General features: G+C 61.5%; 53 protein-coding genes and 1 pseudogene (2 of these 54 running past the window's edge). 22 read left to right on the top strand and 32 right to left on the bottom strand.

Annotated elements, in window-relative coordinates:
• Window positions 1-282, bottom strand: partial view of an acyl-CoA dehydrogenase gene (locus AB7M32_RS11255; RefSeq protein ID WP_454249929.1) — the 5' portion only. The gene continues 591 nt to the left of window position 1, outside the view; 282 of the gene's 873 nt are visible here — the first part of the coding sequence; the start codon lies at window positions 280-282; its stop codon lies beyond the left edge, outside the window.
• A 146-nt stretch (window positions 283-428) separates the two neighbouring features.
• On the opposite strand from AB7M32_RS11255, the gene olsB reads away from it, so the two are divergent.
• Window positions 429-1184 (top strand): L-ornithine N(alpha)-acyltransferase, encoded by a 756-nt coding sequence (gene olsB, locus AB7M32_RS11250; protein ID WP_092204386.1) that lies wholly within the window; start codon window positions 429-431, stop codon window positions 1182-1184.
• Window positions 1184-1978, top strand: a complete 795-nt coding sequence (locus tag AB7M32_RS11245) for a lysophospholipid acyltransferase family protein (protein WP_454249928.1) — start codon at window positions 1184-1186, stop codon at window positions 1976-1978. The genes olsB and AB7M32_RS11245 overlap by 1 nt, the downstream gene beginning before the upstream one ends.
• A 114-nt stretch (window positions 1979-2092) precedes the next feature.
• Here AB7M32_RS11245 and AB7M32_RS11240 read toward each other — a convergent pair whose 3' ends face one another.
• Window positions 2093-2677 (bottom strand): acyl carrier protein phosphodiesterase, encoded by a 585-nt coding sequence (locus tag AB7M32_RS11240; RefSeq protein ID WP_454249927.1) that lies wholly within the window; start codon window positions 2675-2677, stop codon window positions 2093-2095.
• Window positions 2678-2834: 157 nt separating this feature from the next.
• On the opposite strand from AB7M32_RS11240, the gene AB7M32_RS11235 reads away from it, so the two are divergent.
• The 4 genes from AB7M32_RS11235 (at window position 2835) to AB7M32_RS11220 (ending at window position 6241) form a co-directional block, all read left to right on the top strand.
• Window positions 2835-3137 carry an ArsR/SmtB family transcription factor gene (locus AB7M32_RS11235; protein ID WP_003198672.1) on the top strand — a complete coding sequence of 101 codons (303 nt, stop codon included), beginning with the start codon at window positions 2835-2837 and terminating at the stop codon, window positions 3135-3137.
• 17 nt (window positions 3138-3154) lie between these two features.
• Window positions 3155-4321 (top strand): MFS transporter, encoded by a 1167-nt coding sequence (locus tag AB7M32_RS11230; protein WP_018607025.1) that lies wholly within the window; start codon window positions 3155-3157, stop codon window positions 4319-4321.
• Window positions 4322-4355: 34 nt separating this feature from the next.
• Window positions 4356-5405 (top strand): alkene reductase, encoded by a 1050-nt coding sequence (locus tag AB7M32_RS11225; RefSeq protein WP_092329009.1) that lies wholly within the window; start codon window positions 4356-4358, stop codon window positions 5403-5405.
• Window positions 5406-5725: 320 nt separating this feature from the next.
• Window positions 5726-6241 (top strand): hypothetical protein, encoded by a 516-nt coding sequence (locus AB7M32_RS11220; protein ID WP_454249926.1) that lies wholly within the window; start codon window positions 5726-5728, stop codon window positions 6239-6241.
• A gap of 214 nt (window positions 6242-6455) precedes the next feature.
• Here AB7M32_RS11220 and AB7M32_RS11215 read toward each other — a convergent pair whose 3' ends face one another.
• Window positions 6456-7088: a TetR family transcriptional regulator gene (locus tag AB7M32_RS11215; protein WP_060738814.1), complete on the bottom strand. Its 633-nt coding sequence runs from the start codon at window positions 7086-7088 to the stop codon at window positions 6456-6458.
• Window positions 7089-7354: 266 nt separating this feature from the next.
• Here AB7M32_RS11215 and AB7M32_RS11210 point away from each other — a divergent pair, with 266 nt between their 5' ends.
• Genes AB7M32_RS11210 through adeC form a run of 3 tightly spaced genes read left to right on the top strand, consistent with a single transcriptional unit; the run spans window position 7355 to window position 13134 of the window.
• Entirely contained in the window at window positions 7355-8512 is a 1158-nt protein-coding gene (locus tag AB7M32_RS11210; protein WP_139271811.1) for an efflux RND transporter periplasmic adaptor subunit, read from the top strand.
• 3 nt (window positions 8513-8515) lie between these two features.
• Window positions 8516-11680, top strand: coding sequence for an efflux RND transporter permease subunit EmhB (emhB, locus tag AB7M32_RS11205; protein WP_072412064.1), 3165 nt, complete (start codon window positions 8516-8518; stop codon window positions 11678-11680).
• Complete coding sequence (adeC, locus tag AB7M32_RS11200) at window positions 11677-13134, top strand: AdeC/AdeK/OprM family multidrug efflux complex outer membrane factor (RefSeq protein ID WP_454249925.1); 1458 nt, start codon at window positions 11677-11679, stop codon at window positions 13132-13134. The genes emhB and adeC overlap by 4 nt, the downstream gene beginning before the upstream one ends.
• A 62-nt stretch (window positions 13135-13196) precedes the next feature.
• Here the strand turns inward: adeC and AB7M32_RS11195 are convergent, their stop codons facing one another.
• Entirely contained in the window at window positions 13197-13562 is a 366-nt protein-coding gene (locus AB7M32_RS11195) for a DUF6124 family protein (RefSeq protein WP_454249924.1), read from the bottom strand.
• A 1390-nt stretch (window positions 13563-14952) separates the two neighbouring features.
• On the opposite strand from AB7M32_RS11195, the gene AB7M32_RS11190 reads away from it, so the two are divergent.
• Window positions 14953-16206, top strand: coding sequence for an OprD family porin (locus AB7M32_RS11190; RefSeq protein WP_454249923.1), 1254 nt, complete (start codon window positions 14953-14955; stop codon window positions 16204-16206).
• A 770-nt stretch (window positions 16207-16976) separates the two neighbouring features.
• Here AB7M32_RS11190 and pcaC read toward each other — a convergent pair.
• The 11 genes from pcaC to pcaR all read right to left on the bottom strand — a co-directional run bounded on the left by pcaC (window position 16977) and on the right by pcaR (window position 28036).
• Entirely contained in the window at window positions 16977-17369 is a 393-nt protein-coding gene (pcaC, locus tag AB7M32_RS11185) for a 4-carboxymuconolactone decarboxylase (protein WP_063325152.1), read from the bottom strand.
• 10 nt (window positions 17370-17379) lie between these two features.
• Complete coding sequence (pcaD, locus tag AB7M32_RS11180) at window positions 17380-18195, bottom strand: 3-oxoadipate enol-lactonase (RefSeq protein ID WP_454249922.1); 816 nt, start codon at window positions 18193-18195, stop codon at window positions 17380-17382.
• Window positions 18196-18207: 12 nt separating this feature from the next.
• The gene (locus AB7M32_RS11175) at window positions 18208-19572 is read right to left on the bottom strand and encodes a 3-carboxy-cis,cis-muconate cycloisomerase (protein WP_454249921.1); all 1365 of its coding nucleotides are present in this window, start codon (window positions 19570-19572) and stop codon (window positions 18208-18210) included.
• An 87-nt stretch (window positions 19573-19659) separates the two neighbouring features.
• A complete protein-coding gene (locus tag AB7M32_RS11170; RefSeq protein ID WP_454249920.1) occupies window positions 19660-20958 on the bottom strand; it encodes an MFS family transporter in 1299 nt (432 codons plus the stop codon).
• A gap of 313 nt (window positions 20959-21271) precedes the next feature.
• Complete coding sequence (gene pcaG, locus AB7M32_RS11165) at window positions 21272-21838, bottom strand: protocatechuate 3,4-dioxygenase subunit alpha (protein ID WP_454249919.1); 567 nt, start codon at window positions 21836-21838, stop codon at window positions 21272-21274.
• 1 nt (window position 21839) lies between these two features.
• On the bottom strand, window positions 21840-22544 hold the full coding sequence (pcaH, locus tag AB7M32_RS11160; protein ID WP_072342033.1) for a protocatechuate 3,4-dioxygenase subunit beta: 705 nt from the start codon (window positions 22542-22544) through the stop codon (window positions 21840-21842).
• Window positions 22545-22581: 37 nt separating this feature from the next.
• Window positions 22582-23787, bottom strand: a complete 1206-nt coding sequence (gene pcaF / locus AB7M32_RS11155; RefSeq protein WP_454252123.1) for a 3-oxoadipyl-CoA thiolase — start codon at window positions 23785-23787, stop codon at window positions 22582-22584.
• Window positions 23784-24563: a CoA-transferase subunit beta gene (locus AB7M32_RS11150; RefSeq protein WP_072409762.1), complete on the bottom strand. Its 780-nt coding sequence runs from the start codon at window positions 24561-24563 to the stop codon at window positions 23784-23786. The genes pcaF and AB7M32_RS11150 overlap by 4 nt, the downstream gene beginning before the upstream one ends.
• A complete protein-coding gene (locus tag AB7M32_RS11145) occupies window positions 24560-25420 on the bottom strand; it encodes a CoA transferase subunit A (protein WP_003198638.1) in 861 nt (286 codons plus the stop codon). The genes AB7M32_RS11150 and AB7M32_RS11145 overlap by 4 nt, the downstream gene beginning before the upstream one ends.
• 285 nt (window positions 25421-25705) lie before the next feature.
• Window positions 25706-27052 carry an aromatic acid/H+ symport family MFS transporter gene (locus tag AB7M32_RS11140; protein WP_454249918.1) on the bottom strand — a complete coding sequence of 449 codons (1347 nt, stop codon included), beginning with the start codon at window positions 27050-27052 and terminating at the stop codon, window positions 25706-25708.
• 141 nt (window positions 27053-27193) lie between these two features.
• Window positions 27194-28036, bottom strand: a complete 843-nt coding sequence (gene pcaR, locus AB7M32_RS11135; RefSeq protein WP_072409756.1) for a pca regulon transcriptional regulator PcaR — start codon at window positions 28034-28036, stop codon at window positions 27194-27196.
• Between the two features lie 574 nt (window positions 28037-28610).
• Here pcaR and AB7M32_RS11130 point away from each other — a divergent pair.
• Window positions 28611-28811 (top strand): hypothetical protein, encoded by a 201-nt coding sequence (locus tag AB7M32_RS11130; protein ID WP_003184509.1) that lies wholly within the window; start codon window positions 28611-28613, stop codon window positions 28809-28811.
• Between the two features lie 362 nt (window positions 28812-29173).
• The gene (locus tag AB7M32_RS11125) at window positions 29174-30649 is read left to right on the top strand and encodes an inorganic phosphate transporter (RefSeq protein WP_454249917.1); all 1476 of its coding nucleotides are present in this window, start codon (window positions 29174-29176) and stop codon (window positions 30647-30649) included.
• A 255-nt stretch (window positions 30650-30904) separates the two neighbouring features.
• On the opposite strand, the gene ccoM is transcribed toward AB7M32_RS11125, so the two are convergent.
• The 3 genes from ccoM to AB7M32_RS11110 all read right to left on the bottom strand — a co-directional run bounded on the left by ccoM (window position 30905) and on the right by AB7M32_RS11110 (window position 31763).
• Window positions 30905-31021, bottom strand: a complete 117-nt coding sequence (gene ccoM, locus AB7M32_RS11120; protein WP_025212288.1) for a cytochrome c oxidase subunit CcoM — start codon at window positions 31019-31021, stop codon at window positions 30905-30907.
• A 144-nt stretch (window positions 31022-31165) separates the two neighbouring features.
• Entirely contained in the window at window positions 31166-31327 is a 162-nt protein-coding gene (locus AB7M32_RS11115) for a hypothetical protein (protein WP_003184513.1), read from the bottom strand.
• Window positions 31328-31421: 94 nt separating this feature from the next.
• Window positions 31422-31763, bottom strand: a complete 342-nt coding sequence (locus AB7M32_RS11110) for an aspartate-semialdehyde dehydrogenase (protein WP_454249916.1) — start codon at window positions 31761-31763, stop codon at window positions 31422-31424.
• Between the two features lie 230 nt (window positions 31764-31993).
• On the opposite strand from AB7M32_RS11110, the gene rapA reads away from it, so the two are divergent.
• Window positions 31994-34840, top strand: coding sequence for an RNA polymerase-associated protein RapA (rapA, locus tag AB7M32_RS11105; protein ID WP_454249915.1), 2847 nt, complete (start codon window positions 31994-31996; stop codon window positions 34838-34840).
• Between the two features lie 139 nt (window positions 34841-34979).
• Here the strand turns inward: rapA and AB7M32_RS11100 are convergent, their stop codons facing one another.
• The 4 genes from AB7M32_RS11100 to AB7M32_RS11085 all read right to left on the bottom strand — a co-directional run bounded on the left by AB7M32_RS11100 (window position 34980) and on the right by AB7M32_RS11085 (window position 38978).
• Window positions 34980-35822, bottom strand: a complete 843-nt coding sequence (locus AB7M32_RS11100; RefSeq protein ID WP_454249914.1) for a cache domain-containing protein — start codon at window positions 35820-35822, stop codon at window positions 34980-34982.
• Window positions 35823-36051: 229 nt separating this feature from the next.
• Entirely contained in the window at window positions 36052-36927 is an 876-nt protein-coding gene (locus tag AB7M32_RS11095; protein ID WP_454249913.1) for an ATPase, read from the bottom strand.
• 106 nt (window positions 36928-37033) lie between these two features.
• On the bottom strand, window positions 37034-38026 hold the full coding sequence (locus tag AB7M32_RS11090; protein ID WP_192262229.1) for an NAD-dependent epimerase/dehydratase family protein: 993 nt from the start codon (window positions 38024-38026) through the stop codon (window positions 37034-37036).
• Between the two features lie 43 nt (window positions 38027-38069).
• Window positions 38070-38978 carry a LysR family transcriptional regulator ArgP gene (locus AB7M32_RS11085; protein ID WP_454249912.1) on the bottom strand — a complete coding sequence of 303 codons (909 nt, stop codon included), beginning with the start codon at window positions 38976-38978 and terminating at the stop codon, window positions 38070-38072.
• Window positions 38979-39077: 99 nt separating this feature from the next.
• Between AB7M32_RS11085 and AB7M32_RS11080 the strand changes: the two genes are divergently transcribed.
• From AB7M32_RS11080 to AB7M32_RS11065, 4 genes are all read left to right on the top strand, one after another.
• Window positions 39078-39680, top strand: a complete 603-nt coding sequence (locus AB7M32_RS11080) for a LysE/ArgO family amino acid transporter (protein ID WP_454249911.1) — start codon at window positions 39078-39080, stop codon at window positions 39678-39680.
• 175 nt (window positions 39681-39855) lie between these two features.
• On the top strand, window positions 39856-40452 hold the full coding sequence (locus AB7M32_RS11075; RefSeq protein ID WP_003198616.1) for a superoxide dismutase: 597 nt from the start codon (window positions 39856-39858) through the stop codon (window positions 40450-40452).
• Window positions 40453-40746: 294 nt separating this feature from the next.
• Window positions 40747-42798, top strand: coding sequence for a putative bifunctional diguanylate cyclase/phosphodiesterase (locus tag AB7M32_RS11070; protein ID WP_454249910.1), 2052 nt, complete (start codon window positions 40747-40749; stop codon window positions 42796-42798).
• A 261-nt stretch (window positions 42799-43059) separates the two neighbouring features.
• Complete coding sequence (locus AB7M32_RS11065) at window positions 43060-44403, top strand: imelysin family protein (protein ID WP_454249909.1); 1344 nt, start codon at window positions 43060-43062, stop codon at window positions 44401-44403.
• 155 nt (window positions 44404-44558) lie between these two features.
• On the opposite strand, the gene AB7M32_RS11060 is transcribed toward AB7M32_RS11065, so the two are convergent.
• The 4 genes and pseudogenes from AB7M32_RS11060 to AB7M32_RS11045 all read right to left on the bottom strand — a co-directional run bounded on the left by AB7M32_RS11060 (window position 44559) and on the right by AB7M32_RS11045 (window position 46814).
• A complete protein-coding gene (locus AB7M32_RS11060) occupies window positions 44559-45797 on the bottom strand; it encodes an RNA polymerase sigma factor (RefSeq protein ID WP_454249908.1) in 1239 nt (412 codons plus the stop codon).
• Window positions 45797-45892, bottom strand: a pseudogene (locus tag AB7M32_RS11055) (polyketide cyclase); the annotation flags it as partial. The gene AB7M32_RS11060 and the pseudogene AB7M32_RS11055, both read right to left, overlap by 1 nt.
• Before the next feature lie 75 nt (window positions 45893-45967).
• Window positions 45968-46312 (bottom strand): YciI family protein, encoded by a 345-nt coding sequence (locus AB7M32_RS11050; protein ID WP_003198606.1) that lies wholly within the window; start codon window positions 46310-46312, stop codon window positions 45968-45970.
• A gap of 67 nt (window positions 46313-46379) precedes the next feature.
• Window positions 46380-46814 carry a YybH family protein gene (locus AB7M32_RS11045; protein ID WP_454249907.1) on the bottom strand — a complete coding sequence of 145 codons (435 nt, stop codon included), beginning with the start codon at window positions 46812-46814 and terminating at the stop codon, window positions 46380-46382.
• Window positions 46815-46954: 140 nt separating this feature from the next.
• On the opposite strand from AB7M32_RS11045, the gene AB7M32_RS11040 reads away from it, so the two are divergent.
• Window positions 46955-47440 carry a GNAT family N-acetyltransferase gene (locus AB7M32_RS11040; RefSeq protein ID WP_454249906.1) on the top strand — a complete coding sequence of 162 codons (486 nt, stop codon included), beginning with the start codon at window positions 46955-46957 and terminating at the stop codon, window positions 47438-47440.
• A gap of 140 nt (window positions 47441-47580) precedes the next feature.
• Here the strand turns inward: AB7M32_RS11040 and AB7M32_RS11035 are convergent, their stop codons facing one another.
• Together AB7M32_RS11035 and AB7M32_RS11030 are read right to left on the bottom strand one after the other, a co-directional pair.
• Entirely contained in the window at window positions 47581-48069 is a 489-nt protein-coding gene (locus tag AB7M32_RS11035) for a GyrI-like domain-containing protein (RefSeq protein WP_092329061.1), read from the bottom strand.
• Between the two features lie 80 nt (window positions 48070-48149).
• A complete protein-coding gene (locus AB7M32_RS11030) occupies window positions 48150-48812 on the bottom strand; it encodes a LysE family translocator (RefSeq protein ID WP_454249905.1) in 663 nt (220 codons plus the stop codon).
• A gap of 208 nt (window positions 48813-49020) precedes the next feature.
• On the opposite strand from AB7M32_RS11030, the gene alaC reads away from it, so the two are divergent.
• Window positions 49021-50238, top strand: a complete 1218-nt coding sequence (alaC, locus tag AB7M32_RS11025; RefSeq protein WP_454249904.1) for an alanine transaminase — start codon at window positions 49021-49023, stop codon at window positions 50236-50238.
• Window positions 50239-50398: 160 nt separating this feature from the next.
• Here alaC and AB7M32_RS11020 read toward each other — a convergent pair whose 3' ends face one another.
• A complete protein-coding gene (locus AB7M32_RS11020; protein WP_454249903.1) occupies window positions 50399-51751 on the bottom strand; it encodes a GntP family permease in 1353 nt (450 codons plus the stop codon).
• Window positions 51752-51842: 91 nt separating this feature from the next.
• The gene (locus AB7M32_RS11015; protein WP_305482897.1) at window positions 51843-52376 is read right to left on the bottom strand and encodes a gluconokinase; all 534 of its coding nucleotides are present in this window, start codon (window positions 52374-52376) and stop codon (window positions 51843-51845) included.
• Window positions 52377-52592: 216 nt separating this feature from the next.
• Between AB7M32_RS11015 and AB7M32_RS11010 the strand changes: the two genes are divergently transcribed.
• From AB7M32_RS11010 to AB7M32_RS11000, 3 genes are all read left to right on the top strand, one after another.
• Complete coding sequence (locus tag AB7M32_RS11010; protein ID WP_072409721.1) at window positions 52593-53624, top strand: HTH-type transcriptional regulator GntR; 1032 nt, start codon at window positions 52593-52595, stop codon at window positions 53622-53624.
• A gap of 159 nt (window positions 53625-53783) precedes the next feature.
• On the top strand, window positions 53784-54338 hold the full coding sequence (locus AB7M32_RS11005) for a hypothetical protein (RefSeq protein WP_454249902.1): 555 nt from the start codon (window positions 53784-53786) through the stop codon (window positions 54336-54338).
• Between the two features lie 289 nt (window positions 54339-54627).
• Entirely contained in the window at window positions 54628-55050 is a 423-nt protein-coding gene (locus AB7M32_RS11000; protein ID WP_454249901.1) for a GNAT family N-acetyltransferase, read from the top strand.
• A 118-nt stretch (window positions 55051-55168) separates the two neighbouring features.
• Here the strand turns inward: AB7M32_RS11000 and def are convergent, their stop codons facing one another.
• Together def and AB7M32_RS10990 are read right to left on the bottom strand one after the other, a co-directional pair.
• On the bottom strand, window positions 55169-55708 hold the full coding sequence (gene def / locus AB7M32_RS10995; protein WP_454249900.1) for a peptide deformylase: 540 nt from the start codon (window positions 55706-55708) through the stop codon (window positions 55169-55171).
• On the bottom strand, window positions 55705-56434 hold the 3' portion of the coding sequence (locus tag AB7M32_RS10990; RefSeq protein ID WP_072409711.1) for a YihY/virulence factor BrkB family protein. It continues 221 nt past the right edge of the window; only the last 730 of its 951 coding nucleotides appear in the window; the start codon falls outside the window, past its right edge; it ends in the stop codon at window positions 55705-55707. Before AB7M32_RS10990 ends, def begins: the two co-directional genes overlap by 4 nt.

The raw sequence follows: 56434 nt of genomic DNA, 5'->3' as shown, positions 1-56434 counted from the left end.
GTCGTCGAGGCGGGTTTGCATGTCCGCCGGACGCAGGCTGCGTTGTTCGGTGGCACACAAGGCGCCGAGACTCTGGGGCGCGCTCGGCCAAAGCACCCGCAGCGCCGCCTGGTACCCCACCAGGAACGCCAGCCCCGGCGTGGCCATCGACCGAGCCCCGACCACGGCCAACTCGAACGGCGTCACCGGCCCCAGGCGTTGCAACAACGCGGCATAACCTTCAGCCAGGTCCGGATAGGTGGGCAGGCGCTCGCCACGTTCGATCAGGGTGTGCCAGGGCATGAGAGGGGCTCCTTGAAGGCTGTCATATAAGCATCACCAAAGCTTCATGGCGATGACACCGGGGCTACATAGCCTGACTTTGCACAACATGGCTGCATAAAGAAAGTCGACAGGCTGCAACTGAACAGCCCGCACGGAGATTCGCTATGACCCAGATCGCCCGCATCAGCGACACCGGCAATGAACGCCGCCTGCAAGCCGAACGCCTGATCGGCGCCCACGCCTTGCAAGAAGCCCAGGCCCTGCGCTTCAACGTCTTCAGCGGCGAATTCAACGCCAAGCTCAAAGGCGCGGAAGTGGGTCTGGACATGGATGACTATGATGTTCACTGCGCCCACATCGGCGTACGCGACCTGAACACCGGCCGCCTCGTGGCGACCACGCGCCTGCTCGACCACCAGGCCGCCAGCAGCCTGGGCCGGTTCTACAGCGAAGAAGAATTCAGCCTCCACGGCCTGGTCCATCTCAAGGGCCCGATCCTGGAAATCGGCCGTACCTGCGTCGACCCGGCCTACCGCAACGGCGGCACCATCGCGGTGCTCTGGGGCGAACTGGCCGAAGTCCTGAACGAAGGCGGCTACAGCTACCTGATGGGCTGCGCGAGCATTCCGATGCAGGATGGCGGCATCCAGGCCCAGGCAATCATGCAGCGCCTGCGCGAACGCTACCTGTGCACCGAACACCTGCAAGCCGTGCCGAAAAAACCATTGCCGACCCTGGACGTGCCGTCCAACGTGATCGCCGAAATGCCACCGCTGCTCAAGGCCTACATGCGCCTGGGCGCGAAGATTTGCGGCGAGCCGTGCTGGGACGAGGACTTCCAGGTGGCCGACGTGTTCATCCTGCTCAAGCGCGACGAGCTCTGCCCGCGCTACGCCCGCCACTTCAAGGCAGCCGTGTGATGAGCCGGTTACGGGTGTACGCGCGTATCGCGCGAGTCTTGCTGGTGGTGACCCTGGGCCTGAGCATGGCCAGCGTGTTCGGCCTGTTCGAACGCCTGGGGGTTGCCAACTCGATGGTCCGTCGCCAGCGCTGGTCACGGTTCTTCATGGCGCGGCTGAGCCACGCCCTGCCCTTTTCGGTCACTGTCCACGGTCAACTGCCGCAACGGCCGATGCTGTGGGTCAGTAACCATGTGTCCTGGACCGACATCCCGTTGCTGGGCATGCTCACGCCGATGTCATTCCTGTCCAAGGCCGAAGTGCGCACCTGGCCGGTGGCCGGATGGCTGGCGGCCAAGGCCGGCAGCCTGTTTATCCGGCGCGGGTCGGGTGACAGCCAACTGATCCGCAAACAAATGAGCCGCCATCTGGAGCAGGCCCATCCGCTGCTGATGTTCCCGGAAGGCACCACCACCGATGGCCGATCCCTGCGTACCTTCCACGGTCGCTTGTTGTCGGCGGCCATCGATGCCGATGTCGCGTTGCAGCCGGTGGCGATCCGTTACCTGCGCAATGGTGAGCCGGATTCGTTGGCACCGTTCATTGGCGATGATGATCTGCTGTCGCACTTGATGCGCTTGTTCGCCAACGATCGGGGCGACGTGCACATCTATCTGCTGGAACCGATTGCCTGCCACGCCCAGGAACGCGCAGCACTGGCGTTCCAGGCGCAACAGGCGGTGCACAAGGCGTTGTTCGGGACGATTCCCGAGAAACAGCAAGCACCGATGCGGCCTGCGGCGATTGCGGCCTGACCCGGATCCCTGCGCAGCCCTCCTGTGGGAGCGAGCTTGCTTGCGATAGCGGCTTAACATTCAGCAGATGAGTTGGCTGATACACCGCTATCGCGAGCAAGCTCGCTCCCACAATTAGTCCTGCGGCGTGACTTGGTTTTGAGCAAAATCCTGAAGCTGAGGGTAGAACAACCGAAAATCCTCGCTCAGCGGCTCATAAAGCTCGATCAACTCCGGCATCGCCCCGGCCAGTTCCTCGGGTCGCGACAGGCGGCGGGAAATGCCGCGCAGTACCTGCCCCAGTACTTCGAATTCCTGATAAGACCCCAGCCAGTCATCCGCCGCCATATACGGCGCGATCTGTGCCAGGCGCCCTGGCAACTGCGGTTCGGTGCGCAGTACCTGGTAGACACGGGACGTGAAATCCACCAGCGGCCCTTCGCCGTACAACGCCCAGTCCCGGGCCAGGCAGTGGTCGAAAAACACGTCCAGCACGATCCCGGCGTAGCGCCGTCGCACTGTGGAAAAACGCGACAGGGCAATGTCCACCAAGGGATGGCGGTCGGTGTACATGTCGATGCGCCGATGCAGGGCAATCGCCGCTTCGATCTGCGGATCGTACTGCCCTTGCAACGGCCCTTTGACGAAGTCGCCGTAGAGGCTGCCGAGCAGTTGTTCCCGGCCAGGGCCGCCGAGGTGCAGGTGCGCGAGATAATTCATGGTCCGCAGCTTAGCACCCCAGCGCCCATATCGTTATAACCCGATATAGCGATTTGTTCGGCATCCAGATCAAATCCATATTTGTATATCGCGAAATAACGATTTAAGGTTCGCTCTATCGCGATATAGCGTTTTACTCACCCTGAGCTTGCCACCCATGACCCTCGACCTCGACGAAATAATAAAAGCCCTGGCGCACCCAGTACGGCGAGACATCCTCAACTGGCTCAAAGACCCCAAGGTCCAGTTCCCCGAGCAGTTGCACAACCACGAGTTCGGCATTTGCGCCGGGCAGATCGACCAGCGTTGCGGCCTGTCGCAATCCACGGTGTCTGCGCACTTGGCGGTGTTGCAACGGGCGGGGCTGATCACCAGCCAGAAGGTCGGTCAATGGCACTTTTTCAAACGCAACGAGGAAGTGATCCAGCAGTTCCTCAAGCAAATGAGCCAAGAGCTCTGACCCGACAAGGATCCATCATGCCCCTCTCACTCCTGATCCTGGCCCTGAGCGCCTTCGCCATCGGCACCACCGAGTTCGTCATCATGGGCCTGTTGCCCGACGTGGCGGCCGACCTGGGCGTGTCGATTCCCGGCGCCGGCTGGCTGGTGACCGGCTACGCCCTTGGCGTGGCCATCGGTGCACCGTTCATGGCCCTGGCCACCGCCCGGCTGCCCCGCAAGGCCGCCCTGGTGGCGTTGATGGGGATTTTCATCGTCGGCAACCTGCTCTGCGCCATCGCCAGCGACTACAACGTGCTGATGTTCGCCCGGGTCGTCACAGCCCTGTGCCACGGCGCGTTCTTCGGTATCGGTTCGGTGGTGGCCGCCGGCCTGGTGGCGCCCAACAAGCGCGCCTCGGCCGTGGCCCTGATGTTCACCGGCCTGACCCTGGCCAACGTGCTCGGCGTACCGCTGGGCACCGCACTGGGCCAGGAAGCCGGCTGGCGCTCGACCTTTTGGGCCGTGACCGTCATCGGTGTGATTGCCCTGATCGGCCTGATCCGCTTCCTGCCGGCCAAGCGCGATGAAGAAAAACTCGACATGCGCTCGGAGCTGGTAGCGCTCAAGGGCGCCGGTCTGTGGCTGTCCCTGAGCATGACCGCGCTGTTCTCCGCCTCGGTGTTCACCCTGTTCACCTACGTCGCCCCGTTGCTGGGCGAAGTGACCGGCGTGTCGCCCCGTGGCGTGACCTGGACCCTGGTGCTGATCGGCCTGGGCCTGACCCTGGGCAACATCATCGGCGGCAAGCTGGCGGACAAGAGCCTGGCGAACACCTTGATGGGCGTCTTCCTCACCATGGCCGTGGTGTCCACCGTACTGAGCTGGACCAGCGTGGCGCTGATCCCCAGTGAAATCACCCTGTTCCTCTGGGCCACCGCCTGCTTCGCTGCCGTGCCGGCCCTGCAAGTCAACGTGGTGACCTTTGGCAAAGATGCACCCAACCTGGTGTCCACCCTGAACATCGGCGCCTTCAACATCGGCAACGCCCTGGGTGCCTGGGTCGGCGGCAGCGTCATCGACCATGGCCTGGGTCTGACCTCCGTGCCCCTGGCCGCCGGCGCGCTGGCCGTGCTGGCGCTACTGGTCACCCTGATCACTTTCCGCCAGGGCGGCAATGCCGACCTGGCACCGGCCACTCATTGACTTTTAACCCTTCCACTTTCGAGGCTGTATTTTCATGGCGACTATTTTCGACCCTATCAAACTCGGCGACATCGAGCTGAAGAACCGCATCATCATGGCCCCACTCACCCGTTGCCGCGCCGACGCTGGCCGCGTCCCCAACGCGTTGATGGCCGAGTACTACGTGCAGCGCGCCTCCGCTGGCCTGATCCTCAGCGAAGCCACTTCCGTCACGCCGATGGGCGTGGGTTACCCGGACACCCCGGGCATCTGGTCCAACGACCAAGTGCGCGGCTGGGCCAATATCACCAAGGCGATCCACGGCGCCGGCGGCAAGATCTTCCTGCAACTGTGGCACGTGGGCCGGATCTCCCATCCGTCGTACCTCAATGGTGAAACCCCGGTGGCGCCCAGCGCGATCCAGCCCAAGGGCCACGTGAGCCTGGTCCGTCCGCTGGCCGACTACCCGACGCCACGCGCCCTGGAAACCGCTGAAATCGCCGACATTGTCGACGCCTACCGTGTCGGTGCCGAGAATGCCAAGGCTGCTGGTTTCGACGGTGTGGAAATCCATGGCGCCAACGGCTACCTGCTCGATCAGTTCCTGCAAAGCAGCACCAACCAGCGCACCGACCAGTACGGCGGCTCCCTGGAAAACCGTGCCCGCCTGTTGCTGGAAGTGACCGACGCGGCCATCGAAGTCTGGGGCGCCGGCCGGGTTGGCGTGCATCTGGCGCCACGGGCCGACTCCCATGACATGGGCGACGAAAACCGTCTGGAGACGTTCAGCTACGTGGCCCGTGAACTGGGCAAGCGCGGCATCGCCTTCATCTGCTCCCGTGAGAAGGAAGGCGATGACAGCATCGGTCCGCAACTCAAGCAGGCGTTCGGCGGCCCGTACATCGCCAACGAACGCTTCACCAAGGACAGCGCCAACGCCTGGCTGGCGGCTGGCAAGGCTGACGCGGTCGCGTTCGGGGTTCCGTTCATTGCCAACCCGGACTTGCCGGCACGCCTGAAGGCCAATGCACCGTTGAACGAGCCACATCCTGAAACTTTCTATGGAAAGGGCCCAGTGGGGTACATTGATTACCCCGTGATGTAAGCTCGCGCCAACCGTTTTATTCAAAAGCCCCGATTCGAAAGAGCCGGGGCTTTTTTTATACCTGCAGAACTTCAGCCACGCTCAGACCGAGAACAGCAACATTAAATAACAAGGCAACTTTCATCTGGCATGGATTCAATCACGCAACGGCGCTAATAATAACGCTCGAACGCACCGCTCACTTAAACAAAGGATTGGAACTTACAGCTCATTCACCCCCACACTAAGAACTTTGACATTCCGGCAACACCCACTAACCAAACACCATCAGTTTGCAGGCGAACGCCAGCGAGCCGTGTATCTATGAGAGATGCCTCACCATGAACATCCTGAAAAATTTCCTCTTCGCCCTCCTGCTGGGCCCCGCCATGGTTGCCCACAGCCAGGCCAATACGGAAGTGACCGTGGAGATTTCCAACCACACCCGCGGCACAATGAAAATGAACAACCTGTTAACCGACCCACCCCTGGCCGAGGATTTTTCCTTGAGCGCCCATGACATCGATCCAAAATCAACTTATAGATTCCATATCGAGCACTTCAGGGATTACACCTACCCCAGTACCGGCTGGCGCCCGACATTAAAAAAAGTCAAACCTGTTGAACTGGTCCTTAATTATGAAATGAGTCATTTCAACTTTGAATGTCAAATGCACACCCGCTTGCAAGTCTCCATCGTTCCTGGCGCTTTGGAACCCAGCTATAAGCCGACTTGGAAGAGCAACACGACTTACACCGGCAATGGCGAATACACGTGCCGCTCGGAAATTTCCCGGAAGATGCTTGAGCCCCCCTTCAACTACACCGTTCGCCTCATTATCGAACCAGGTCGGTGAGCCTGCGGCCCCGCCAAGACGTCGGCATGAGCCTGCGGTTCTCCTGCAAGCTTACTCCGTGGGGATCGGGAGCCGACGGAGTAGCTGCCGGGCACGAAACAAATCCCCTACAAAATTTGTTCACGATTGCCTTTCAACCACGACAGCATTCAGTTTATAAAAGCTATTTCGAACACTTGTCATGAAACAAGCCGAAGCAATTACGCATTTTGTTTCATTTGCGCAGGCTAGGGCTCAGGCGCAGCATATCCAGCCCGATATCCACCCAGCGCTCAGCCTCACCGGCCAGAGGGAAGCTATCGGGGGCCAGCAGCCACTGATAAAGAATACCGTCGACATAGGCATGCAGGGCAATCGCTGCCCTTTCCGGTTCCAGATCCGCCGGTAGCTGGCCCCGATTCATCGCATTGCGCAACGACAAGGCAATACGCACGTTACAGTCGAGACTGACCTGGCGCCGCTGCTGGCGCAGATCGCACATTTCATCGGTGAATTCACACTTATGGAACAGAATCTCATTAATGCGTCGGGTCTTCGGGTCCAGGGCAACTTGTTGAAACAATTGCACCAACAGCTTGCGCGTACAGCCCAGCGGATCAAGCTCCTCTTCATTCTCACTGGCGCGGGCCAAGTCATCGAGCGGCTCATGCAAGGTATCGAGCATGGCCTGGAGCAGGTCCGCCTTGTTGCTGAAATGCCAATAGATGGCACCGCGCGTCACGCCGGCCAGCGTCGCGATATCCGCCAGAGTGGTGCGGGCCACGCCTCGCTCGAAGAACGCCTTTTCGGCCGCTTCGACTATCTGGCTGCGAGTCTCCTGGGCTTCCTCTTTGGTACGACGGACCATGGCAGTAAACACCTCAATCAGGATTGCGTCAGCAATGCGTAAGAATCAGCAGAACAAAATATGAGGCGACGTCTCTTGGAACGCGTCCCCGATCTACGGCTGGCCTTTGTAAGGCTTTTGTAAATCCGGATACTACGCAATTTGGCTGTTTACAAACAACCATGTACGTAAGTATATTTCTTAGCATCCTACTAATTGAATTAATACTGCTTTCTGCCCTTTCACTTTCGAGTGCGCCCGTTGCGCGCCTGGACCCGAGGATTTCCATGCAATTCAAGCCAGCTGTTACTGCTCTGGTTACCGCCATCGCCCTGGCATCGCTGCTCAGCGGATGCAAAAAGGAAGAGGCTGCACCTGCTGCTCCCCCTCCTCAGGTCGGCGTCGTAACCCTCAAGACCCAGCCCTTCACCTTGACCTCGGAACTGCCGGGCCGCACCAGCGCGTTTCGCGTCGCCGAAGTACGGCCACAGGTCAACGGCATCATTCTCAAGCGCCTGTTCAAGGAAGGCGCCGACGTCAAGGCCGGCCAGCAGCTGTACCAGATCGACCCTGCGGTCTACGAAGCGACCCTCAAGAGCGCCGAGGCCAACCTGCGCTCTACCAAGTCGATTGCCGACCGCTACAAGCAACTGGTGGATGAACAGGCGGTGAGCCGTCAGGAATACGACACCGCCGTGGCCAATCGCCTGGAGTCGGAGGCCAACCTGCAGACTGCCCAGATCAACGTGCGCTACACCAAGGTCTACGCACCGATTTCCGGTCGCATCGGCCGCTCCTCGGTCACCGAGGGTGCGCTGGTGAGCAACGGCCAGGCTGATGCCCTGGCGACTATCCAGCAACTGGACCCGATCTACGTCGACGTCACGCAAAGCTCGGTGGAGCTGCTGCAACTGCGCCGTGAACTGGAAAGCGGCCGTTTGCAAAAGGCCGGCGAGAACGCGGCCATGGTCAAGCTGACCCTGGAAGACGGCAGCCAGTATCCGCACGAAGGCAAGTTGGAGTTTTCTGAAGTGTCGGTTGACCAGACCACCGGCTCCGTGACTTTGCGCGCCGTGTTCCCCAACCCTGATCACACCCTGCTGCCGGGCATGTTCGTCCACGCTCAATTGCAGGCCGGTGTGAACAGCGCGGCGATCCTGGCACCGCAACAAGGCGTGACCCGTGACCTCAAGGGCGCGCCAACCGCGCTGGTGGTGGGTGCGGACAATAAGGTCGAGCTGCGCCAGCTCAAGGCCAGCCGCACCGTCGGCAGCCAGTGGCTGATCGAAGACGGGCTCAAGGCCGGCGATCGCCTGATCACCGAAGGGTTGCAGTACGTACGGCCAGGCGTGGAAGTCAAGGCCACCGAAGCCACCAACGTTGGCACCAAGAACCCGGCCCCCGCACAGGCAGCTGATAAAGCCGCCGGCGGCAAAGGGGAGTAAACCATGTCGAAATTTTTTATCGACCGTCCGATCTTCGCCTGGGTGATCGCCCTGGTGATCATGCTGGTCGGGGCTCTATCGATCCTCAAATTGCCGATCAACCAGTACCCGAGCATTGCACCGCCGGCCATTGCCATCCAGGTGACCTACCCGGGTGCGTCCGCGCAAACCGTGCAGGACACCGTGGTGCAGGTCATCGAGCAGCAGCTCAACGGTATCGACAACCTGCGTTATGTGTCCTCGGAAAGTAACTCCGACGGCAGCATGACCATCACGGCGACCTTCGAGCAGGGCACCAACTCCGATACCGCCCAGGTCCAGGTCCAGAACAAACTGAACCTGGCCACCCCATTGCTGCCGCAAGAAGTGCAGCAACAGGGCATCCGCGTCACCAAATCAGTGAGAAACTTCCTGATGGTGATCGGCGTGGTATCGCGTGACGGCAGCATGACCAGGGAAGACCTCTCCAACTACATCGTGTCCAACATGCAGGACCCGATCTCGCGCACCGCCGGTGTCGGTGACTTCCAGGTCTTCGGCGCCCAGTACGCCATGCGGATCTGGCTCGACCCGGCCAAGCTGAACAACTTCAACCTGACCCCGGTGGATGTGAGCACGGCCATTTCCGCGCAAAACGTCCAGATCGCCTCCGGCCAGCTCGGCGGCCTGCCCGCCATGCCCGGCCAACAACTGAACGCCACCATCATCGGCAAGACCCGCCTGCAGACCGCCGAGCAGTTCAAGGCCATCTTGCTCAAGGTCAATCCGGACGGCTCGCAAGTGCGCGTCGGCGATGTGGCGGATGTTGCCCTCGGCGGTGAAAACTACAGCATCAACGCCCAGTTCAACGGCCTCCCGGCTTCCGGCCTGGCGGTGAGGCTCGCCACCGGCGCCAACGCCCTCGACACGGCCAAGGCCCTGCGCAAGACCGTCGACGATCTCAAGCCATTCTTCCCGCAAGGCCTGGAAGTGGTGTTCCCGTACGACACCACCCCGGTGGTGAGCGAATCGATCAAAGGCGTGGTCGAGACCCTGGTCGAAGCGGTCGTGCTGGTGTTCCTGGTGATGTTCCTGTTCCTGCAGAACTTCCGCGCCACCATCATCACCACGATGACCGTGCCGGTGGTACTGCTGGGCACCTTCGGGATCCTCGCGGCGTTCGGCTTCAGTATCAACACCCTGACCATGTTCGGCATGGTGCTGGCCATCGGCTTGCTGGTGGACGACGCCATCGTCGTGGTGGAGAACGTCGAACGGGTGATGAGCGAAGAAGGCCTGTCGCCCAAGGAAGCCACCAAGAAATCCATGGGGCAGATCCAGGGGGCCCTGGTGGGTATCGCCCTGGTGCTCTCGGCGGTACTGCTGCCGATGGCGTTCTTCGGCGGTTCCACCGGTGTGATCTACAAACAGTTCTCCATCACCATCGTCTCGGCCATGGCCCTGTCGGTACTGGTGGCACTGATCTTCACCCCTGCCCTGTGCGCCACCATGCTCAAGGCCATTCCGAAAGGCGAGCACGGCACGCCGAAACGCGGCTTCTTCGGCTGGTTCAACCGCACCTTCGACCGTGGCGTCAGGAGCTACGAACGTGGCGTGGGCAACATGCTCAAGCACAAGGCCCCGTACCTGCTGGCCTACGTGATCATCGTGGTCGGCATGGTCTGGCTGTTCACCCGCATCCCGACGGCGTTCCTGCCGGAAGAAGACCAGGGCGTGTTGTTCGCCCAGGTACAGACACCGGCCGGTTCCAGTGCCGAACGCACCCAGGTGGTGGTGGACAACATGCGCGAGTTCCTGCTGCGCCCCAGCAAGGACGGCGGCGAAGGCGACGGTGTGGCTTCGGTGTTCACCGTGACCGGCTTCAACTTCGCCGGTCGTGGCCAAAGCTCGGGCTTGGCATTCATCATGCTCAAGCCGTGGGAAGAGCGTAACGCCGACAACACCGTGTTCAAGATCGCCGGCCGCGCCCAGCAACACTTCTTCACCTTCCGCGACGCGATGGTGTTCGCCTTCGCCCCGCCGGCGGTGATGGAACTGGGTAACGCCACCGGTTTCGACGTGTTCCTGCAGGACCGTGCCGGCATCGGCCACGACAAGCTGATGGAAGCCCGTAACCAGTTCCTGGGCATGGCGTCCCAGAGCAAAGTGCTGGCCCAGGTACGTCCGAACGGTCTGAACGATGAACCGCAGTACCAGTTGGAAATCGATGACGAGAAGGCCAGCGCGCTGGGCATCACGCTCTCGGAGATCAACAACACCCTGTCGATTGCACTGGGCAGTAACTATGTGAACGACTTCATCGACCGTGGCCGGGTGAAGCGGGTGTACGTCCAGGGCCAGCCGAACTCGCGCATGAGCCCCGAGGACCTGAAGAAGTGGTACGTGCGCAACAGCGCCGGGACCATGGTGCCGTTCTCTGCGTTCGCCAAGGGCGAGTGGGTCTATGGCTCGCCGAAACTGGCGCGTTATAACGGTGTGGAAGCGATGGAGATCCTCGGTACTCCGGCACCGGGTTACTCCACCGGTGAAGCCATGGCCGAAGTCGAAGCCATCGCCAAGAAGCTGCCGGCCGGTGTCGGTATTTCCTGGACGGGCCTGTCCTATGAGGAACGCCTGTCGGGTTCCCAGGCGCCAGCGCTGTACGCCCTGTCGCTGCTGATGGTGTTCCTGTGCCTGGCGGCGCTGTATGAAAGCTGGTCGATTCCGATCGCGGTCATGCTCGTGGTGCCACTGGGGATCATCGGTGCCTTGATGGCCACCAGCTTGCGCGGCCTGTCCAACGATGTGTACTTCCAGGTGGGCCTGTTGACAACCATCGGCCTGGCGGCGAAAAACGCCATTCTGATCGTGGAATTCGCCAAGGAACTCCACGAACAAGGGCGAACGCTGGTGGAAGCCGCCATCGAAGCCTGTAGGATGCGTCTGCGGCCGATTATCATGACCTCGCTGGCGTTCGTCCTCGGCGTAGTCCCGCTGGCGATTTCCACCGGCGCCGGCTCGGGCAGCCAGCACGCCATTGGCACCGGTGTAATCGGCGGCATGTTGACCGCCACCATCCTGGCAATCTTCTGGGTGCCCTTGTTCTTCGTGACCGTGTCGTCGATAGGTCGTCGCAAAAATGCGGACCAGGACGATACTCCTGAAACTTCTAAAGAGGCTGGCCAATGAGCAAGTCGCTCCTCTCCCTGACCATCGCCGCCGTCGTGCTCAGCGGTTGCTCGCTGATCCCCGACTATCAGCGGCCCGAAGCACCGGTCGCGGCACAATACCCGCAAGGGCCGGCCTACGAGGCAGCCAAGGCGCCCGGCCAGGCCGCCGCCGAGCAAGGCTGGAAGCAGTTTTTCCATGACCCGGCGTTGCAACAGCTGATCCAGGTCGCCCTGGAAAACAACCGCGACCTGCGTGTCGCGGCGCTGAACATCGATGCCTACGCCGCGCAATACCGCATCCAGCGCGCTGACCTGTTCCCGGCGGTCTCGGCCACCGGTGCCGGCAGCCGCCAGCGGGTACCGGCACGGGCTTCGCAAACCGGCGAAGCGGCCATCAGCAGTTCCTACTCGGCCACCCTGGGCATCAGCGCCTATGAACTGGACCTGTTCGGTCGGGTTCGCAGCCTGAGCGAGCAAGCGTTGCAAAGCTACTTCGCCACCGAAGAAGCCCGCCGCAGCACCCAGATCAGCCTGGTGGCCAACGTGGCCAATGCTTACCTGACCTGGCAGGCCGACAAGGAACTGCTCAAACTGACCCAGGAAACCCTCGGGGCCTACGAGCAAAGCTTCAAGCTGACCTCGCGCAGCGCCGAAGTCGGCGTGGCCTCGGCCCTGGACCTGAGTCAGGCGCGTACCGCTGTGGAAAACGCCCGCGTGCAACTGGCCCGCTACACTCGCCAGGTCGCCCAGGACGAAAACAGCCTGACCCTGCTGCTGGGCACCGGCCTGCCGGCGAACCTGAACCCGCAACCGCTGAGCGATGACCTGCTCAGCAAAGTGCCGGCCGGGCTGCCGTCGGACCTGCTGCAACGTCGTCCGGACATCCTCCAGGCCGAACGCAACCTGCTGGCCGCCAACGCCAACATCGGCGCCGCGCGGGCTGCGTTCTTCCCGAGCATCAGCCTGACGGCCAACGCCGGCACCCTGAGCCCGGACCTGTCCGGCCTGTTCAAGGGCGGCTCGGGCACCTGGACCTTCGCGCCGCAAATCAACCTGCCAATCTTCAACGCCGGCAGCCTGCGAGCGAGCCTGGACTACGCCAAGATCCAGAAAGACATCAACGTCGCCAATTACGAGAAGTCGATTCAGACTGCGTTCCAGGAAGTCTCCGACGGCCTGGCCGCGCGTCAGACCTACAACGAACAGTTGCAGGCCCAGACCGACTTCGTCGCCGCCAACCAGGACTACTACCGCCTGGCCGAGCGTCGCTACCGCATCGGCGTCGACAGCAACCTGACCTTCCTCGATGCCCAGCGCCAGTTGTTCAGCGCCCAACAGTCGCTGATCACTGACCGCCTTGCGCAACTGACCAGCGAGGTCAATTTGTACAAGGCACTGGGCGGTGGTTGGAATGCCGAGACGGGCAAGAACGAGCCGGTGAAAGAAGAAGCGCCGAAGATGAAATTGTTCTGATTGACGCTTGACTGCAGAAACACGAAGCCCACCGAAAGGTGGGCTTTTTGTTTGTGCCTGCTTCAACTCCGACTTGGCGAACGCGGGTCGACGATATCCAGCGCACGATTAGCCAACAATTCACTCAGCTCGATCATCTGCGCCACGCCGAGCGCGACATGCCGCCGCGAGCCCTCCAACTCGAACGCCAGGTCACTGACCATGGCATTGGCCGAGGCCAGGGTTTCGCTGAGATTGGCCAGGAGACACTCCGTGTCGATGGTATCGATGACGGTGAAGACTTGTGTTGAGGTTTTGGGTTTGGGATCAGGGTGGGTGCCCAGATGGTAATCGAGTGCTCGGTCTGCGGCCTCTTGGAGTTTTTCTGGATCGGGGTCGTTGTAGGGGAAGGTGCTTTCTGATGGCGAAGAAAGATGATGTTTTTTCATAACGGCGCTCCTGCATCAATTGAAGCCCGAGACGTGGGTCCGGGCGCTGGCGCCTAACAGATTCGGCGGGCTTGCAGTCCCGGTCGCTGGATTGGCAGCGACCCAAACAAGCTAGAGATTCCGCTTCCGAGCAGCAACCTTAAAACCTCGTCGGAAAAATCGCCGCGTCTGTCAGACCGGCCATGAGTCCTGTGGGAGCGAGCTTGCTCGCGATGGCGGCCTTACGGCCAGAAAATTGTTGATCGAGTACATATCCATTCCTGCGGTAACGGCCACTTAGGGTTCCGCCCTGACGGCGGCTCACTTTCGAAGAGCGCGAAAGTAAGCAAAGCGCTTTTGCCCCACCACTCGGTGCCTCGCCTAGGCTCGGCATGCCTGAACGCAGGCATTGCTCCGTGGGCCGCCGCGAAGGGCCATCCATGGCCCAGCGCGGCTAACCCGGCATCCATGCCGGGTTGCCCACTGCGCAATACCTTCGTTCAGCCAGCGTGGTTAACGGGGCGCCAAGATCAACGTCCACTGCGAGGCGGCCTTATAGCCGGCCTGGCTTTTTGATGATCGCGTTCTCCTGTGGGAGCGGGCTTGCCCGCGAAAGCAGAGGGTCAGTTTGTGGCGATGTTGAATGTGGCATCGCCATCGCGAGCAAGCTCGCTCCCACAGTTTTTTGTGTTGTGTCCAAATACCGTGAGCACCCGCAACCCCATGTGGGAGCGAGCTTGCTCGCGATGGCGGTGGTTCCAGTTGCATAGATGCTGGACATCTCCTACTCCTGCTTTTGCTCTGGACGTTGATCTCGGCGCCCCGTTAACCACGATGGCCGAACGCAGGCATTGTGGAGTGGGCATCCCGGCATGGATGCCGGGATAGCCGCGCTGGGCCATGGATGGCCCTTCGCGGCGGGCCCACGGAGCAATGCCGGAGTGAGGGCACACCGAGCCTAGGCGAGGTGCCGAGTGGTGGGGCATAAAGCGCTTTGGTTACTTTCGCCTGGGCCGGCATTCCGGCTTTTCGAAAGTGACCCGCCGTAAGGGCGGAACCATAAGCCGCCGTTACCGCAGCAATGGATATGTACACGGTCAAAAAACCTTGATCAACCGTAAGGCCGCCATCGCGAGCAAGCTCGCTCCCACAGGAAATTGCGTCCATCCAATCGATTATTTTGCTGTTCGATAATCGCCCAAAACCCGCAAACGGCAATTGAACCGCCCCCGCCCCGCCCATCACCATCCCTCGCACAAAACCAATAACAACAGGTTCGACGCCATGCCCATACGCCCCGCCGCACCCGGCTGATCCTCAACAGCCTCACGCCACTGGTTCCACCGTACCGTCTGCAGCCCAAGGTTGTGGCAACGACCCGCTTCGTCCACAAAAAATAGAGACAACGCCCATGAAGCCCACACAGCACTTGTTCCCCAGCCTCATTGCCGTCGCCCTGACCAGTACCGCCCTGCCCGTCCTGGCGGCGGAATCGGGGTTTGTCGAAGATGCCAAGGCCACGCTGAACCTGCGCAACTTCTACTTCAACCGCAACTTCACCAACCCGAACAATGCCCAGGGCAAGGCCGAGGAATGGACCCAGAGTTTCATCCTCGACGCCAAGTCCGGCTTCACCCAGGGCGTGGTCGGTTTCGGCGTGGACATACTGGGAATGTACTCGGTCAAGCTCGACGGCGGCCGTGGCACCGCGGGTACGCAACTGCTGCCGGTGCATGACGACGGTCGCCCGGCCGACGATTTCGGCCGTTTGGGCGTGGCCCTGAAGGCCAAGGTATCGAAGACTGAGTTGAAGGTCGGCGAATGGATGCCGGTGCTGCCGATCCTGCGCTCCGACGACGGCCGTTCCCTGCCGCAAACCTTCCGTGGCGGCCAGGTGACCTCCACCGAAATCAACGGCCTGAGCCTCTACGGCGGCCAGTTCCGCGGCAACAGCCCGCGCAATGACGCGAGCATGGAAGACATGTCCATGAACGGCCGCGGCGCGTTCACCTCCGACCGTTTCAACTTCGGCGGCGGTGAATACGCCTTCAATGAAAAACGCACCCAGGTCGGTGTCTGGTACGCGGAACTGTCCGACATCTACCAACAGCAATATTTCAACCTGACCCACAGCCAGCCCATCGGCGACTGGACCCTGGGCGCCAACCTCGGCTACTTCATCGGCAAGGAAGACGGCAGCGCCCTGGCCGGCGACCTGGACAACAAAACCGCCTTCGCCATGCTCTCGGCCAAGTACGGCGGCAACACCTTCTACGTCGGCCTGCAGAAAGTCGGCGGCGACGACGCCTGGATGCGCGTCAACGGCACCAGCGGCGGCACCCTGGCCAACGACAGCTACAACTCCAGCTACGACAACGCCAAGGAAAAATCCTGGCAACTGCGCCACGACTTCAACTTTGCCGCCGTCGGCGTGCCGGGCCTGACCCTGATGAACCGCTACATCAGCGGTGACAACGTGCACACCGCCACGGTCGACGATGGCAAGGAATGGGGTCGGGAAAGTGAGCTGGCCTACACCGTGCAGAGCGGCGCACTGAAGAGCCTTAACGTGAAGTGGCGCAACTCGACGATGCGCCGGGATTACAGCACCAATGAGTTCGATGAGAATCGGTTGATCGTCAGCTATCCGATCAGCTTGTTGTAAAGCCTGGATGCGGTGAGCCTGCTGAGATGTTCGATGCTGTTCCACCGCTATCGCGAGCAAGCTCGCTCCCACAGGAGGACTGGCGGTGATCACATAATCTACGTTCGCCGCAGATCCAATGTGGGAGCGAGCTTGCTCGCGATGGCGCCGGCACAGTCAGCATCCTCGCCGACTGACCCACCGCTTTCGCGAGCAGGCTCGCTCCCACAGGAGGACTGGCGGTGATCACATAATCTACGTTCGCCGCAGATCCAATGTGGGAGCGAGCTTGCTCGCGATGGCGCCGGCACAGTCAGCATCCTCGCCGACTGACCCACCGCTTTCGCGAGCAAGCTCGCTCCCACAGGAGGACTGGCGGTGATCACATAATCTACGTTCGCCGCAGATCCAATGTGGGAGCGAGCTTGCTCGCGATGGCGCCGGCACAGTCAGCATCCTCGCCGACTGACCCACCGCTTTCGCGAGCAAGCTCGCTCCCACAGGAGGACTGGCGGTGATCACATAATCTACGTTCGCCGCAGATCCAATGTGGGAGCGAGCTTGCTCGCGATGGCGCCGGCACAGTCAGCATCCTCGCCGACTGACCCACCGCTTTCGCGGGCAAGCTCGCTCCCACAGGAGGACTGGCGGTGATCACATAATCTACGTTCGCCGCAGATCCAATGTGGGAGCGAGCTTGCTCGCGATGGCGCCGGCGCAGTCAGCATCCTCGCCGACTGACCCACCGCTTTCGCGGGCAAGCTCGCTCCCACAGGGAATGAGATACGCCCTTAAGCCCGGGATTCGACGCCCAACTCATCCCAGACCGATTCGGCCAAGTGGAAGGTGGCGTTGGCTGCCGGGATGCCGCAATAGATGGCGCTCTGCATGATCACTTCCTTGATCTCGCTGCGGCTCACGCCGTTGTTGGCGGCGGCGCGCAGGTGCAGCTTGAGTTCTTCGGCGCGGTTCATGCCGATCAGCATGGCGATGGTGATCAGGCTGCGGGTATGGCGCGGCAGGCCTGGGCGGGTCCAGATGTCGCCCCAGGCGTGGCGGGTGATCATCTCCTGGAATTCGCTGTTGAACTCGGTCAAGGCATTGAGGCTGCGATCGACGTGGGCATCGCCCAGTACCGCGCGGCGCACTTGCATGCCTTCGTCGTAACGTTGTTTCTCGTCCACAAAAAACTCCTCAGGCGCGGCTGGAATCAAGCAGGAAATCCAGCACCCGCGCGCTGAACGCGGCGCCGGCCTGGACGTTGGACAGGTGCGCGGCGTAGAACTCGGCGTACTCGGCCCCGCGGACCCGCTCCTGGATGAAGTGGCCGCCCGACGGCGGCGTCACCGCATCTTCAGTGCCGGCCACCACCAGCAGCGGCACGCGGATCGACGACAATTGCTCACGAAAATCGGCATCACGCACGGCGGCACAATTGGCCGCGTAGCCCTGGGGCGAGGTGGCAGCGAGCATGTCGGTGATCTTCTTCACCTTCGCAGGTTGAGCCTCGGCAAAATCCGCGGTAAACCAGCGGGCGATCGAAGCATCCCGCAGCGCGACCATCGCCGCTTTCCCGTCCCGCAGCACGGTTTCGATGCGCGGGTTCCACACCGACGGGTCGCCGATCTTGGCGGCGGTGTTGCACACCACCAGTTTGTGCAGGCGTTCGCCGGCATTGATCCCCAGCCACTGGCCGATCAACCCGCCCATGGACAAGCCACAGAAATGCACCTTATCGATGTTCAACTGATCGAGCATCGCCAGCACGTCGCGTCCTAGCTGCTCGATGCTGTAGGGGCCTTCGGTGACCAGCGATTGACCATGGCCGCGAGTGTCGAAACGCAGCACGCGAAAGTGTTCGCTGAAGGCCGCGACCTGCTCGTCCCACATGTGCAAATCAGTGCCCAGTGAGTTGGAGAGCACCAGCACCGGGGCATCTTGCGGTCCGTCCAATCGCCGCTCATCAAAACAATAGTTCAGTTCGCCCTCGGCGAGTTTGACGAATCCCACAACAATCTCCTTTCAGGCGTTCAAGGCAAGGTGTTCGGCCACGGCTCGGGCGACCCAGGTCTGGGCTTGTCCGAGGTAGTGCGCCGGGTCGAGCAGATGATCAAGCTCGGTCGCCGATAGCTGCGCGGTGACCTGGGGTTCGTCTCCCAGCACCTCGCGTAGATGCCGTTGTTCGGCCACGGCGCGCTTGCAGCATTGCTCCAGCAAATGATGCGCCGTGTCGCGCCCGACACGCTGGGCCAGGACAATGCTGACGGCTTCGGCCAGCACCAACCCTTGAGTCAGTTCCAGGTTGCGGGCCATGCGCGCCGCGTCGACTTCCAGCCCTTCGGCCAGTAAGCGCGCCTGTTGCAAGGCACCGGAGACCAGGCAGCAGATTTCCGGCAAGGTTTCCCACTCCGCGTGCCAAAGGCCCAGGCTGCGCTCGTGTTCCTGAGGCATGGCGCTGAACAGCGTCGACAACAAACCAGGCACTCGCGTCGCGGCACCGATCAGCACCGCCGCGCCCACCGGGTTGCGCTTGTGGGGCATGGTGGAGGAACCGCCCTTGCCCGGTGCCGACGGCTCGAACGCTTCGCCGGCCTCGGTCTGCATCAACAGGCTGATGTCGCGGCCGAGTTTGCCCAGGCTGCCGGCGATCAGGCCCAACACCGAGCCGAACTCCACCAGGCGATCGCGCTGGGTGTGCCACGGCTGCTCCGGCAGGGTCAGTTGCAGTTCGGCGGCCAAGGCTTCGGCGACCGGCAGCGCCTGTTCACCCAACGCGGCGAGCGTCCCGGAGGCGCCGCCGAATTGCAGCACCAGCAAGCGCGGTTTGAGCTCTTTCAAGCGTTGGCGACTGCGGGTGATCGCCCCCAGCCAACCGGCGATTTTCATTCCCAGGGTCACCGGCGTGGCGTGTTGCAGCCAGGTGCGCCCGGCCAACGGTGTGGCGGCGTAGCGTTCGGCTTGTCGGGCCAGGATGGCGGCCAGTTGCGCCAGCTCGCCTTCGATCAGCCCCAGTGCCTGGCGCAATTGGAGCACCAGCCCGCTGTCCATCACGTCCTGGCTGGTGGCGCCCAGGTGCACGTAGCGTTCGGCCTCGGCGTCCTCGGCGGCGATGCGCTTGCCCAACGCCTTGACCAACGGGATCGCCGAATTGCCAGCGCTGGCGATCGCTTCGCTCAGTGTTGAAAAATCATACAGCTGGGCACGACAAGCCTGCTCGATCGGCGCCACGGCACTTTGCGGAATCACCCCGACCCGCGCCTCGGCCCGGGCCAAGGCGGCTTCGACGTCAAGCATGGCCTGGACCCGGCCCGCATCGCAGAACACCTCGCGCATGTCGCGGGCGGTGAAGTAGGCATCGAACAGCTGATTGCCCGGTCGTTCGCTCATAAACAGTCCTTGGGAAGGTGGATGTCCTGTGGCCAGAGATTGCTCTGGCCACAATGACTCAAACAAACCTCAAATGATCAGCTGGATTCAAAGGTCGTGGTGCAAATACGCCGGTTGCTTGGGCAGGCGCAGGCTGAACAGGAACGCCACGACCATCATCACCGTGACATACCAATAAAAGGCGTTCTCCATGCCCTGGGCTTTCAGGCTCAAGGCGACGTATTCGGCCGAACCGCCAAAAATCGCATTGGCCACCGCATAGGCCAACCCTACTCCCAGCGCTCGCACTTCAGGTGGAAACATCTCGGCTTTAACCAGGCCACTGATGGAGGTGTAGAAACTGACGATCGCCAGCGCCAACGTGATCAGGACAAACGCCAGGAACGGGCTGCTGATGCTTTTGAGGGTCAGCAGGATCGGCACGGTGCACAACGCCCCCAGGCCACCGAACCAGAGCATGGAATTGCGTCGGCCGATCTTGTCCGCCAGCATGCCGAACAACGGCTGCATGCACATGTACAGGAACAGCGCGCCGGTCATGATGTAGCTGGCGGTCTTGGCGTGCAGGCCGGCGGTGTTCACCAGGTATTTCTGCATGTACGTGGTGAATGTATAGAAAATCAACGAACCGCCGGCCGTGTAGCCCAGCACGGTGATGAACGCGGCCTTGTGGTCGCGAAACAGCGCCATAATGCTGCCCGCGTCCTTGTTCTCACGCATTTCCTTGCTGCTGGTTTCCTTCAGGGAACGCCGCAGCAACAGGGAAATCAACGCCGCAGCCGCACCCACCACGAATGGGATCCGCCAGCCGTAGGCACGCAGTTCATCTTCGTTGAGAAACTGTTGCAGGATCACCACCAGCGACACCGCCAGCAGTTGCCCACCGATCAACGTCACGTACTGGAACGAGGCGAAGAAACCGCGCTGGCCCTTGAGGGCGACTTCGCTCATGTAGGTGGCGGTGGTGCCGTACTCGCCGCCCACCGACAAACCCTGCAGCAGGCGTGCGAACAACAACAGCACCGGCGCCCATACGCCAATGTCCTTGTAGGTGGGCAGGCAGGCGATGAGCAACGAGCCGAAGCACATCATCAGCACCGAGATCATCATCGAATTCTTGCGCCCGTGCCGGTCCGCCACCCGACCGAAAATCCAGCCACCGATGGGTCGCATCAGGAACCCGGCGGCGAACACACCGGCCGTGTTGACCAGTTGCACCGTCGGGTTGTCGGACGGGAAGAACGCCGGCGCGAAATAAATCGCGCAGAACGCATAGACGTAGAAGTCGAACCATTCGACCAGATTGCCGGATGAAGCACCGACGATGGCGAAGATGCGCTTGCTGCGTTCTTCACCGGTGTAGTGGCTGATGATTGGAGTGGCCATTGATTATTCACTCGTTGGGGAATGGACAAAGTCTAGACACACTTCGTAACAGACCCGTTCCGCAAACAGACGTTGAAGCGATAGCGCCAGTGTTGACGCCATCGCGAGCAAGCTCGCTCCCACAGGGTTCATGCCATTGCTGTGGTCCTGCGAGTTCCCGCTGGCTTGTCCCGTAGGAGCTGTCGAGCGAAGCGAGGCTTCGATCTTTCCACAAGCGCTTGAGGCCCAAATGAAAGATCAAAAGATCGCAGGCTTCGCCAGCTCCTACAAAACCGGCGGGAGCAAGCTCCCTCGCCACAGGAAAAATCATGACTCAGTAATCGAAGAACACCGTCTCGGCATCTGTGCCCTGAAGGATCACGTTCCACTGGTACACACCCGACGCATCTGGCTTGGCCACGATTGTGCCGCGACGCTCTTCGGGGACGCAGGCCAGCAGCGGGTCGGTTTCGTTGGCCTGTTCGCCGTCGAAATAGATGCGCGTGAGCAAATGCTTGACCAACCCGCGAGCGAACACCAGCACCACCAGGTGCGGTGCCTGGGTCGTGCCTGCCAGCCCCGGTACGGTGCCCGGCTTGATGGTGGTGAAGCGAAAACGCCCTTCGGCATCTACCGGCACTCGGCCGAAGCCTTCGAAATGCGGGTCCAGGGGTTTGTCCTGGTCGTCTTCCGGGTGGGCGTATTTGCCGGCGGCGTTGGCCTGCCAGACTTCCAGCATCGCGTCGTTGACGAACTGACCATTGCCGTCGATCACCTGCCCGGTGATCGCCACGCGCTGGCCGAGGGTTTCGGCGACGGTCAGGTCTTCGCGGTTCAGCCAGGTCAGGCCGATGTGGTAGTACGGGCCAACGGTGTGGGACGTGGTGGCGGTGAGCGTCATCTTATTTCTCCATCGGCGTGGCATCGCGGCCGCGCAAGACGATGTCCCAGCGGTAACCGAGGGCGTAGTGAGGGACGGTTTTTTCCAGGTCGAAACGGGCGATCAGGCGTTCCTTGGCACTCGTGTCCGGCACGCAGTTGTAGATCGGGTCGTATTCCAGCAACGGATCGCCAGGAAAGTACATCTGCGTCACCAGGCGCGTCAGGATGCTCGGCCCGAACAGGGAGAAATGGATATGCGCCGGGCGCCAGGCATTGTGGTGGTTGCCCCAAGGGTAGGCGCCAGGCTTGATGGTCTGGAACTGATACCAACCATCAGCATCGGTGACAGTGCGACCGGTGCCGGTGAAATTCGGGTCCAGCGGCGCGTCGTGATTGTCACGGTCATGGTTGTAGCGACCGGCGGCGTTGGCCTGCCAGATTTCCACCAGGATGCCCGGCACCGGCTGGCCGTGCTCATCCAGCACGCGCCCGTGAATGATGATCCGTTCCCCCAGTGGCTCGCCGGCATGCTGGGCGGTCAGGTCGTGGTCCTTTTCCTGCAAGCGGTCGGCGCCGACGGTCGGGCCGGTAATTTCCGACAACGAATGCGGCAGGAACACCAATGGCTTGGACGGCGAGCGCAGGTTGGTGGACTGGTACGGCGGGTGCAGATACTCCGGCTGGGTGCCCGCTTGAGGGCGACGATAACCAGGCTTGTCAGTCATGAAGCATTCCTCGGTTTCTTATTAGTAGAGCGACGCGTCAGACGCGTTCGATGGCCAATGCCAGACCCTGGCCGACGCCGACACACATGGTCGCCAGGCCTTTCTTGCCGCCGGTCTTTTCCAAATGATGCAGCGCCGTCAGCACCAACCGCGCCCCACTCATGCCCAGGGGATGGCCGAGGGCGATGGCGCCGCCGTTCGGGTTGACCTGCGGCGCATCGTCCGCCAGCCCCAGATCACGCAGCACTGCCAGGCCCTGGCTGGCAAACGCTTCATTGAGTTCGATCACGTCGAAATCGGCGACCGCCAGGCCCAGGCGTTCAGTGAGCTTGCGCACCGCCGGCACCGGGCCGATGCCCATCACCCTGGGCGCGACGCCGGCACTGGCCATGCCCAGCACTTTGCCGCGAGGCGTCAGGCCATGTTTTTTCACCGCTTCGGCCGAGGCCAGGATCAGTGCCGCCGCGCCGTCGTTGACCCCCGACGCGTTGCCGGCGGTGACGGTCTTGTCCGGGCCGTTGACCGGTTTGAGTTTGCCCAAGGTCTCCAGCGTGGTGTCGGCGCGTGGGTGCTCGTCCTGCTCAACCACGGTTTCGCCTTTTTTATGGGCGATGCGCACCGGCACGATTTCTTCGGCGAAAAAACCTGCCGCCTGGGCCGCCGCCGTGCGCTGTTGGCTGCGCAAGGCGAAAGCGTCCTGGTCGGCGCGGGACACGGCGTAGTCATCGGCCACGTTATCGGCGGTCTGCGGCATCGCGTCCACACCGTACTGGGCTTTCATCAACGGGTTGATGAAGCGCCAGCCGATGGTGGTGTCTTCCAGTTTCATGTTGCGCGAGAACGCGGTGTCAGCCTTGCCCATCACGAACGGTGCGCGGGACATCGATTCCACGCCGCCAGCGATGGCCAGCTCCATTTCGCCGCTGGCGATGGCGCGGAACGCCGTGCCGATGGCGTCCATGCCCGAGGCGCAGAGACGGTTGAGGGTCACGCCGGGAATGCTCTCTGGCAGGCCCGCCAACAGCAGCGCCATGCGCGCCACGTTACGGTTGTCTTCGCCGGCCTGGTTGGCGCAACCGAGGAACACCTCGTCCACTGCATTCCAATCCACCGACGGGTTGCGTTCTATCAGCGCCTTGATCGGCACAGCCGCCAGGTCATCGGCGCGCACGGCGGACAAACCGCCACCAAACCGGCCGATAGGGGTTCGAATCGCATCACAGATATACACGTCGCGCATCAGGCTTCTCCCGGTGCCTGGCCGTGGGCCGCCGCGGTGCGAGCTTCCAGATCACGCAGTGCGCGCAGCTCTACCTCGGTCGGTTCGGCGGTGGTCTGCACCTGATCGGCGAAGCGGATCGCCCAGCCAGTGGCAGCAATGACTTGCTCGCGGGTCACGCCGGGGTGCAGCGCAGTGACCACGAATTCATGGGTGTCGGCTTCCGGCTCCATGATGCACAGGTCAGTGATGATGCCCACGGGACCGGCGCCCGGCAGACCCAGGCGCTTGCGCGAATCGCCACCCTCGCCGTGACCGAACGAGGTAATGAAATCCAGCTTGTCGACAAACGAACGCGCCGACTGCTTGAGAATGATCAGCACGCTCTTGGCCGAGCCAGCGATTTCCGGTGCGCCGCCGGCACCCGGCAGACGGACTTTCGGCTGATGGTAGTCGCCCACCACCGTGGTGTTGATGTTGCCGAAACGGTCGACCTGGGCCGCGCCAAGGAAACCGACATCGATACGCCCGCCCTGCAGCCAGTAGCGAAAAATCTCACCGGTTGGTACGACGGTATCGGCGGTTTCCGCCAGCTCACCGTCGCCGATGGACAGCGGCAGCACGCTGGGCTTGGCACCGATCGGGCCGGATTCGTAGATCAGCACGACGTCCGGCGACGAGGTCAACCGCGCCAGGTTGGCCGCTTTCGACGGCAGGCCGATGCCAACGAAGCACACGGCATTGTTTTTCAAGCGACGCGCCGCGGCGACGGTCATCATTTCGTTGGTGGAGTAGGTCATGGTTTCACCTGCGAAGCGGCTGCCAGTCTGGCCTGGAATTCACTGAAGTCTTTAGTGCCATGGATGTATTCGTTGATCCATGCGGTAAAGGTCTCACGGTCCCGGGCGATCGGATCCCACGCCTGGTAGAAACGGTTGTCACGCTCGGTATAGCCGTGGGCGTAGGACGGATGAGCGCCACCTGGCACGAGGCACACGGCGCTCAATGCCCAGGTCGGCAGTACGCAAGCGTTCATCGGTGCATTCAGGTCGTCGACAATTTCTTCCACGGTGACGATGCAGCGCTTGGCGGCCAGGGCGGCTTCTTTCTGCACACCGAGAATGCCCCACAGCAGCACGTTGCCCTTGCGGTCGGCTTTCTGGGCGTGAATCACCGTGATATCGGGGCGCACCGAAGGCACCGCGGCCAATACTTCACCGGTGAAGGGACAGGTTACGCTCTTGATCAGCGGGTTGACCTTCGGCAGGTCGGAGCCGGCGTAGGCCCGCAACACCGCGAATGGCAGGCCGGAGGCGCCAGCGACGTAGGCGTTGGCCAGGTCGGCGTGGCTGTGTTCCTCGATCTCCAGCGGGTGCGGCCATTGTTTCTCCACGGCATCGCGCAAGCGGTGCAACGACCCGACACCAGGGTTGCCGCCCCAAGAGAAAATCAATTTGCGAGCACAACCGGCGCCGATCAACTGGTCATAGATCAGGTCAGGTGTCATGCGCACCAGGGTCAGATCTTTCTTGCCCTGGCGAATGATTTCATGACCCGCCGCCGTAGGAATCAGGTGAGTGAAGCCTTCGAGCGCGACGGTATCGCCGTCGTTGACGAACTGCTTCACCGCGTCGTGCAGCGAAAGGATTTCAGCCATGGGGCAGGCTCCCGTTTTCCAGTAGACCGACATGAAGAAAAAGGCGCGAGGTTAAGCGCCGGAGTGACTGGAAGATTAAGCTTCGGGAAAAGGCCAAACAATCCGATAATCGACTGAGTGTTCGTTTATCGAACAGATTGTTGTTTGGCTATCGATTTATCCCAGTACACAGAGATCCCTGTGGGAGCGGGCTTGCTCGCGAATGCAGCGGGTCAGACAAAGTAATACTGCCTGACAAACCGAATTCGCGAGCAAGCCCGCTCCCACAGGGGTCATAGCTCTGGCTCAGGTCGCATCCGCATGACTGACCATGCCTTTGATCACCACCGCCGTGGTCGCCAGGGCCGCCGGAATGACCAGGGCCGTCAGGACCTGTTCGAAGTTCCAACCCAGGCCCAGCAGGGTCGCGCCCATCCAGGCCCCGAGGATCGCTCCGAAGCGACCGATGCCCAGCATCCACGAGACACCGGTGGCCCGGCCTTGGGTCGGGTAGAAACGCGCCGCCAGGGAAGGCATCGCCGATTGCGCGCCGTTGACACACATGCCGGCCACCAACACCAGGGTGGCAAGCAAGGTGATGTTGCCCAGGCTCTGCCCCACCGCGTAGGCAAACAACCCGGCCATCAGATAGAAAAGGCCGATGACCTTGTGCGGATTGAACCGGTCCATCGCCCAACCGACGAAGACGGCGCTCAACACGCCGCCGAATTGAAACAACGCGCCGATAAACGCGGCCTGTTCCATGCTCGCGCCGCTGTCGCGCATCAAGGTCGGCAGCCAGCTGGTCAGCAGGTAGACAATCACCAGGCCCATGAAATAGGTCAGCCACAACAGCAAGGTGCCGGCGCTGTAGGTGCCGGAGAAAATCACCGCCAGCACGTTGCGGGCTTTCACGGTTTTCTGTTCCGGCACGCTGAAGCTCGTCGCTTGGGCAACCGTGTATGGCTCGATCGGCGCCAGGGTCTTGCGCACTTTGTCGGTACCGCGATTGCGCACCACCAGGTAACGCGCCGACTCCGGCAGCCAGAACAGCAACACCACCGCCAGGATCAACGGCAGAATCCCGCCAATCAGCAACAGGCTGTGCCAACCAAACGCCGGTATCAGCTTGGCGGAGATGAACCCGCCGCCGGCCATGCCCAGGTTGAAACCGCAGAACATGCTGGTCACCAGCAGGGACTTCTTGCGTTCGGGGGTGTATTCCGAGAGCAAAGTGGTGGCGTTCGGCATTCCGGCGCCCAAGCCAAGGCCAGTCAGGAAACGCAATACCAGCAATTGATCGACGTTGGTGCTGTAGGCCGACGCCAGGCTGAACGCGCCAAACAGCAGGACCGCGCCCACCAGTACGACTTTTCGCCCGAAGCGGTCAGCCAGCGGCCCAGAGCCCAGCGCGCCGAACACCATGCCGATCAGTGCGGCGCTCATCACCGGGCCGAGGCTGGCGCGATCGATGCCCCAGTCCTGGGACAAGGCCGGGGCGATGAACCCCATGGCGGCAGTATCGAGGCCGTCGAGGAACACGATCAGGAAACAGAGGATCACCACCCGCCACTGATAGCGCGAAATGGGTTGGGCATTGATGAAGGACTGCACATCGAGGCAGTGGCCTACGGAGGTCTGGGGCTGGTTCATTTTATTTTTATTCCACGCAAGAAACGCAGGCGAACGACTCAGAGACCGGCGAAACACGCCGGATGACGCTGCGCGACATTAATGAGGCCAGGCAAATACCGTCAATTCATCGCCGCCGACTGTGTGCGTTTATCGAACAGCTTAAGTGAACAGTTGCGCGCTCAGGTCGCGACTGGCCCCCAGCAAGCCTGGCAGGAAGCGCTGCTCCAGCTCATTGCGACTGACCCGCCCGGCGTGGGTACTGACGTTGAGCGCGGCCACCACTTGACCGGAAGCGTCGTACACCGGCACGGCAATCGAACGCAGGCCCTGTTCCAGTTCCTGGTCGACGATGCACCAGCCCTGCTGCCGCACCTGTTGCAGGCACTCAAGCAACGCTTGGGGGGTGTGCAACGTGCGGCTGGTCTTGGCTTGCAGGTCGGCGTGGTCGAGGTAATCGCGCAGCGACGCATCATCCAGGGCCGCCAGGAGAATCCTGCCCATCGAGGTGCAATAGGCTGGCAGGCGCCCGCCCACCGACAGGTCAACCGAAATCAGGCGCTGGGTGGTGGCGGAGCGGGCGATGTAGAGAATGTCGTCGCCTTCGAGCGTGGCCATGTTGCAGGCTTCGTGCAGTTGCTCGCTCATGCGGTCCAGGTACGGCTGGGCAGAAACGGCCAGGGGCGTGGAGGACAGATAGGCGTGACCAAGGGTCAGCACTTTGGGCAACAGCGAATAGGTGCGCCCGTCCGTGGTGGCGTAGCCAAGCTTGATCAAGGTATGCAGGCAACGTCTGACGGCGGCGCGGGGGATTTCCGTGCGGTGGCTGATCTGGGCGATGGTCAGGTGCCGCTTGCGCTCCTGGAAGGCCTGGACCACCGCCAACCCGCGGGCCAGGGACGTCATGAAATCGGGATCACCGGTCAGGGCCTGGATCCGCTTGGCCGGCGAGGCGACGATCGGTGGCGCTACGGAAGTGAAGGCATTGCGCAATTGGTCGTTCATGTCTGATCCTTCCCCGGGAGTGACGGCTATTCAAGCGGCTGCCCGATGGGCAAGCAAGGGCCGCCGGCCAAGATCGTTCGATTATCGAACCGTCGACCGATAATCGCAATCAGGCCAGGCATCCAATAGCGGACTGCCGCGGACGCGATCGATAGTAAGTTTACGGAAAAACAACACACGGTTTGACGTGACAACGTTAGCAATATTGAACTAGTCGGCAGGAACGGCATCGGGATAGCGGCACTAGCCGGTATCTTCTGCGAGCGGCAGTACAAGTTGCACATACAAACATGAGTTCACACAACAACAACGCCTTTTACTTTTTCCCGATAGTGTTATTCGCCTGGGCCGCTATAATGCAAAACAGCGGCGGTACGGCCAATCGACCGTTCCCGTACGCAGGCATCGTGGTCGCGACCTGGTGCCCGAGGCACCTTCATGGTCGCTTCCCCTGTTTGGCAACAACGCGAAGCCCTGATGCTACGTCAGCTGTCAGCTCTGGTGCCGTGGCCGTCTGCATGTCCACATGCAGTGCGTATCACCAGATTCAACTTCAATTAATTTAGGTAAAACTGTGACGAAAGACGAACTGCGCGCGGAACTTGAGCGCCAGGAACAACGTTACAAGGAAGTTTACGGCGGGGAAGTCACCACCTACGCCGCGCAACCTGAACCGGAACGCAAACCCTGGCGTAAGCGCGCCACCGTTCAGGACCAGGCCTTCACCCAGGAACTTCAGAAAATGGAAAAAGAACTCAAAGCCGAAGAGCAGTGACGCTCCGGACCCGATGTTCTTGTGAAGAGGTCTCCGGCCGCCACCCTGGCCGGAAGCCATAGCGCACGCCCGCCATGAGCGGGCCGCCATCCGCTCCCCGTCCGACAATCGGAAGGGTCATGGCCGACTTCTTCAGATATTTCATACAATTACTTGAGGCGTCCTACAGCGGGTGGCGATCCTGCGTGGATGTGCTTTGCGCCCCTGAATCAAGGGGTTACGCACCCCAGGGAAAACCTCGCGCTTGAGGCTTTCCTACAAATTATTTCGTTGAAGAATGTTACCGATGAGCAGGCAATGCATCGATTACCGAGGTTTTCTGGCATAATCGCGCCCCCTTATGACCGGGTCAGAAAACCTTCATGATCGATTTATTCAGCGGACTGGATGCTTGGGTGCTTGTGAGCCTCTTGCTCGCCCTGGCTTTTGTCCTCGCCTTCGAGTTCATCAACGGCTTTCATGACACCGCTAACGCGGTTGCCACTGTTATCTACACCAAAGCCATGCCGCCTCACCTGGCGGTGTTCTTTTCCGGTGTGTTCAATTTCCTCGGTGTGCTGCTGGGCGGCGTGGGGGTGGCGTACGCCATCGTTCACCTGCTGCCCGTGGAACTGCTGATCAATGTGAACACCGGACACGGGCTGGCCATGGTGTTTTCGCTGCTCGCAGCGGCCATCACCTGGAACCTGGGCACCTGGTACTTCGGTATCCCGGCGTCCAGTTCCCACACGTTGATCGGTTCGATCCTCGGCGTGGGCCTGGCCAACGCGCTGATCAACGATATCCCGTTGGCCGACGGGGTGAACTGGCAGAAGGCGATCGATATCGGCGCCTCCCTGGTGTTCTCGCCCATGGCCGGTTTCCTGATCGCCGCCCTGGTGCTGATCGGCCTGAAATGGTGGCGCCCGCTGTCGAAGATGCACAAGACACCGGAACAGCGCCGCCAGATCGACGACAAAAAGCACCCACCGTTCTGGAATCGCCTGGTACTAGTGATTTCGGCCATGGCCGTCAGCTTTGTCCACGGTTCCAACGATGGCCAGAAAGGCATCGGCCTGATCATGCTGGTGCTGATCGGTATCGTGCCGGCGCAGTTCGTACTCGACCTGGGCAGCACCACCTACCAGATCGAGCGGACCCGTGACGCGACGCTGCATCTGAGCCAGTTCTACCAACGCAACAACGAGTCCCTGGGTGAATTCCTGGCGCTGGGCAAAAGCGTGGAAGGCGATCTGCCGGAGAAATTCCGCTGCAATCCGCAGCAGACCGAACCGACCATCAATGCCCTGCTCGATACGCTCAAAGGCGTGGCGGACTACCATTCGCTGCCGTCGGAACGACGCATCGAGGTTCGTCGCTACCTGCTTTGCCTGGACGACACGGCGAAGAAGGTTGGCAAGTTGCCAGGCCTGGCAGCTCGTGAGAAAGACGACCTGAACAAGCTGCGCAAGGACCTGACCGCCACCACCGAATACGCCCCGTTCTGGGTGATCCTGGCCGTCGCACTGGCGCTGGGCCTGGGCACCATGGTCGGCTGGAAGCGTGTAGTGCTGACCATCGGTGAGAAGATCGGCAAGCAAGGCATGACCTATGCCCAAGGTATGTCGGCCCAGATCACCACAGCGTGCATGATCGGCGCGGCGAACATCTTCAGCTTGCCGGTTTCCACCACCCACGTCCTGTCCTCGGGCGTGGCCGGCACCATGGTCGCCAACAAGAGCGGCCTGCAAGGTGGCACCGTGCGCAACATCCTGCTGGCCTGGGTGTTGACACTGCCTGCTACGGTAGCCCTGTCGGCCGGCCTGTTCTGGCTGGCATCGAAGGCCCTGGGCAGCTGATTCCAGCGGCTCACAAAAAAAGGTGCGACCCTTGCGGTTCGCACCTTTTTTTGTGCCCAAAACACTCAACCCTGTGGGAGCGAGCTTGCTCGCGATAGCGTCAGGTCAGCCAATATCAATGGCGGCTGAAACACCGCTATCGCGAGCAAGCTCGCTCCCACAATGGTTTTGTGTGGAACTGGAGAAATTTGCCCAAAAAAAAGGGCGACCGAAGTCGCCCAAAATGCCTTGCGTGCTCGTTGCAACCAGAAAGACCTACGGCTTCTTGCGCTTGTGTGCGTCTTTCCAGATGAATAATCCAAAGCCTGCGAAAAACACGAACATGAGGCCGACCGTCAACACCCCGGCAAACACCACATTATCGAAAAACATGACTGGCCTCCTGGTCTTGCCCCTGTTGCGATGGGTTCAAGGTAACCAATCAGGCCTGGATGAAAATTGACCGGGGTCAATAACGCCCGCAACGGGGCGCAAAGGTGGGGAAATAACTGATCTGCATCAATGGATCGAGGGGGTTCAGCGCTTTTTCGGTTTGTTTTTCGGCTTTTTCTTGGGCTTACCCAAGGGCATGGCCTGCTCGAAAGCCTGGCGGACTTCATTGAGGCGTTTTTCGTTGAGGTCGTGAACGCGCTTGGCGCGCTCGGCACTGAGGTCGATCAGCTTGTCGTCTTGGCTCATGGCGTGTGGGCATCGTGCAGTGAATTGCGGATGCGCCCATGATGCGGGCTGTTGGCGGCGTTGACCAGCCTGTGCGTGCAGGCAGGTGCCTGGATCAGATCTGGATATCGACCCACAGGCCCTGGCGCGTCTCTTCGTCTATCAGCGGCACCACTGGCACGGTGTTGTCGGCGTTGAGTTCGGTACCCGGTACGGCGAGGTGTTCTTCTGGGTCTTCCTCGGCCTCGCGGCGACGACGGTCGCGTTCCTGCTGGCGACGCTGTTCCTCGCGCAACAGCAGCGCGGTCTCTTCCGGGTCGCGTTTTTGCAGGTCAATGGTGCTTTCGTTGGAGCTTTGCTGCACCGGGACCACGGGCGGTATGTCCGGTCGCTGGCGAACCGGATCCTGTTGAGCGGTGATGGGTACGGCGCTCAAAGGGAGCATGGGTGGCAACATAAAGTTCTCCTGTCTTCAGGTTGTCGGCGGCTAAAGTGGCAGCTTGAACCGCCGGTCCGAAACTTGTGACCCAGTTGGCAATTGCACCGTTCACCAGGGCCGAGCTTGTTTGATCGCTGGGCAAGCGTAAGTTCCGTGCCGTTGGTAATGAATCAGCGTACGTAAATCCTTTGGTCTGAAGGATCCTTCCGTTAAGATAACCGGCTTTTTCAAGGCGGGAGTCAGGCAGCATGGCGCAGCAGTATCAACCGGGGCAACGCTGGATCAGTGACAGCGAAGCCGAGCTGGGTTTAGGCACCGTTCTGGCACAGGACGGCCGCTTGTTGACCGTGCTCTATCCGGCCACTGGCGACACTCGCCAGTACGCGCTACGGAATGCGCCACTTACCCGTGTACGGTTTTCGCCGGGCGATGTGATCACTCACTTCGAAGGCTGGAAAATGACCGTGCGCGAAGTCGATGACGTCGATGGCCTGCTGGTCTACCACGGCCTCAACGGTCAGAACGAAGTCGTCACCCTGCCCGAAACTCAATTGTCGAACTTTATCCAGTTCCGCTTGGCCAGCGACCGTCTGTTCGCCGGCCAGATCGACCCGCTGGCCTGGTTCTCCCTGCGCTACCACACCCTGGAACACACCAGTCGCCAGTTGCAATCTTCGCTTTGGGGCCTGGGCGGCGTACGTGCCCAGCCAATTGCCCATCAACTGCACATTGCCCGTGAAGTGGCCGACCGCATTGCGCCGCGGGTGTTGCTGGCCGACGAAGTAGGCCTGGGCAAGACCATCGAGGCCGGCCTGGTCATCCACCGTCAGTTGCTGTCCGGCCGCGCCAACCGCATCCTGATCCTGGTGCCGGAAAACCTTCAGCACCAGTGGCTGGTGGAAATGCGTCGGCGCTTCAACCTGCAGGTCGCGCTGTTCGACGAAGAACGCTTTATCGAAAGCGATGCCAGCAACCCGTTCGAAGACACCCAACTGGCCCTGGTGGCGCTGGAGTGGCTGGTGGACGATGAGAAGGCCCAGGACGCGCTGTTCGCCGCCGGCTGGGACCTGATGGTGGTCGACGAGGCCCATCACCTGGTATGGCACGAAGACCAGGTCAGCCCGCAATACGCCCTGGTCGAGCAGCTTGCCGAAACCATCCCTGGCGTGTTGCTGCTCACCGCGACCCCGGAACAACTGGGCCAGGACAGCCACTTCGCCCGCCTGCGCCTGCTGGACCCGAACCGTTTCCATGACCTCAAGGCCTTCCGCGCCGAGAGCGAAAACTATCGCCCGGTGGCCGAAGCCGTGCAGGAGCTGCTGGACAAAGGCCGCCTCTCGCCCGAAGCCCACAAGACCATCCAGGGTTTCCTGGGTAATGAAGGCGAAGCCTTGCTGACCGCCGTCAATGATGGCGATGTCGAAGCCAGCGCCCGCCTTGTGCGCGAACTGCTGGACCGTCACGGCACCGGCCGCGTGCTGTTCCGCAACACCCGCGCCGCTGTGCAGGGCTTCCCCGAGCGCAAGCTGCACGCCTACCCGTTGCCTTGCCCGGACGAATACCTCGAATTGCCGTTGGGCGATCACGCCGAGCTGTACCCGGAAGTCAGCTTCCAGGCCCAACCGGACGCCAGCGAGGAGGAGCGCTGGTGGCGTTTCGACCCGCGGGTCGAGTGGCTGATCGACACCCTGAAGATGCTCAAGCGCACCAAGGTGCTGGTGATCTGTGCCCACGCCGAAACCGCCATGGACCTGGAAGATGCCCTGCGCGTGCGCTCCGGCATCCCGGCCACGGTGTTCCACGAAGGCATGAACATCCTGGAACGCGACCGCGCGGCGGCCTATTTCGCCGACGAAGAGTTTGGTGCCCAAGTGCTGATCTGCTCGGAAATCGGCAGTGAAGGCCGCAACTTCCAGTTCGCCCATCATCTGGTGCTGTTCGATCTGCCAGCGCACCCGGACCTGCTGGAGCAGCGTATCGGCCGTCTGGACCGGATCGGCCAGAAGCACATCATCGAGCTGCATGTGCCTTATCTGGAAACCAGCCCACAAGCGCGGCTGTTCCAGTGGTATCACGAAGCCCTGAATGCTTTCCTCAACACCTGCCCGACCGGCAACGCCTTGCAGCACCAGTTCGGCCCGCGCCTGCTGCCCTTGCTGGAAGAAGCCGACGATGGCCAGTGGCAAGCGCTGATCGACGAGGCCCGCGCCGAACGCGAGCGCCTGGAAGCCGAGCTACATACCGGTCGCGACCGTTTGCTGGAACTCAACTCCGGAGGCGCTGGTGAAGGCGATGCGCTGGTGGAGGCCATTCTCGAGCAGGACGACCAATTTGCCCTGCCGATCTACATGGAAACCCTGTTCGACGCCTTTGGTATCGACAGCGAGGACCATTCGGAAAACGCGCTGATCCTCAAGCCGAGCGAAAAGATGCTCGACGCCAGCTTCCCACTGGGCGACGACGAAGGCGTGACCATCACCTACGACCGCAACCAGGCGCTGTCGCGCGAAGACATGCAGTTCATCACCTGGGAGCACCCGATGGTGCAGGGCGGCATGGACCTGGTGCTGTCCGGCTCCATGGGCAACACCGCCGTGGCGCTGATCAAGAACAAAGCCCTCAAGCCCGGCACCGTGTTGCTGGAGCTGCTCTACGTCAGTGAAGTGGTCGCCCCGCGCTCGCTGCAACTGGGCCGCTACCTGCCGCCGGCCGCCCTGCGCTGCCTGCTGGACGCCAACGGCAACGACCTGGCCGCCCGGGTCTCGTTCGAAACCCTGAACGACCAACTCGAAAGCGTGCCCCGTGCCAGCGCCAACAAGTTCATCCAGGCCCAGCGCGACCAGCTCACGCCGCGAATCAATGCTGGCGAAGAGAAGATCGCCCCGCGTCACGCCGAACGCGTGGCCGAGGCCCAACGCCGCCTGGCCGCCGATACCGACGAGGAACTGGCCCGCCTGACTGCCCTGCAAGCGGTCAACCCGACCGTGCGCGACAGCGAGCTGGTGGCCCTGCGCCAACAGCGCGAGCAAGGCTTGGCGATGCTTGAGAAGGCGGCGTTGCGCCTGGAGGCGATTCGGGTGCTGGTGGCGGGCTGATTGCCACCGCCTGAAGGTTGCTTGAGTTCACCTGTGGCGAGGGAGCTTGCTCCCGCTGGGCTGCGAAGCGGCCCCCTTTTGGGGAGTGCTGCGCACTCCAGCGGGAGCAAGCTCCCTCGCCACGATATCCAGCCTCGTATCAAGGGCTGTAATACCCCACCGCCACCAGGAAATGCCCGACCTTCTTCAGGTACGCGTGTTTATCCTCGACCTTGCCGGTCACCGGATTCTTCCAGCGGTACTCGTACTCTCCCTCGCTCTGTTTCCCAATCAACGCCAGGATCGGCTCGCCCACCGGCTTGCCATCCGGGTCCTTGACCTTGGCGAAGTCGGTGTTGATCAAGCGCAAATTGGTGCCATGGCCGACATAGCGCCGGGTATCGAGGTCGACGACAAAGACATACAAGTCATCCTGCAGGTAACCGCCCTTGAGGTAGTTGACCGCCGTCAGCGTGGCCTTCTCGTTCTTCAGCAGGTCATTCGAGGCCTTGTCCAGCAACGCCCTGGCCTGTTCGGCGGAAGCCCGGGGCAGGTAGTAGCCGACAGCCAGGATTCGCTCGCCGACACGCTGGAAGTACACATGCTTGCGCTCGACCTTGCCATCCGCCCAGTTCTGCCAACGGTACTCGGCTTGCTGGATGCCACTGGCCTCGGGGGTTTTCAAGGCGTCCTCGAAGGCTTTGCGCAAATCCGGCCCCAGCACCTCGGAAACGTCCCGCCCGATCAACGCCGAGGACGGCCCGCCACTGGCGAGCATCACACCTTGGGTATCCACCACGAACACGTAGCGATCCTTGTCGACGAATTCCCCTTGGCGGCTGAAGGCGGCAAAGGCTTTGTCGCCGTTGTCGTGGTAATAGGCCAAGGCCTTCTCCAGCAGCGCCCGGGCCGCCTGGCCATCGTCCGCAGTGGCCGCCTGGGCCTGAGCCAGCCCCAGCATGAGCATTGCCCCCAGCCAGGCCATCCTGTGAAAAAAACCCATGCGTGCGCCCCTCGTTCTTGTTGGTGTTTCAAGAGCGTAGACGGCGTGGGGTGATGTTGGAGTATTCAGGGGATTGCTGGGGAGCCTGGGGAGCCAGAGGTATTAATATTGACTGACAGGACGTCATGGCGAGCAAGCTCGCTCCCACAGGGTCAGCACCCTCCAGTGTGGGAGCGAGCTTGCTCGCGATAGCGGCGGCACATTCAGAAATGATGCGCGCACAAACGGCTTATTGAGCCCCAGCGCGCAGTTGCTGCTGCAAGTTCTGGATCTGCGCCTGCAACGTGTTGATGTTACGGGTGACCTGGCCGCGGAAGGCGTCGAACTCGGCCGTGTTGCCGCCCTTGTCCTGCTGGCTCTTGAGCACGATCACGTCCTGCTCCAGACGGTCGATGGCAGAGTTGGAAGTGGCTCTTTTCAGGGCGGTGATGTCAGCACCGATGCTCTTGAGCTGGGCATCCAGGGCACCACCCTCGCCCTGGCTCTTCAGGACGGTCACTTCTGCCGCCAGCGCCTTGACCTGGGCTTGGAGCTCCTTGTTGGACGCTTGCAACTGCGTGTTGGTGTTCTGCTGTTCCGAGGCCTGGGCGATGAGCTGGGCCAATTCCTTGTCCAGGTCGGCAGATGGACCGAACGTGGCCTGCTGTAGTTTGTACTGCTCCTGCAGCTTGCCGTCGAATTGCCGCCCCTGTTCCTGCAGCTTGTTCTCCAACTGTTTGATCTGCAGCTTCAAGGCTTCACTGTCGCTCATGACGTTGGACTGCCCGGCGACCACCTTGCCGGAAATGTCCTGCAAACGTCCTGCCGCATCCTCACTGATCCGGGCGAAGCTTTCCTGGGTCGCCACCAGTTGCTGCTCCATCAGGGAAATCTGCTGGAAGCTCCACCAGGCCAGGAAACCGAATGCACACAGCAGCGCGCCGACCAATGCCCACAGCGGCCCGGTGCTGGGCCCCTTGACCTTGGCCGCGGCAACGGGCGCCGGGCGCGCTTGCACGTGAGGCTGGCGGCTGGGCATGAAATCATCGTCATCGGGAATGTCGGCCCGCATCCGCAGGCTCGGAACATCGTCGAAGTCGTCATTGGCATCGTTACGCATGGGCATGGTTCGACCTTTGGGAAACCGATAATGGCTTGATACGGCGAGTATAACCCTCTCGCCCGCCGCACCGATTGACCCCGAACCTGGCACTCGGTTCATGATGGCCCGATCAGCGGGCTGTTTGGACACCCCACCAGGCGCAAAATTCATCGAGGGCAGTCCACAGGCTGACCTGCGGATCGTAATCGAGATAATGCCGGGCGCGACTGATATCCAGGGTGAAATTTTTGTTCATGACCTGCATGCCCAGGCGCGACAGCGTCGGCTCGGGACGACCTGGCCACAACTTGCAGAAGCCTTCATTCAGGGCCGCGACGCTGTAAGCCAAGCCGTAGGAACGATAACGTCGGACCTGTGGGACTTCCATCTGGCGCATCACATAATTGACCACATCCCACAGCGGGACCGGTGCCCCGTTGCTGATGTTGTAGGCCTTGCCCAAGGCTGAATCGGTGGCCAGCAGACTGCTGAGCAACGCTTCGTTGAGGTTCTGCACGCTGGTGAAGTCCACCTTGTTCAACCCGTTGCCGACAATGGCCAGTCGTCCCTTGCGCTGCATTTTCAGCAGGCGCGGGAAAATGCTCATGTCACCGGCACCGGTCACGAAACGCGGGCGCAGGGCCAGCACTTCGAGGCCGAACTCCTGGGCACCGAAGACTTTCTGCTCGGCCAGGTACTTGGTGGCGGCGTAAGGGTGCTTGAAGCGCTTGGGCACCTGTTCTTCGGTCAACCCGAGATGGTCACGGCCGTCGAAGTAAATGGACGGCGAGGACAGATGAACCAGGCGGCGCACCTTCTGCTTGAGACAGGCTTCGACGACATTTTCCGTGACTTGGACATTACCCTGGTGGAAATCCTGGTAGCGGCCCCACAGCCCCACGGAGCCGGCGCAATGCACCACGGCCTCGACATCCAGGCACAGGTCGCGGGCCAGCAGAGGGTCATTCAGATCGCCTTGGACGAACTGCGCACCGCGACGCACCAGGTGTTCCACACTCTCGGCCCGGCGACCGTTGACCCGGACATCCAGGCCCTGCTCCAAGGCGAAACGCGCAAAGCGCCCACCAATGAAGCCGCTCGCGCCGGTGACCAAAATCTTCATGCATGCTCCTAAAAATCCAGATTCGAGCTACAAGCCACAAGCTTCAAGCCAAGCGCTTTTCACTTACCGCTTGCAGCGTGTTGCTTGCCGCTGCGATCAATCGCTCAGTCAATAAGCCGAGCAACTGCCCACCATTGCGCCAATGATGCCAGTACAGCGGCACATCGATCGGTTTATCTGCCAACAATTCCACCAACACGCCTCGCTCCAGCTGTTCGCGCACTTGCAGCTCCGGCACCAGCCCCCAGCCCAACCCCACCTCGGCAAGGCGGATGAAACCTTCGGACGAGGGGCATAAATGATGCTCGAAACCGCCCTCCACGCCCACGGACGCAAGGTAGCGATGCTGCAGGAAATCATCCGGGCCAAACACCAATGCCGGCGTACGAGCCAGTTGATCGGCCCGCACGCCGTCGGGAAAGTGCCGGGCGATGAAGGCCGGGCTGGCCAACGCCCGGTAGCGCATCGCCCCCAACAGCACGCTGCGAGCCCCCGCCACCGGGCGTTCGCTGGCGCAGACACAGGCCGCCACTTCACCGGCGCGCATGCGCTTGAGGCCCACGGTCTGGTCTTCTACCACCAGGTCGAGCAACAGGTGATGGTCAGCGCAGAAATCTCCCACGGCAGCGGCCCACCAAGTTGCCAGGCTGTCGGCGTTCAAGGCGATGCGCAGACGCTCCGGCAGCCCCTCTTCATCCAGCGCCGGCACCAGGCTCTGCAGGTCGCGCTCGAGCAGCCGCACCTGTTGCACGTGGTTGAGCAACCGACGGCCGATTTCCGTGGGCGCTGGCGGTGTGGCACGCACCAGAACGGGCTGCCCGACACGCGCCTCCAGCAGCTTGATCCGTTGGGAAATGGCCGATTGCGACAAACCCAGCACTTGGGCGGCGCGCTCGAAACCGGCCTGCTCGACCACGGCGGCCAGGGCAGAGAGCAATTTGTAATCGAACATCAGTTTCCCTAATGAGCAATCAGCAATATTGGTTTTTCTTATACAACTCGCCACAGGAGAATGGCCAGCACTTCATCAATTGACCGGGGATAAAAAACGATGTGGCAAAGCTATGTGAACGGGCTCTTGGTGGCCCTCGGGCTGATCATGGCCATCGGCACCCAGAACGCATTCGTGCTGGCCCAGAGCCTGCGCCGCGAGCACCACTTGCCGGTCGCGGCGCTGTGCATCGCCTGCGATGCCCTGTTGGTCGCCGCCGGGGTGTTCGGTTTGGCGACCTTGCTGGCCCAGAGTCCGTTACTGCTGTCGATTGCCCGTTGGGGCGGCGCGGCGTTCCTGCTCTGGTACGGCAGCCTGGCCTTGCGCCGGGCCTGTTCGAAGCAGAGTCTGCAACAGGGTGAGAACCAGGCCGTGCGCTCGCTGCGGGCCGTGCTGCTCAGCGCGCTGGCGGTGACGCTGCTCAACCCCCACGTCTACCTCGACACCGTGCTGTTGATCGGTTCCCTCGGTGCCCAGCAGAGCGTGCCCGGCGCCTATGTGGTGGGCGCGGCCAGTGCTTCGCTGCTGTGGTTCCTCACCCTGGCCATCGGTGCCGCATGGCTGGCCCCCTGGTTGGCCCGGCCAAACACTTGGCGAATCCTGGACCTGTTGGTGGCGGTGATGATGTTTACCGTGGCGATGCAATTGATTGTCGCCGGCTGATTATTCCAAACCGCTCTGGAACCTCTATTCCACACAGTTGTTGCGTGGTTATGCCGCACCCCCGGTGCTATGATCCGACTCCTGCGCCGCAAAGAGTACAAACTCCCCGGCGCTAGTCTGGCCGCCCGTGATCGGCCTTGCGCTCACCGCAACTGACCTGATTAGGAGAATCACCATGGCTTTCGAATTGCCGCCGCTGCCCTATCCACACGATGCACTGCAGCCGCACATCTCCAAAGAGACTCTGGAATACCACCACGACAAGCACCACAACACCTACGTCGTGAACCTGAACAACCTGGTGCCTGGCACCGAGTTCGAAGGCAAGACCCTGGAAGAAATCGTCAAGACTTCCTCGGGCGGTATCTTCAACAACGCCGCTCAGGTCTGGAACCACACCTTCTACTGGAACTGCCTGGCGCCAAACGCCGGCGGTCAACCAACCGGCGCCCTGGCTGAAGCCATCAACAAGGCATTCGGTTCGTTCGACAAGTTCAAGGAAGAATTCAGCAAGACGTCCATCGGCACCTTCGGTTCCGGCTGGGGCTGGCTGGTGAAAAAGGCTGACGGTTCCCTGGCCCTGGCCAGCACCATCGGCGCCGGCAACCCGCTGACCAGCGGCGACACCCCGCTGCTGACCTGCGACGTGTGGGAACACGCCTACTACATTGACTACCGCAACGTTCGTCCGAAATACGTCGAAGCGTTCTGGAACCTGGTCAACTGGAAGTTCGTCGCCGAGCAGTTCGAAGGCAAGGCCTTCACTGCCTAAGCTCGAGGCCAGACAAAGGAAACCCGGCGCCGTGCCGGGTTTTTTTTGCACGACAAAGTTGATCGCCAGCCGAATACCTCGTGTCTGAAATCCAAGAAAAAATCCCGACAGGCCTCAAGTTGCGGTGCCTTTCAACCGACACAATGGTCGTAGAGCAATCACTCTGGAAAAAACGTACATCGACCAGGTTTCAAGCGAAAACCCTTGTGTTTGATTGTCCCTTTGACTGACATCACAGGATTGCCAATACTCATGGCAACTTGACGCTACCCGCACGGAACAAGGAACCACTCTTTGAAGCTGGAACTCAAGAACAGCTTGTCTGTGAAGTTGCTCCGGGTCGTGCTCCTCTCGGCATTGATCGTTGGCATGGTCTTGAGCTGCGCCCAGATCGTGTTCGATGCCTACAAAACCAACCAGGCCGTCGCCAGTGACGCCCAGCGTATCCTCGACATGTTCCGCGATCCATCGACCCAGGCCGTCTACAGCCTGGACCGGGAAATGGGCATGCAAGTGATCGAAGGCCTGTTCCAGGACCAGGCCGTGCGCATGGCTTCCATCGGCCATCCCCGTGAAACCATGCTCGCCGAAAAAGCCCGTCCCTTGCAGCACTCCGAAAGCCGCTGGCTGACCGACCTGATCCTGGGCAAGGAGCGCACCTTCACCACGCAACTGGTGGGACGTGGCCCCTACAGCGAATATTACGGCGACCTGAGCATTACCCTCGACACGGCCACCTACGGCGAGGGGTTCATCGTCAGCTCGGTGATCATCTTCATCTCCGGGATGCTGCGGGCCCTGGCCATGGGCCTGGTGCTGTACCTGGTCTATCACTGGCTGCTGACCAAGCCGTTGTCGCGGATCATCGAGCACCTGACCGAAATCAATCCCGATCGCCCCAGCGCCCACAAGATCCCGCAGTTGCGCGGCCACGAGGAAAACGAACTGGGCCTGTGGATCAACACGGCCAACCAACTGCTCGAATCCATCGAGCGCAACACGCACCTGCGTCACGAAGCGGAAAACAGCCTGCTGCGAATGGCCCAGTATGACTTTCTCACCGGTCTGCCCAACCGCCAGCAACTTCAACAACAACTGGACAAGATCCTGGTGGACGCCGGACGCCTGCAACGCCGGGTGGCGGTGTTGTGTGTAGGGCTGGATGATTTCAAAGGCATCAACGAACAGTTCAGCTATCAGACCGGCGATCAGTTGCTGCTGGCCCTGGCCGATCGACTGCGGGCCCACAGTGGGCGGCTCGGCGCGCTGGCACGGCTGGGGGGCGACCAGTTCGCCCTGGTCCAGGCCGACATCGAACAGCCTTACGAGGCCGCCGAACTGGCCCAGAGCATCCTCGATGACCTGGAAGCGCCGTTCGCCATTGACGATCAGCAAATCCGCCTGCGGGCCACCATCGGCATCACCCTTTTCCCCGAAGACGGCGACAGCACCGAGAAACTGTTGCAGAAAGCCGAGCAGACCATGACCCTGGCCAAGAGCCGCTCGCGCAATCGCTACCAGTTCTACATTGCCAGCGTCGACAGCGAGATGCGCCGCCGCCGCGAGCTGGAAAAAGACCTGCGCGAGGCCCTGGTCCGCGAGCAGTTCACCTTGGTGTACCAGCCACAGATCAGCTACCGCGACCTGCGGGTGGTGGGCACTGAAGCCCTGATCCGCTGGCACCATCCCGAGCACGGCCTGGTGCCGCCGGACCTGTTCATTCCCCTGGCCGAGCAGAACGGCACCATCATCGCCATCGGTGAATGGGTGCTGGACCAGGCGTGCAGGCAATTGCGCGAATGGCACGACCAGGGTTTCCTCGACCTGCGCATGGCGGTCAACCTGTCGACCGTGCAACTGCACCACGCCGAACTGCCACGGGTGGTGAACAATCTCCTGCAGATGTACCGGCTGCCGCCGCGCAGCCTGGAGCTGGAAGTCACCGAGACCGGCCTGATGGAAGACATCACCACCGCGGCCCAGCACCTGCTGAGCCTGCGTCGCTCCGGGGCGCTGATTGCCATCGATGACTTCGGCACCGGCTATTCGTCCCTGAGCTACCTCAAGAGCCTGCCGCTGGACAAGATCAAGATCGACAAGAGCTTCGTCCAGGACCTGCTCGACGACGAAGATGACGCCACCATCGTCCGGGCCATCATCCAATTGGGCAAGAGCCTGGGGATGCAGGTCATTGCCGAGGGCGTCGAGACGGTCGAGCAGGAAGCCTACATCATCGCCGAGGGCTGCCACGAAGGTCAGGGGTACTACTACAGCAAACCACTGCCGGCACGGGAATTGGGCCTTTACCTGAAACAGGCCGAGCGCAGCAAGGTGTCCATCCTCTGATTCCTCTCTCATCTGCCACGTTCCTGTAGGAGCTGGCGAAGCCTGCGATCTTTTTATCTTCCGCTCCAGACTCGATTGGCAGTGGAAAGAACGCAGCCTCGCTTCGCGAGGCAGCTCCTACAGACGCTGCCGCCTCCTTCATTAAATAAGAAATATTTACAACCATAACCCTTTACACATAATGCAAATCTTTCGCATTATGTCGCAGTTTTTGCGCACCCTCGCGCCTGTCCCATCCATCACCGAAGCAGGATGTTCGCCATGATTCGTATGCCCCTGGCTACCGCCAGTCTGCTGGCCATCGCTATTTCCCTCGCCGGTTGCGGCGAAGGCAAAGACAAGGCCGCCGCGCCGCAAGCGCCAACGCCGGCCGCCAGCACCTCGGCACCGGTCGCCCCTGCTGCTGCCGGCAAAGTCGACGAAGCTGCCGCCAAGGCCGTTGTCGCGCACTATGCCGACATCGTCTATGCCGTCTACAGCGATGCCGAATCCACTGCGAAGACCCTGCAAACCGCCGTCGACGCGTTCCTGGCCAAGCCGAACGCCGATACCTTGAAAGCCGCCAAGGCTGCCTGGATCGCCGCACGCGTGCCGTACCTGCAAAGCGAAGTGTTCCGCTTCGGCAACACCATCATCGACGACTGGGAAGGCCAGGTGAATGCCTGGCCCCTGGACGAAGGCCTGATCGACTACGTCGACAAGTCCTACGAGCACGCCTTGGGTAACCCGGGCGCCACCGCCAACATCATCGCCAATACCGAAGTCCAGGTTGGCGAAGACAAGGTCGACGTCAAGGACATCACCCCGGAGAAACTCGCCAGCCTGAACGAGCTGGGCGGTTCCGAAGCCAACGTCGCCACCGGCTACCACGCCATCGAATTCCTGCTGTGGGGCCAGGACCTCAACGGCACCGGCCCGGGCGCCGGCAATCGCCCCGCTTCGGATTACCTGGAAGGCGCCGGCGCCACTGGCGGCCACAACGACCGTCGTCGTGCCTACCTCAAGTCCGTGACCCAACTGCTGGTCAATGACCTGCAGGAAATGGTCGGCAACTGGAAGCCGAACGTGGCCGACAACTACCGCGCCACCCTGGAAGCCGAGCCGGCCGAAAGCGGCCTGCGCAAGATGCTGTTCGGCATGGGCAGCCTGTCCCTGGGTGAACTGGCGGGCGAGCGCATGAAGGTGTCCCTGGAGGCCAATTCGCCGGAAGACGAACAGGATTGCTTCAGCGACAATACCCACAACTCGCATTTCTACGATGCCAAGGGCGTGCGTAACGTGTACCTGGGCGAATACACCCGTGTCGATGGCACCAAGATGACCGGCGCCAGCCTGTCGTCCCTGGTCGCCAAGGCCGACCCGGCCGCGGACACCGCGCTCAAGGCCGACCTGGCCGACACCGAGGCCAAGATCCAGGTCATGGTCGATCACGCCAACAAGGGTGAGCACTACGACCAGTTGATCGCCGCCGGCAACACTGCCGGTAACCAGATCGTGCGCGACGCCATCGCCGCGCTGGTCAAGCAGACCGGTTCGATCGAACAGGCTGCGGGCAAGCTGGGCATCAGCGACCTGAACCCGGACAACGCTGATCACGAGTTCTGATCAACGCCGGCTGGCTGCGGGTCAACGCAGCCAGCCAAGCCACAAAACCTGTGGGAGCGAGCTTGCTCGCGATTGGGGGCATATCAGTCGACATTTGATGTCTGATCTTCCGCTATCGCGAGCAAGCTCGCTCCCACAAGGGGCGTCACTGTGGTTCATGGCTGCAACCCGGCAAGCCGCCCCTCGATAAACCGCCGTTCCGGCAGTTGCTGCGTCAGTTCGAGCGCGCGTCGGTACGCGGCCCTCGCCTCGTCCACCTGCCCCAACTGCCGACAGAACTCCGCCCGCGCCGAGTGGGCCAGGTGATAGTCCGTCAAATCCCCCCTGGCGAGTATCCCGTCAACCAGGCGCAGCCCTTCCTGTGGTCCGTCGCGCTTGGCCAGGGCGGCGGCGCGGTTGAGTTCGATCACCGGCGACGGCACGGCCCGCAGCAGCACATCATAAAGCCCGACGATCTGCGGCCAATCGGTCTGCTCGGCCGTCGGCGCTTCGGCATGCACCGCCGCAATCGCCGCTTGCAGGCAGTACGGCCCGAACCGTCGGGTTTTCAGCGCGGCTTCCACCAACGCACAGCCCTCGGCGATCAGCTCGGCATCCCATAAGGATCGCGCCTGCTCATCCAGCAGAATCAGTTCACCGGTCGACGACGTTCGCGCCGGGCGTCGGGATTCGTGCAGCAGCATCAATGCCAGCAACCCCATGACCTCGGCCTCGGGCAGCAACTCCATCAGCAGACGGCCGAGACGGATGGCTTCGCGCGTCAGGTCCTCTCGAGTCAGCTCGGCCCCCATCGAGGCCGAATACCCTTCGTTGAACACCAGGTAGATCACCCGCAGCACACTGTCCAGCCGCTCCGGTAGTTCCGCGCGGGACGGCACCTGATAGGGGATCCTGGCGTCACGGATTTTCGCCTTGGCCCGCACAATGCGCTGGGCAATGGCCGCCGGGGCAGCGAGGAACGCCCGGGCGATTTGCTCGGTGGTCAGGTCGCAGACTTCCCGTAGCGTCAGGGGCACCTGGGCATCCGCCGCCAGGGCCGGGTGGCAACAGGTAAAAATCAGCCGCAGGCGATCGTCTTCCACGTCTTCGTCACTCCACGGATCCTGCTCCAGCGCCTCGAGTTGAGCGATCAACATCGGTTGGGACGCGGCGAAACGCGCGCGCCGGCGCAAACTGTCGATGGCCTTGAAACGCCCGGCAGACACCAGCCACGCCCGCGGGTTATCCGGTACACCGTCGCGCTGCCAGCGCTCGACCGCAATGAAAAAGGCCTCGTGCAAGGCCTCTTCCGCCAGTTCGAAATCACCCAGCAGGCGAATCAGCGTCGCCAGGATCCGCCGCGAGTCTTGCCGATAAACCTGCTCGACCCGCGCCTTGACCGTTTCGACCGACATCAGTCGGGCATGCCTTGGATAAGGAGCGTCTCAAGCCGGCCCAGGCCCTGGCCCCACCCCTCATGGAAACCCATGGCTTGGTGTGCCTGGCGATCGATTACCCGGCTGATGGATAACGCGTAAGAGGCAGTTGTGGGGTTCATGAATGAAATCCTGTTTGTGATTGTTGTTCAGGGGTTCAGTTGGCGTACCGGACGCACTTCAACGCAACCGACCCGAGCCGCCGGGATATTGCCGGCGACCTGGATGGCTTCGTTGAGGTCCTTGGCGTCGATCAGGTAGAAGCCCGCCAATTGCTCCTTGGTTTCGGCGAACGGGCCGTCGGTGATCGACAGCTTGCCGCCGCGCATGCGTACCGTGGTGGCAGTCTGCACCGACTCCAGGGCTTCAGCGGCCAGCATGCGCCCACTGCCCTGGATCGATTCGGCATAGGCCATGCACTCGGCGTCCTCCGGGCTGTCGGGCGAGTTGTGCAGCGTGTGTTCGTTGCTATACACCAGGCATAGGTACTTCATGGAAGGCTCCGTGTTCGGACTGATCAACTATGGACGGCAGGATGACGCTCGGTGAAAAAACCGACGATCAGGGCTGCAGGTCGAACAGCGCTGTCCCGGCCATCGGGTCGAACGGAGCGGACCAATGTTCATGGACGATCCGCCATTGTCCCGCTACACGCTGGTAGCAGGCCGTCACACGCATCCAGCAGGCCTGTTCCTCGCCTTTTTCGTTGGTGCCGCCGCAATAGGCCAGCCAGTGGGCGAAGGCGATGTCGTCGGCCGGGGTAATCTTGACCTGATGAAAGTCGAACTTGTGCGGGCCGGGGCACATTTCCATACAGGCTTGCCAATGGGCCCGGTAAGCGCTTTTGCCCTTGAATTGCAGGGCCTGGATGGCATCGAACGAGACAATGTTCTCGTCATAGAGCGCCATGACTTTTTCGATGTCCTTGGCCATGACGGCTTGGCGATAGGTGTCGATCAGGGCCTGGATTTCGGTTTCAGTGGTTTGGGTATTCATGGTGATTCTCCGCAGTTTTTTGTTGAAGACACCCTTTGTCGTTTGGAGAAACAGCGAATCGACAATCCAACAAAAATAACTCAAGGAGAAAAATTGGCTAGAATCCCAGTCCTATTCTGCCGGCAACATTGGACGTTTCTGTGACCGCTCAACTCATCCCCTACGAAGACCTGACCGCGCTGCAACGCGAACAGGTCAGCGCTATCGAACTCCACCCCGAACAGATCAAATTCTCTGGCGATATCCATGGCGCCCTGCACATGCTGCTGTCCCGGCCCGGCCCGGGGGTCAAAGGCTTTGCGTTATTGGCCGGGGAGGTGCCGGTGGCCTTCCTGCTGCTCAAGCGCCCGCCGGCACTGCCCGCCTGGGCCAACGAACACAGCGCCACCCTGCATGCCCTGCAAGTCGACCACCGGGCCCAGGGCCGAGGGTATGGCAAGGCGTGCCTGGAGGCGCTGCCCGCCGTGGCGCGGGCCGCCTGGCCGGAGATCCGCGGGTTGGAGCTCTCGGTCGACGCCGCGAATGACACGGCCATCGACCTGTACACCCGAATGGGTTGGGTCGACAGTGGCGAGGCCTACAAGGGGCGCATCGGTTATGAGAGACGGATGGGGTTGGTGTTCTGACAAACGCAATCAACGATCAGTAGGTGCTGAATGGACTGTGGAAGCGAGTTTGCTCGCGATAGCGGTGTTTCAGTCAACATCAAAGTGGCTGACCTGACGCTATCGCGAGCAGGCTCGCTCCCACAGGGGACTTGCGTCAATCAGCTTGGCTTGAGCGGGATCCAGATCTCCAGGGTGCCTTGGCCGGTCCTGGGGTTGAAGTCTTCGCTGTAGCGCTCGAATTCAGGCTCATCCGCCGCTTCGTATCCGGAATGGGGCAGCCACTCTTTCCAGATGTACTGGAACGTATCCGGCAGTTTTTTCAACGGCCCTGTGTGTTCGAAGACCGCGTAATGGCCTGGCTGGATTTCGATCCAGCGGTATTGCTCCGGCAAATCGTCGAGCCGGCTGATTTCCACGCCGGCGATGTATTCGAACCCACCCTTCCCGTCCGGGTTGCAACACACACCGTAGGTCACTTCATCTTTCTGCCCTGGCACCTTGCCGAGCCAGGGCAGGAACTTTTCCCAGAGCAAAGGGATGTCTTGGGCGGTGTCCTGGGTAAACCGAGCACCAAAGCCGGCGATGAGCTGAAAACGTCCCTGTTCAAAGCGTGGTACGGCTGTGCAATCGCGTTTGGGCTTTTCCATGCGGCAACACTCCAGCAAAACGTGAAGTCGGGCTTGGCAGTATAGAAGCCAAACCGTGATTGCCAGAGCCGTTTCGCTTGTCAGATGCCAGGCAGGGGCCCGGCGACGGTGTTTCCTACAAACTCGTTGTAGCCAGAAACAATCACGTACACCGCGAAATAACAGAAGATCGCGGCGGATGCCCAATAGGAATAACGCAACAATTTATCCCCCAACAGTTTGCCGCCCTGGGTCGCCGCCAGGCACAAGGCCGCGCACCACAGGAGCCCGGCGCAGAGAAAACCACTGAGAAACAGCGCCGAGCTGAGCAAGGTTCCGCCGCCCGAACGGGCGATCAGCGTACCGCCCACCGCCGCGAACCAGAGGATGGCACTGGGCGATGACATGGCCAGGAAAATCCCGCGCAAGAACTCCTGGCGCGAAGAGTTGCCCTGCACTTCACCCGCCTCGGCCAATACCGCGCTGTGATAGATCGCCGAGTGGATCATCTTCGCCGCGAAGTACAGCAACAGCAACGAGCCGCCGACCCACAGCACCCAGCGCACCGCTTCGTATTGCAGCAGCACGGTCATGCCGGCCAAGGCCAGGACGGCGTAGATCAGATCGCCCACACAGGTGCCCAGGCCCAGGGCGAAACCCTGGAAATAGCCGCGCTGCATCGCCAGGGTGATCATCGCGATATTGGCCACGCCAATGTCCAGGCACAGCGAAAGGCTCAGCAGGAAGCCGCTGGAAAATTCCATCATTCGTTCCATCAGGATTGGGTGAGACAGGTTCAACAAGCCGCTGCGACCGTCGATGGCGCCGCGGCCAGGACGACAGTGTCGTCGAAAATAGTTCGGCGCGGCTACTGGACAATCCGACATCCGCCCGATTATCTTGCGCCGCAGGCCACCGCAGTGGCCAACGTCGCTCGGACGGTTCCGGGCGCTCACGTATCTCGAGGCAACAATGGCCGAACAAGGTTCGCCGCGCCGCTTTGCGCGCATCGATCGACTCCCCCCTTATGTATTCAATATCACTGCCGAGCTGAAGATGGCTGCGCGTCGGCGCGGCGAAGACATCATCGACTTGAGCATGGGTAATCCCGACGGCGCCACGCCTCCACACATCGTGGAAAAACTGGTTACCGTCGCCCAGCGCGAAGACACCCACGGTTATTCCACCTCCAAAGGCATCCCGCGCCTGCGCCGCGCCATTTCGCGCTGGTACAAGGACCGCTACGAAGTGGACATCGACCCGGAAACCGAAGCCATTGTCACCATCGGTTCCAAGGAAGGCCTGGCCCACCTGATGCTGGCCACCCTGGACCAGGGCGACACGGTGCTGGTGCCCAACCCCAGCTATCCGATCCACATCTACGGCGCGGTGATCGCTGGCGCCCAGGTACGCTCGGTGCCGTTGGTGCCAGGGGTGGATTTCTTCGACGAACTGGAGCGGGCCATTCGCGGCTCGATCCCCAAGCCGAAGATGATGATCCTCGGCTTCCCATCCAACCCCACCGCCCAGTGCGTGGAGCTGGACTTCTTCGAGCGAGTCATCGCCCTGGCCAAGCAGTACGACGTGCTGGTGATCCACGACCTGGCCTACGCCGACATCGTGTATGACGGCTGGAAAGCCCCGTCGATCATGCAAGTGCCGGGCGCGAAAGACATCGCGGTGGAATTCTTCACCCTGTCCAAGAGCTACAACATGGCCGGCTGGCGCATCGGCTTCATGGTGGGCAACTCGGAACTGGTCAACGCCCTGGCGCGGATCAAGAGCTACCACGACTACGGCACCTTTACCCCGTTGCAGGTGGCGGCCATCGCGGCCCTCGAAGGCGACCAGCAATGCGTGCGCGACATCGCCGAGCAGTACCGCCAGCGCCGCAACGTACTGGTCAAGGGCCTGCATGAGCTGGGCTGGATGGTAGAGAACCCGAAGGCATCGATGTACGTCTGGGCCAAGATTCCCGAGGCCTATGCGCACCTGGGTTCGTTGGAGTTCGCCAAGAAACTGTTGGCCGAGGCCAAGGTCTGCGTCTCGCCGGGGGTGGGGTTCGGGGAATATGGGGATGATCACGTGCGCTTTGCGCTGATCGAAAACCAGGACCGGATCCGCCAGGCGGTGCGTGGGATCCGTGGGATGTTCAGGGCGGATGGGTTGGTAAGCAAACCTAACGCCTAACCTAAAACCCAATGTGGGTATTTCCTGGATTTGTTGATCACCAGAAATCGGTGTGGGAGCGGGCTTGCTCGCGAAGGCGATATAACATTCAACCTATTTGTTGACTGTCAGTCCGCCTTCGCGAGCAAGCCCGCTCCCACATTGACTACAGTGTTGTCGGTTATACCACCAGCGACAGCAGCAGGATAAAGATCAATCCCACCACGGACAGGATGGTTTCCATCGCGGTCCAGGTCTTGAAGGTCTCGGCCACGGTCATGTTGAAGTACTGCTTGACCAGCCAGAAGCCCGCATCGTTGACGTGGGACAGGATCAACGAACCGGCACCGGTCGCCAGCACCAGCAGCTCACGGTTCACACCCGGCATCATCCCCACCACCGGTACCACGATACCGGCACCGGTAATGGTCGCCACCGTCGCCGAACCTGTGGCGATACGGATCACTGCGGCCACCAGCCACGCCAGCAGGATCGGCGAAATCTGCGCACTCACCGCCATGTGACCGATCACATCGCCCACGCCGCTGGTGACCAGCATCTGCTTGAAGCCACCACCGGCACCGATGATCAGGATGATCGCGGCGGTCGGCGCAAGGCTGGCGTCCAGCCATTTGAGCATCTGGCTGGAACCGATGCCCTGCTTGTAGCCGAAGGTGTACAGCGACAGCAACAACGCCAGCAGCAAAGCCGAGATCGGGTGACCGATCATGTCCATCCAGGCGCGGAAGAGGTTGCCGTCCGGCAGCGCCACGTCAGCGAAGGTCTTGAGCAGCATCAGGAACACCGGCGACAGCACGGTGATCAAGGTGATGCTGAAGCTTGGCAGCTCGGCGGCGCTCGTCTCGCGGGCCAGTTGGTCCACCAGCTCCTGGTTCGGATGGCCGGGGATGTGCTTGGCAATGAACGTACCGAAGATCGGGCCGGCAATGATGGCAGTCGGCAGCGCGACGATCAGGCCATAGAGAATGGTCTTGCCGATGTCGGCGCCAAATATGCCAATCGCCAGCAACGGCCCCGGGTGCGGCGGCACCAGGCCGTGGACCGCGGAAAGACCGGCCAGCAGCGGGATACCGATCTTGATGATCGACACGCCGGTACGGCGCGCGACGATGAACACCAGTGGGATCAGCAGCACGAAGCCGATTTCGAAGAACAGCGGGATGCCCACCAGGAAGGCGGCGAACATCATCGCCCACTGCACCTTATCCTTGCCGAAGGCGCGGATCAGGGTCTGGGCGATCTGATCGGCCCCGCCTGACTCGGCCATCATTTTGCCGAGCATCGTACCCAGCGCCAGGATGATGCCGACAAAGCCCAGCACGCCACCGAAGCCGTCCTGGAACGCCTTGATGATGGTGCCGGTCGGCATGCCCGACGTCAGGCCGAGGAACGCGGCGGCGATGGTCAGGGCAATGAACGGATGGAATTTGAACTTGGTGATGAGGACGATGAGTCCGATCACCGTGACCACTGCATCAAGCAGTAGGAACGTCTCGTGGGACAAGCCGAACATGGGAGGTGTCTCCTGATTTGTTGTTGTTATTGAAGCAGTTATTTATGAGTCGTCGGGACAGCGCTATCTTTCTGACGCAAATTTTTGAAACTCAACTGGCCAGCTTCAAACCGTGGGCCAACCACCAGACGTAAGCCTGCTGTGCCAGTTCGTCAACGCTGTGGCTGGACGCGTCCAGAGCCAGGGTCAGGGGCTCGCCGACAGGGGATTCAAGGGTGGCGAACTGGCTGTCGATCAGGGTCGACGGCATGAAATGGCCGGGACGATGGGAAACGCGGTCGGCGGCCACTTCGGGGGTCAACTCAAGGAACACGAAGCCCAGGCCGGGCAAGGCGCTGCGCAGGCGCTCGCGATAACTGTGCTTGAGGGCCGAACAGGTCAGCACCGGGCGCTCGCCCGTGGCATCGACACGGCGCAACTCGTCGCACAGGCTGTCGAGCCAGCCGGCACGGTCGTCGTCGTTCAAGGGGATACCGGCGCTCATCTTCTGGATGTTGGCCGCAGGGTGGAACGTGTCGCCTTCGATGGCGGTGGCGCCGCTCAACTGGCACAGGGCCTGGCTGACACACGTTTTGCCGCAACCGGCAACGCCCATGATGACCAGGGCGGTGATGGGATTGTTCATGTAACACCTCAGCGCGCAGACAGCGCTACCTTTGCCAGTTATGACACCGCAGCAAAAGCAGAAGTTGCCGACGCCTTCTTGTCATTTTTGTGGTTGCAGCATGTTCGTTCACGACACCCACGGACGGGGGATCAGGCAACCCCCGCTCACGCATTTGCAGCGGCGTCGAGACAGCGCTACCTTAGTACCTTGATTTTTGTTTGGCAAGCCGCCCTGATGACCGTCCCTAAAAACGATAAGAATACGCGCACCACCGGTCGCCCCACGCTCAACGAAGTCGCACGCCTGGCCGGTGTCAGCCCTATCACCGCCTCCCGTGCCCTGCGTGGCGTCAGCACCGTCGCCTCGGAACTGGTGGAAAAAGTCCGCCGGGCCGCCGTGGAACTCAACTACGTGGTCAATCCCGCGGCCCGTGCCCTGGCTTCGGCCCAGAGCCATTCGGTGGTGGTGCTGGTGCCGTCGTTGTCCAACCTGTTGTTCATCGACACCCTGGAAGCCATCCATCGGGTGCTGCGGCCCAAGGGCTTCGAAGTGGTGATCGGCAACTACCACTACTCCCGGGAAGAGGAAGAAGACCTGTTGCGCAACTACATGGCCTATCAGCCACGGGGGTTGCTGCTGACCGGTTTCGACCGCACCGAAAGCGCCCGGCGCATGATCGAGGCCAGCAACATCCCGTGCGTGTACATGATGGAACTGGACCCCGGCGCCGGGCTCAACTGCGTCGGTTTTTCCCAGCTCAAGGCTGGCGAAACGGCGGCCGAGCACTTGATTTCCAAGGGCCGCAAGCGCCTGGCCTACATCGGCGCGCAACTGGACCAGCGCACCCTGCTGCGCGGCGAAGGGTTTCGCCGCGCCCTGCAACAAGCCGGTTTGTATGACCCGGACCTGGAACTGCTGACCCCGCGTCCATCCTCGGTGGGCCTGGGCGGAGAATTGTTTCTGCAATTGCTCGACAGCCACCCGGACGTCGATGCGATCTTCTTCGGCAACGACGACCTGGCCCACGGCGCCCTGTTCGAAGCATTGCGCTGCGGCATCAAGATCCCCGAACAGGTCTCGGTCCTGGGCTTCAACGACCTGCCCGCCTCGGCCCATATGGTGCCGCGCCTGAGCAGCATCAGCACCCCACGGGAAGCCATCGGCCGCCGCGCCGCCGAACAGATGCTGACGCTGATGGCTGGCAACCGCATCGCGCAGCCGGTGGTGGACATGGGTTTCGAGCTCAAGGTTCGCGAAAGCACCTGAAGCGCCACGCTCAAGCGGTCGATCCATGCCGTCCGACGGCAAGGGTTGGCCGCCCCGCTCGCCGCGCATTTGTCCATACCCCTTGGAATACGGCCATCGCGCGGGCGGCATGGGAATTGCTCCTGCCCATCGCTCAGCCATTACCTATAGGTGTTCATCATGTTGGTCAGTGCCAAACAGCAAGCGATGGTCTTGCCACTCAAACGCCCGGGCGAGGATCCCACCGCCGAAGCCGCCAGCGGCCTGCAAAGCGCCGCGTTGCAGGCGTTGCGCGATAACGTCCAGGCCCAGGCCAGCCAGGGCAGTGCCCAGGTCCAGGATTCCTTCACCCAACGAGCCACGCAACAGGTCAATGCCGCCACCGCCATCAGCGACAAGGTGGATGAGGCGTTCGCTAAGACGCGCGTGCAACTGCAGACCGTGGCTTCATCAATGCCTGAAGAAACCACGACACTGGGCGGCTCCGCCACGGCAGAGTTCAAGGACTACATGAGCAAGACGCCCGAAGAGCGACTGCGCGACAGCATTCTCGAAGAGATGGGCATTACCGAGGAGGAGTTCGAGGCGATGCCGCCCGAGAAGCAGTTGGCTGTCAGCCAGGAGATTGCCCAGCGCATGCAGGACAAGTCGGCGATGGCCCAAGTGGAAAAGGCCCAGGAGAGCCGCACGGGCGACAAAACCTCGGCCACGGACATGTTTCTCGCCTCGCTTTGAGCCTGGGCACATCACCAAGCGTTTGAGCTGGGCGACCGCCCAGCTCAAACCTCAGGCCCGCCAAGGCGGTACCGGTTCAATGACCGAACAGGTTCACCTTCTTGGTTTTCTTGTCGGCGCGCTTTTCATCGGCGGTCTTCGCCGGTTTTTTCTTTGCCGCTTTTTTTGAATCCATGCCTTTGGCCATGATACGTACTCCAGTCATACGGGATGTGAAGTCAGGTATACACCTATCGCCGCACTCGCGTTCTTTTATAATCGCCCTCCCCTTATCGTCCGCGACCCCGCCATGTCCGAAATCCACTACACACAGCTCGAAGAACCGCTATGGCCGCTGATGAACAAGTTCTATCGCGCTCATCAATCCTCGATGAAAGCGGTGCGTGACGCGCAGCTGTGGGTGGCACGGCGCGATGATATCGTCGCCGCCCTGTGCTTGCGGCCGGTGTCGGGTGGGCATTGGTTGACGGGGTTGTTCGTCGACCCGGCGTACCGCGTCCAGGGCATTGCCGCGCGATTGATCGCCGAAGCAGTGAACGGTGTGGACGAGCCGGTGTGGCTGTTCTGTCACCCGGACTTGCGCGGCTTTTATGAGCGGCGTGGTTTCAGCTTCGACCCTGAACTGCCCTATGCGATGGCCGAACGCCTGAGCCGGTATGCCCGCAGCAAGCCGATGATTGCGATGGGGTGGGAGCCGCCGTGCCCTTCCTGACACAGATCCAATGTGGGAGCGAGCTTGCTCGCGATAGCGTCAGGCCTGTTGCATCAATGCCAACTGACACACTGCAATCGCGAGCAAGCTCGCTCCCACAGGATGCTGCAGTGAATGATCAGTCGTCTGCAGCCGGGTCCAGATCCGGGAACATCACTTCGGTAAAGCCGAACTTGCTGAAATCAGTGATGCGCGACGGGTACAAGCGCCCGATCAGATGATCACATTCATGCTGCACTACCCGCGCATGGAAGCCCGATGCATAACGTACGATCGGCTCGCCCTTGGGATCGAAGCCTTCATAGCGGATGTGTTGGTAGCGCTCCACCGCACCGCGCAGGCCCGGCACCGACAGGCAACCTTCGAAACCCTCTTCCATCTGCGGGCCCAGGGGGGTGATCAGCGGGTTGATCAGGATGGTCTGGGGCACCGCCTCGGCGTCGGGGTAACGCTCGCTGTGCTCGAAGCCGAAGATCACCAGCTGCAGATCGACGCCAATCTGCGGCGCCGCCAGGCCGACACCGCCCACGCTTTCCATGGTCTGGAACATGTCGTCGATCAATTGCCACAACTCTGGGCTGTCGAACATTTCGGCGGGCACCGGCGGGGCGATGCGCAGCAGGCGTTCGTCGCCCATTTTCAGGATGTCACGGATCATGGTCGGGCTTCGTCAGGGTGGGTGTGAGGAATGGAATGGTCGCGCCCCAGGCCCGACACATGCTGTTTTTCGTGCTCGCCCGCGCTCTTTTCACCCGGGTTCTTGCCCTCGGTGGACATGTGCTCGATCACCGCATTCATTTCCGCGCCGAGCAACAGCACCGCCGAAGAAATATAGAAATACAGCAACAACACGATGATCGCGCCGATGCTGCCATACATGGCGTTGTAGTTGGCAAAGGTCTTGACGTAAAACGCGAACCCCAGGGACGCGATGATCCACACCACCACCGCCAGTACCGACCCCGGCGTGATGAAGCGAAACTCCTGCTTGACGTCGGGCATCACGTAATAGATCAGCGCCACAGCCACCATCAGCAAGAACACGATCACCGGCCAGCGCACGATCGTCCAGAGCGTGACGATGAACTCCTCCAGGCCGACCTGGGCCGCGATCCAGCCCATCACCTGCGGCCCGAGCACCATCAACGCCGCAGCGGCCAGCAGCATGCCGGCAATGCCGACCGTGTAGAAGATCGACAGCGGGAAGCGCTTCCAGGCCGGACGGCCTTCCACCACGTCGTAGGCGGCGTTCATCGCGCTCATCATCAACCGCACGCCCGCCGAAGCGGTCCACAAGGCAATGACGATACCCACCGACAACAAGCCGCCCTTGGATTGCTGGAGCTGGTCGATCACCGGGTTGACCTGCTCCAGGGCCTGGGGC

The sequence above is a fragment of the Pseudomonas sp. R151218B TE3479 genome, from assembly GCF_053629195.1.
This window is presented reverse-complemented; position numbering and strand designations above follow the sequence as displayed.

Bases quoted from the DNA above. Each gene is read 5' to 3' on its own strand.
- pcaH (WP_072342033.1), bottom strand. From the start codon at position 22,544: ATGACTGACAAGCCTGGTTATCGTCGCCCTCAAGCGGGCACCCAGCCG.
- AB7M32_RS11010 (WP_072409721.1), top strand. From the start codon at position 52,593: ATGACCGTCCCTAAAAACGATAAGAATACGCGCACCACCGGTCGCCCC.
- AB7M32_RS11150 (WP_072409762.1), bottom strand. From the start codon at position 24,563: ATGACCTACTCCACCAACGAAATGATGACCGTCGCCGCGGCGCGTCGC.
- AB7M32_RS11240 (WP_454249927.1), bottom strand. From the start codon at position 2,677: ATGAATTATCTCGCGCACCTGCACCTCGGCGGCCCTGGCCGGGAACAA.
- AB7M32_RS11235 (WP_003198672.1), top strand. From the start codon at position 2,835: ATGACCCTCGACCTCGACGAAATAATAAAAGCCCTGGCGCACCCAGTA.
- AB7M32_RS11030 (WP_454249905.1), bottom strand. From the start codon at position 48,812: ATGGAATTTTCCAGCGGCTTCCTGCTGAGCCTTTCGCTGTGCCTGGAC.
- AB7M32_RS11225 (WP_092329009.1), top strand. From the start codon at position 4,356: ATGGCGACTATTTTCGACCCTATCAAACTCGGCGACATCGAGCTGAAG.
- AB7M32_RS11230 (WP_018607025.1), top strand. From the start codon at position 3,155: ATGCCCCTCTCACTCCTGATCCTGGCCCTGAGCGCCTTCGCCATCGGC.
- AB7M32_RS11245 (WP_454249928.1), top strand. From the start codon at position 1,184: ATGAGCCGGTTACGGGTGTACGCGCGTATCGCGCGAGTCTTGCTGGTG.
- def (WP_454249900.1), bottom strand. From the start codon at position 55,708: ATGATCCGTGACATCCTGAAAATGGGCGACGAACGCCTGCTGCGCATC.
- AB7M32_RS11220 (WP_454249926.1), top strand. From the start codon at position 5,726: ATGAACATCCTGAAAAATTTCCTCTTCGCCCTCCTGCTGGGCCCCGCC.
- AB7M32_RS11000 (WP_454249901.1), top strand. From the start codon at position 54,628: ATGTCCGAAATCCACTACACACAGCTCGAAGAACCGCTATGGCCGCTG.
- alaC (WP_454249904.1), top strand. From the start codon at position 49,021: ATGGCCGAACAAGGTTCGCCGCGCCGCTTTGCGCGCATCGATCGACTC.
- AB7M32_RS11075 (WP_003198616.1), top strand. From the start codon at position 39,856: ATGGCTTTCGAATTGCCGCCGCTGCCCTATCCACACGATGCACTGCAG.
- AB7M32_RS11100 (WP_454249914.1), bottom strand. From the start codon at position 35,822: ATGGGTTTTTTTCACAGGATGGCCTGGCTGGGGGCAATGCTCATGCTG.
- AB7M32_RS11020 (WP_454249903.1), bottom strand. From the start codon at position 51,751: ATGTTCGGCTTGTCCCACGAGACGTTCCTACTGCTTGATGCAGTGGTC.
- AB7M32_RS11050 (WP_003198606.1), bottom strand. From the start codon at position 46,312: ATGAAGTACCTATGCCTGGTGTATAGCAACGAACACACGCTGCACAAC.
- AB7M32_RS11090 (WP_192262229.1), bottom strand. From the start codon at position 38,026: ATGAAGATTTTGGTCACCGGCGCGAGCGGCTTCATTGGTGGGCGCTTT.
- AB7M32_RS11110 (WP_454249916.1), bottom strand. From the start codon at position 31,763: ATGTTGCCACCCATGCTCCCTTTGAGCGCCGTACCCATCACCGCTCAA.
- AB7M32_RS11015 (WP_305482897.1), bottom strand. From the start codon at position 52,376: ATGAACAATCCCATCACCGCCCTGGTCATCATGGGCGTTGCCGGTTGC.
- AB7M32_RS11095 (WP_454249913.1), bottom strand. From the start codon at position 36,927: ATGCCCATGCGTAACGATGCCAATGACGACTTCGACGATGTTCCGAGC.
- AB7M32_RS11145 (WP_003198638.1), bottom strand. From the start codon at position 25,420: ATGGCTGAAATCCTTTCGCTGCACGACGCGGTGAAGCAGTTCGTCAAC.
- AB7M32_RS11190 (WP_454249923.1), top strand. From the start codon at position 14,953: ATGAAGCCCACACAGCACTTGTTCCCCAGCCTCATTGCCGTCGCCCTG.
- pcaG (WP_454249919.1), bottom strand. From the start codon at position 21,838: ATGACGCTCACCGCCACCACGTCCCACACCGTTGGCCCGTACTACCAC.
- AB7M32_RS11080 (WP_454249911.1), top strand. From the start codon at position 39,078: ATGTGGCAAAGCTATGTGAACGGGCTCTTGGTGGCCCTCGGGCTGATC.
- AB7M32_RS11195 (WP_454249924.1), bottom strand. From the start codon at position 13,562: ATGAAAAAACATCATCTTTCTTCGCCATCAGAAAGCACCTTCCCCTAC.
- AB7M32_RS11125 (WP_454249917.1), top strand. From the start codon at position 29,174: ATGATCGATTTATTCAGCGGACTGGATGCTTGGGTGCTTGTGAGCCTC.
- ccoM (WP_025212288.1), bottom strand. From the start codon at position 31,021: ATGTTTTTCGATAATGTGGTGTTTGCCGGGGTGTTGACGGTCGGCCTC.
- rapA (WP_454249915.1), top strand. From the start codon at position 31,994: ATGGCGCAGCAGTATCAACCGGGGCAACGCTGGATCAGTGACAGCGAA.
- adeC (WP_454249925.1), top strand. From the start codon at position 11,677: ATGAGCAAGTCGCTCCTCTCCCTGACCATCGCCGCCGTCGTGCTCAGC.
- AB7M32_RS11115 (WP_003184513.1), bottom strand. From the start codon at position 31,327: ATGAGCCAAGACGACAAGCTGATCGACCTCAGTGCCGAGCGCGCCAAG.
- emhB (WP_072412064.1), top strand. From the start codon at position 8,516: ATGTCGAAATTTTTTATCGACCGTCCGATCTTCGCCTGGGTGATCGCC.
- AB7M32_RS11140 (WP_454249918.1), bottom strand. From the start codon at position 27,052: ATGAACCAGCCCCAGACCTCCGTAGGCCACTGCCTCGATGTGCAGTCC.
- AB7M32_RS11065 (WP_454249909.1), top strand. From the start codon at position 43,060: ATGATTCGTATGCCCCTGGCTACCGCCAGTCTGCTGGCCATCGCTATT.
- AB7M32_RS11005 (WP_454249902.1), top strand. From the start codon at position 53,784: ATGTTGGTCAGTGCCAAACAGCAAGCGATGGTCTTGCCACTCAAACGC.
- AB7M32_RS11175 (WP_454249921.1), bottom strand. From the start codon at position 19,572: ATGAGCGAACGACCGGGCAATCAGCTGTTCGATGCCTACTTCACCGCC.
- AB7M32_RS11215 (WP_060738814.1), bottom strand. From the start codon at position 7,088: ATGGTCCGTCGTACCAAAGAGGAAGCCCAGGAGACTCGCAGCCAGATA.
- AB7M32_RS11045 (WP_454249907.1), bottom strand. From the start codon at position 46,814: ATGAATACCCAAACCACTGAAACCGAAATCCAGGCCCTGATCGACACC.
- AB7M32_RS11085 (WP_454249912.1), bottom strand. From the start codon at position 38,978: ATGTTCGATTACAAATTGCTCTCTGCCCTGGCCGCCGTGGTCGAGCAG.
- pcaR (WP_072409756.1), bottom strand. From the start codon at position 28,036: ATGAACGACCAATTGCGCAATGCCTTCACTTCCGTAGCGCCACCGATC.
- AB7M32_RS11210 (WP_139271811.1), top strand. From the start codon at position 7,355: ATGCAATTCAAGCCAGCTGTTACTGCTCTGGTTACCGCCATCGCCCTG.
- AB7M32_RS11060 (WP_454249908.1), bottom strand. From the start codon at position 45,797: ATGTCGGTCGAAACGGTCAAGGCGCGGGTCGAGCAGGTTTATCGGCAA.
- AB7M32_RS11170 (WP_454249920.1), bottom strand. From the start codon at position 20,958: ATGGCCACTCCAATCATCAGCCACTACACCGGTGAAGAACGCAGCAAG.
- AB7M32_RS11035 (WP_092329061.1), bottom strand. From the start codon at position 48,069: ATGGAAAAGCCCAAACGCGATTGCACAGCCGTACCACGCTTTGAACAG.
- olsB (WP_092204386.1), top strand. From the start codon at position 429: ATGACCCAGATCGCCCGCATCAGCGACACCGGCAATGAACGCCGCCTG.